Genomic DNA, 56,718 nt, shown 5'->3' on the forward strand with positions numbered 1-56,718 from the left:
TGGTCATCATCGGCCGGCTGCGCCGCGACCCCGACACCCAGGCCTACTTCCACCGACGCACCAGCGAACACAAGACCCGCGCCGAAACCATCCGATGCCTCAAACGCCACCTCGCCCGCACCATCTATCGAAACCTCAAAACCGACCTCATGACCCCTTGACGATCTATAGGACCGTCGCTCGCTGCGCGAGCTACTCGATGGGCGTGGGCACGCTCGCTGCGCGAGCTACTCGATGAGCGTTGGGGGCGTCACAGGGAGCGGTGGATCAGCACCTTCATGATCTCGTTGCTGCCGGCGTAGATCCGCTGCACCCGCGCGCCGGAATACATCCGCGCGATCGGGTATTCGGCCATGAACCCGTAGCCGCCGAACAGCTGCAGGCAGCGGTCCAACACCTTGCCCTGCATGTCGGTGGTCCAGTACTTCAACCGGGAAGCGGTCACCGCATCCAGCTCACCGCGCAGGTGCAGCCCGATGCAGTGGTCCAGGAAGGTACGCGCGGCCAGCGCGTCGGTGGATACCTCGGCCAGCTCGAAACCGGTGTTCTGGAAGTCGATCAGCGGCTGCCCGAAGGCCTCCCGCTCCTTGGTGTAGGCGATCGTCAGCGCGACGGCCTTCTCCATGTTGGCGACCGCGGAGACGCTGACACAGAGCCGCTCCTGGGGCAGTTGCTGCATCATCTGCGCGAACCCCTTGCCCTCCTCGCCGCCGAGCAGGTTGGCGACCGGCACCCGGACATCGGTGAACGAGAGCTCGCGGGTGTCGGAGCCCTGCATGCCGATCTTGGCCAGATCGCGGCCCTTGTCGTAGCCGGCGAGCCCGTCGACCGGGACGCCGATCATCGAGATGCCCTTCGCGCCGGCCTCACCGGTCCGGCAGGCGAGCAGCACGAAATCGGCCAACCCGCCGTTGGTGATGAAGGTCTTGGCACCGTTGATCACATACTCATCGCCGTCGCGGACGGCCTTGGTGCGGATCGAGGCGACATCGGAGCCGGTACCGGGCTCGGTCATCCCGAGCGCGGCCACCCATTCGCCGCTGGCCAGCTTCGGCAGCCACTCCTTCTTCTGCTCCTCGGTGCCGTACTCCATGATGTAGTGCGGCACGATCCCGGAGTGGATCGCATGCCCCAGCGAGTCGTCGGTCGCATACCCCTGCGCGGTCAGGATGACCGCCTCGTGGGCGAAGGTGCCGCCCGCGCCGCCGTACTCCTCCGGCACGCTGGGCAGCAGCAACCCCTGCTGGCCGGCCTTGTTCCACACCTCGCGATCCACCGCGTGCTGGGCGATGAACCGGTCGATGTTCGGCACGATCTCGCGGTCGAAGAAGATCCCGGCCATCTCGGCCAGATCGTCGAGCTCCTCATCCATCCAGGGGGAGCGATAGGGGAGTGGTTCGCGCATCGGTTCCTCGCATCGGTACGTCGTCGGGCAGTGCGTGGGTTACTTCTCGGTACGCCTCAGCGTAGCCGGGGCGTACGCCGGCTGAGCGAGCGCCAGCGAGACGAAGCCAGGTCCCGGTCATCTCGACACGGCAGCCATTGCTCCGCAGGCTCCGCATGGCTGCCTACTCGATGAGCGTGAGCCTTCAGCGGATCGCGGCGGCGATCGTCTGACCGAGTTCGGTGGTCGAGGCCGTACCGCCCAGGTCGCGGGTGAGCGTACGCCCGCTCGCCAGGGTCTCCTCGAAGGCGCGGGTGACCGCCGCGCCGGCCGCGGTCTCGCCGAGGTGGTCCAGCATCATCGCACCCGCCCAGATCTGCCCGATCGGGTTGGCCACGCCCTGGCCGGCGATGTCCGGTGCGGAGCCGTGCACCGGCTCGAACAGCGACGGGAATTCCTTGGTGGGGTTGATGTTTCCGCTCGGTGCCACCCCGATCGTGCCGGTGCAGGCCGGGCCCAGGTCGGAGAGGATGTCGCCGAACAGATTGGACGCGACGACCACGTCGAACCAGTCCGGGTGCAGCACGAAATTCGCGGTCAGGATGTCGATGTGGAACTTGTCCACCTTCGTGTCAGGGTAGTTCTTCGCCATCGCGGCGACCCGCTCGTCCCAGTAGGGCATCGAGATCGAGATGCCGTTGGACTTGGTCGCCGAGGTGACGTGCCGCTCCCGGCCCTGGGCGATCTCGAAGGCGAACTTCAGGATCCGGTCCACCCCGTGCCGGGTCATGATCGTCTCCTGCAGCACGGTCTCCCGGTCGGTGCCCTCGAACATCCGCCCGCCGACCGAGGAGTACTCGCCCTCGGTGTTCTCGCGGACCACCAGGAAGTCGATGTCCCCGGGCTTCCGGTTCGCCAGCGGCGCCGGTACGCCGGGCAGCAGCTTCACCGGACGCAGGTTGACGTACTGGTCGAACTGCCGCCGGAAGAGCAGCAGCGAACCCCACAGCGAGACATGGTCGGGCAGCACCTCCGGCCAGCCGACCGCGCCGAAGAAGATCGCGTCAAATCCTTTGAGGGTGTCGAACCAGTCGTCCGGCAGCATCTGGCCGTGCTGCTGCCAGTAGGCGGCGGAGGAGAAGTCGAACTCGGTCAGTTCGAGCTCGAAGTCGTACGCCTGGGCGGCGGCCTGGATCGCGCGCACACCCTCGGGCATCACCTCGGTGCCGATGCCGTCGCCGGGGATCACCGCGATGCGGTAACGGTTGCTCATCGTCGTCCTCTCAGTTGTCCGGTGTGCTGGCGTTCCAGTGCGCCAGGGTGAACTCGCGCACCTCGGCGTACACCTCGTCGGGTTGTTCCTCGGGCAGGTAGTGCCCACAGTCCAGCGCCCGCCCCGAGACGCCGGTGGCGACCTGCCGCCACAGCGGCAGCGGGTCGAACAGCTTGTGCACCACCCCGTGCCGGCCCCAGAGCACCCGCAGCGGCGTGCCGATCATCAGCCCGGCCTCCCGGTCGGCGCGGTCGTGCGTCAGGTCGATGCTCGCGGCGGCGCGGTAGTCCTCACACATCGCGCGCACCGCCTCCGGATCGGCGACGGCTTCCTGGTACGCCGCCAGCGCGCCCGCGAAGGGATCCAGGTTGCCGTGCCGCATCCCCATCAGCCGGGCCACGTAGGCGTTCGGGTTCGCGTTGATCAGCTCCTCCGGCAGCGGGCTCGGCTGGATCAGGAAGAACCAGTGCCAGTAGGCGGTGGCGAACGCCTGATCGGTGCCGGCGTACATGTCCAGGGTCGGCGCGATGTCCATCAGCACAGCAGAACTGACCAGGCCGGGGTGGTCGGCGAGCAGTCGGGCGGTGGCCCGCGCACCCCGATCGTGGGCGGCGATCGCGAACCGCTCGAAGCCCAGCCCGCGCATCAGCTCCACCAGGTCCTGGGCCATCGCCCGGAAGGAGTAGGAGGCGTGGTCGGGTTCGGTCGGCGGCTTGTCGCTCGCGCCGTAACCGCGCAGATCCGGCGCCACCACCTGGAAATCCTCGGCGAACCGGTCGGCGACCTTGCGCCACATCAGATGGGTCTCGGGATGGCCGTGCAGCAGCAACAGTGGCGGGCGGGGTGTGGCCACCTCCGGGCCGTCGAGCGAGGCGATCCCGCGCAGCGTGATCCCGTTGGCCTCGGCGCTGAGTTCGGTGAACCCGGCGAAACCTGCTGTGGTCATCGCTGCCTCCTCGGTCCTCACGTTAGCGGTAGCGCCGGAGACTACAGTCGGCACATGAGCGAGCAGAGGATCGACAAGGAGCAGGTGCGCAGCGACCTGCTCAGCCACCTGCGCGGGGGTGAGGACGTGCTCGACGAGGCCGTCCAGGTGCGCGCCACTGACGCCGCCCCGACCGACGACGGGGCGTACACCATCGACGACGAGGTCCAGGCCGACGAGGCCGGCGATACCCACGCCGCCTTCCAGCAGGTCGATGACGCCCAGGCCGACCTGGTCGCCGACGCCCGCGGGCTCGACTTCTCGCCCAAGGACACCGTCGAACCCGGTGCGATCATCACCCTGGCCGGTGATCGCTATGTGGTCGGCGTCGCCAGCGACGAGTTCACCTCCGGCGGTGCGACGTACGCCGGGATCGGGACCGATGCGCCGCTCTATGCCGAACTGCGCGGCAAGCGCGCCGGGGACTCGGTGAGCTTCCGCGGCGAGACCAGCAGCATCGACGCGGTCTGCTGACCGGACGTTCGACACCGGCGGGACTGGGACGGCTGTGGGAGACTTGGGCCTCGTGGTCCCCCTGGTGCTGAGATTCCCCGAGATCGATCCGATCGCGTTCCGGCTCGGACCGCTCGCCGTGCACTGGTACGCGCTGACGTACCTGATCGGCTTCGGGCTCGGCTACTGGCTGCTGCTGCGCCGGCTGAAGCACCAGCCGTACGCCCGGATCACCCAGCCCGCGCCGTGGACCCGGGAGAGCGTCGAGGATCTCCTGCTGACCGCGATCCTCGGGGTGATCCTCGGCGGCCGGCTCGGTTACTGCCTGTTCTACAAACCGGCCTACTATCTGGCGAATCCGCTGGACATCCTCAAGGTCTGGGAGGGCGGGATGTCCTTCCACGGCGGCGCGATCGGCGTGGTCGTCGGATTGGCGGTGTACGCCTGGCGGCGCAAGCGACCGTTCCTGGAGGTCACCGACCTGCTCGTCCCGGCGGTGCCGACCGGGCTGGCTGCCGGCCGGATCGGCAACTTCCTCAACGGTGAACTGTGGGGCCGACCCGCCGATCCGTCGCTGCCCTGGGCGATGATCTTCCCCGGCGCCGGCCCGGAGCCGCGGCACCCCTCGCAGCTGTACCAGTTCCTCGGCGAGGGATTGCTGCTGTTCGTGCTGCTCTGGCTGTACGCCCGCAAGGAGCGGGCGCGCGGTGAGATCAGCGGTGCCTTCGTCTTCGGCTACGGGGTGTTCCGCTTCGCCGCCGAATACTTCCGCGAGCCCGATGACTATCTCGGTCTGCTCTCGCTGGGTCTGTCGATGGGGCAGTGGCTCTGCGTACCGATGATCATCGGCGGCGCCGCCCTCTGGCTCTGGTCCAGGAAGCGCAATGCGCACCCGCCCCTCGACCAGGACCCCGCCCGTTCCCTGAGCGAGGAGCGCAGCGACGACCCCGCCCGTTCCCTGAGCGAGGAGCGCAGCGACGACCCCGCCCGTTCCCTGAGCGAGGAGCACAGCGACGACCCCGCCCGTTCCCTGAGCGAGGAGCGCAGCGACGAGTCGAAGGGATCCTGACAGCGACCCCATCCGCTGGCTGAGCGCGGGGGAGGCGCTCCTCGCTCAGCGAGCGTGTGAGTCGCACCCGGCGGCGTCCGTACCATGGGGCCCATGACGCCCGATCTGCTCGCCGACCGCTACGAGCTGACCGCCCGACTCGCCGGTGGCGGGATGGGGCAGGTGTGGCGTGGCCGGGACCGGGTGCTGCAGCGGATCGTGGCCATCAAGACCGTCGACCTGAGCGGGCAGGACCAGACCGCCAAGGAACGCTTCCGGCGGGAGGCGGTGGCCACCGCCGGACTCTCCACCCCCCAGGTGGTGCAGGTCTACGACGCCGGCTTCGACGGCGACACCGCCTTCCTGGTGATGGAGCTGCTGACCGGGCCGAGCCTGTCCGAATTGATCCACGCCGAGGGGCCGCTCGCCGTCGGCGAGGCGCTGCGGGTGGCCCAGGAGGTCACCCGCGGGTTGCTCGCCGCCCACCGGATCGGTGTGGTGCACCGCGACATCAAGCCCGGCAACGTGATGTTCCATGACAAGGACATCAAGCTCGTCGACTTCGGTATCGCGCAGCTCTCCGAGAACGCCGGCGCCACCTTGACCGCACCGGCCACCGCCCTGGGCACGGCGGCGTACATGTCACCGGAACAGGCCAGCGGCCGGGGTGCGACCGCGGCCTCCGACTGGTATGCCCTGGGTTGCCTGCTGACCACCATGCTGACCGGGAAACCGCCGTTCACCGGGGAGGCGCTGGCGGTCGCGAACCAGCAGATCAATGCCACCCCGCCGCGGTTGTCGGCCCGCCGCCCGGACGTGCCGCCCGCCCTCGACGAGCTGGTCGCCCGGCTGCTCGACAAGGATCCGGCCCGCCGCCCGAGCGGGGAGCAGGTGCAGCAGCAGCTGCGCGCCCTGGCCGTCGACCCGGGTGCCCCGACCGTGCTCGCGGCCACCGCCGCGATGCCGCCGACCGCGGCGTACGGAGCGCGGACACCGACCCGGGCCTCCTTCGCCGAGACGCCCAGCGAACCCGGCCCCTATCCCCAGTCGCGCCCGGTTCCGGCTCCGGCACCGGCGGCGGCCGGGGCACGCCCCTACGAACCACCCGTCGGCCCGCGGCAGAAATCCCGCTGGCCCTGGCTGGTCGTGGTGCTGATGCTGCTCGCCTCCGGTGTCGCCGCCGGGTTGTCGCTGCTGCCGAGCCTGACCCTGCCCGGTGGCGCGGCGACCCCCAGCGCCACCCCGAGCCCGACCCGCGCCGGGACCACCACCACGCGCCAGGCCAGCCAGGAACCGACCCGGGCACCGACGACCCGGGCCACCCGACAGACCACCCAGGCGCCCACCCAGGCCCCGACCACCCGGGCCCAGACGACCCAGCCGCCGACCAGCGAGGCCACCGGCAACAGTGGCTCCGGCAACAGCGGTGGCAACAGCGGCGGCAACGGCTCGGGCAACAGTGGCGGCAACGGTTCGGGCAACAGCGGCAACAGCGGTTCGGGAAACAGTGGCGGCAACAGCGGCAGCAACGGCAACGGTAATGACACCAACGGCAGCATCTCCAACGGCAACGGCAATGGCGGCAACAACAACTACGACAGCGACGCCGACGACGATGACTGAGGCCGGCCCGGCCCGCAGAAAAGGCCGAGCCGTTTGCGTACCGCTGGAATAAACTCACTCCTCGGTGGAGTTGGACCATCGCCCACCGCAGATTGAAAGAGTGACCGTGGCTGACTCCACATCCCTGACTGATCCGCACGCGACCGACCAACCGACCCCGTGGGGTGTGATCGGCCTGCTGCTCGGGGCCGCCTTCGTGGTGATCCTCAACGAGACCACGATGGCCGTCGCGCTGCCCGCCCTGATGGCTGATCTGCACGTCGAGGCCCAGACCGCCCAGTGGCTGACCACCGGTTTCATGCTGACGATGGCGGTGATCATCCCGATCACCGGGTTCGTGATGAACCGCTTCACCACCCGGCAGATCTTCATCGCCGCCCTCGGCCTGTTCTCGGTCGGCACCACGATGGCCGCGCTGGCGCCGTCCTTCGGCCCGCTGCTGCTCGCCCGGGTGGTGCAGGCCTCCGGCACCGCGATCATGATGCCGCTGCTGATGACCACCATCCTGGTGCTGGTCCCGGTGCAGCGCCGCGGCCAGGTGATGGGCCTGATTTCGGTGGTGATCTCGATGGCCCCGGCGCTCGGCCCGACGATCTCCGGTGTCATCCTGCGCTACTCGCACTGGCGCACCATCTTCTGGGTGATGCTGCCGATCGCCCTGGTGATGCTGGTCATCGGCGCGATCCGGATGAAGAACGTCGGTGAGCAGACCGACAAGCCGATCGACCTGATCTCGGTGCCGCTGTCCGCGATCGGCTTCGGCGGGCTGGTCTACGCGCTGAACAAGATCGGTGCCGAGGGCCAGCTGCCGGTGATGATCGGCTCCTTCGCGGTCGCGCTGGTCGCGCTCGGGCTGTTCGTCTGGCGCCAGCTCTCCCTCACCCAGCCGCTGCTGGATCTGCGGACCTTCGGCTATCGCAACTTCAGCGTCGGCCTGGGCGTGATGATGATCGGCTTCATGGCGCTGATGGGCGTCTTCCTGGTCTATCCGATCTACCTGCAGCAGGTCCGCGGTCTGGACACCCAGGACGCCGGCCTGCTGATGCTGCCCGGTGGGCTGGCGATGGGTGTCCTCGGCCCGGTGATCGGCCGGCTCTACGACCGCTTCGGCGCCCGCCGGCTGGTCATCCCGGCGGCGATCTCGATGACGGTGTGGGTGTTCGCGCTCAGCATGCTGACCAGCACCAGCACCCCGGTCGGCATCCTGCTGGCGATGCACGTGCTGCTCAGCCTGTCGCTGTCGTTCATGTTCACCCCGATCTTCACCACCGCGTTGGGTGATCTGCCGCCGCAGCTGTACGCCGATGGCTCGGCTCTGGTCGGTACGCTGCAGCAGGTCGCCGGCGCCGCCGGCAGCGCGCTGCTGGTCACCGTGATGGCGGAACGGGCGAAGGCGTTGATGGCCACCGGCACCGACCACATCGCCGCCCAGCTGGCCGGCACCCACGCCACCTTCCTGCTGGCCACCGGGATGGCTGCGGTCGCGGTGGTGCTGGCGTTCCTGCTCCGCGATTCGACGCCGAAGCCGGAGCCGGTCGGCGAGGCCTCGCCGGAGCCGGCGTCCGCCTGATCGCGGCCCGGTCGTAACAGCTCAGTCGGTCAGTCGCGCGGCGGCTGCCGGAAGCGCTGGCCGAGCCGGCGGCCGAGGTCGGTGAGCCCGTCCCCGAGATCGCGGGCCAGCCGTGCCATCGCGTCCTGGCTGCTGGCGAACGCGCTCGCATAGGAGTCGGCGGCGGCCGCGGCCTCCTCGGAGATCTTCGCGTCGCGGTCCTGCTGTCGGCGCGGATAGTCACCGGCCAGGATGTCGGCGTACTCCCCGGAGTCCACCCATTTGCGCAGTTCGCCGGCGCGCACGACCGCCTGCGGATGGTTCTGCCCCTCGACCAGCAGGAACTTCAGGATCGAGTCGCGCAGATCCTCGGTGGCGTCGTATTCCTTCGCCTGGGCAAGGAATTCGGTCTGGTCGAGGTCCGCCAGATGACCGCCGGAGGCGAGCTTGAGCTGCACCCGGACCGCCGCACCGATGTCCTGGGTGGCGAGCAGCCCGGCGCGGTCGCCGGAGAGCTCGGCCTTGCGCGCCCATTCGCTCAGCCCGGCGATGATCGCGCGGATCCCCCAGGCGCCGAACGGGACGCCGCCGGCGAGCATAGTGCCACCCTGGATCAGATAGGACAGCAGGGTGCGATAGAGCGCGTGGCCGCTCTCGGCATGACCGAGCTCGTGGCCGAGCACGAACCGCAACTCGTCGTCGTCCATGATGTCGAGCACCGCGGAGTTGATCACGATCCGCGGGGTGTCCACGCCGATCGTCGACGCGTTCAGATAGGGGCTCGCGGCGACGAACAGTTCCGGCAGCCGGGGCAGATCCAGGGTTCGGCCGGCCTCGGTGTAGATCTGGTGCACCCGCGGGAACTGTCGTTCGCTGACCCGGACGTTCGAGCCGAGCAGCAGCATCCGCACCATCCGCTCGTTCACGAAGCCCGACAGCTTGCGGACCAGCAGGTCGAAACCGTGCAGTTTGCGCAGCGCCACCAGGGCGCCGCGGTCGGCGGGATGCTCCCAGGCCCGGCTCGAGATGTCGGTCAGTACGATCCGCTTACGGGTGGGATTGCTGTCCTCGCTCACGCCACCAGTGTGCCGGGGGCCGGGTTCAGCGGTTCTCAGGCCTGGACCAGGTGCAGCGCGGGATCGTCGGCGGCCAGGGTGCGTACCGGGCCCGGCCCGGTCTCCGCGGTCTCGAAGCGGACCGTCACCCGGCCCAGCCCGGCGCCCCAGACCCAGCCCCGGCCGTGTTCGTCGTGCTCCACGTCGACCCCGGGCAGCCAGCTCGTCGGCCGCCGCCGGGCACGGGTGTCGGCCTCGACGATGCCGGCCGCCTGCTGTTCGGGCTGGTCGGTCGCCTCCTCGGCTGGTTCGGGATCGGGTTCGGTGGTGAACAGTTCCTCCTGGGCGATGCCGGTCAGCCCGGCGACGCCGACGCCGAGCAGGCGTACCCCCTCCCAGACATCCAATCCGGCCAGCAGTTCGCGGGCCACCCGGGCGATCACCTCGGCCCGGTCGGTGGCGCCGTCGAGGGTGCGGGAGCGGGTCAGCGTGGTGAAGTCCGGCAGCCGGACCTTGAGGGTGACCGTGCGGGCGAAGAGTTCCCCGGCCCGGACCCGGGAGGCGACCTCCTGGGCGTCGCGCTCGATCAGCCGGCGCAGCTCGGCGGGATCCCGCAGGTCGTGTTCGAAGGTGTCCTCGACCGAGATCGACTTGGCCTCCCGGTCCGGTTGCACCGGGCGGTCGTCGCGGGCGTAGGCGAGGGCATGCAGATTCGCCGCGGCCGCCTTGCCCAGCTCGCGGGTCAACTCGGCCAGGCTCATCGCCTGCAGATCCGCGATTCGGCGGGCGCCGATGCGGGCCAGCCGTTCCCGGGAGACCGGGCCGACACCGGGGATCACGCCGACCGCCATCGGTGCGATCAGCTCCACCTCGGTGCCGGCCGGCACGATCCGGCAGCCGTCCGGTTTGTCCAGCTCGGTCGCCAGCTTGGCGATGAACTTGCTGCTGCCGATCCCGACCGAGGCGGTCAGTCCACCGGTGTCGGCGGCCACCCGGTCCTTGACCCGGTCGACCAGCTCGCGCAGCGTCCGTTCGCCGAAATCGGGGAGCGGGTCGGTGGCGGCGGCCAGATCGACGAAGGCCTCGTCCAGGGACAGCGGTTCGACCAGCGGGGAGATCGAACGCAGGATCGCCATCACCTGTCGGCTCGCCTCCCGGTAGGCGTGGAAGCGGCCGGCCAGGAAGGCGGCGTGCGGGCAGCGGCGGCGCGCCTCATGGGTCGGCATCGCGGAGCGGACGCCGAAGACCCGCGCCTCGTAGGAGGCGGTGGAGACCACCCCGCGCTGCCCGATCCCGCCGACGATCACCGGTTTGCCGCGCAGCGAGGGCTTGTCGCGCTGCTCCACCGAGGCGAAGAACGCATCCAGGTCCAGGTGCATGACGGAGGCCTGGGTACGCACCAGCCAAGCCTGCCACGGCGGGCCGACGGTGCCGGCCCGCCGCGAGGGTGCTCAGCGCAGATCGTCGCCGTCCGGACCGCCGCGGCGCCGTCCCCGGCCCCCGCGCCCGCGATGCCCGGGGCCGAACCCCGGGCCGGGACCGAAGCCCGGACCCCGGCCGAAACCGGGACCTCCGGGCCCAGCGGGCCCACCGGGCCCACCCGGGCCGAAGCCCGGGCCCCACGGCCCGCGCCCGGGTCGGTTCGCCCGGCGTACCCCACGCATCGCGGAGCGGGTCAGCCAGGTGTTCACCGAGACCCCCTCGGTGGCGGCGAGCTCGTCGATCCGCTTCTTCAGCGGCTGGGGGAGGCGGAGGCTGATCCGCGCCTGCGGCTCCTCCGGGTCGTACGCCTCCTCCTCGGCCTCGGGGTCCTGATCGGTCGTCTCACCCGCACTGACCACGAACTCCGGGTCACCACCGGACATCCGCACCTCGATGCGGTCCCCGGTCTGAGTGCTGAGCTCGGCCGCCGCATCGCTGAGGGCCTGGATCAGCGCGAGGCGCAGCGCGGAGTCCAGCGAGGATCCGAGTTGCTGCGCCACTTCTTTGGCACGGTCGTCGGCCAGGGTGGTGGCGCGGGCCACCTGCTCCTGCACCGACTCGACATACTGCGAAAGTTCCATGACCTCAATGTGACGTCATAGCAATGTCAAAATCAAGTCATGATGCTGTCAAAATGCTGTCAATCGTCGGGTCGGCAGGTCGTCAGGGTGCCGCCAGTGCGTCCGTCCCGGCCAGTCCGACGGCGCCCAGGACCTGCTCCATCCCGTCGCGCAGGCCGGTCCGATCGGCCGCCGTGGCGGCGACGCAGAAGTCCGGCCGGACCAGCAGGTGGCGGACGCCGTTCTCGGCGAACCAGTCGGCGTACCGCCCCTCGATGTCGATCACCTCGGCGCCACTGCCGGGCGGTCCCACGGTGAACGTGCGCCCGCCGATCCGCTCGAAGGCGGCCCGCTGGTCGGCCTCCAGCGGATCACCCTGATTGACGGTGGAGAGCAGGTTCCACCCGGCACCGGCCACGTCGTCGAAGCGCCCGAACCGGCCCCGGTACGCCACCCGGCCCTCGATCGCGGGTCGTCCGGCGTGCGGATCGTCGGCGACCCAGGCGCCCGGTCCGAGGGTCGCCAGATGGGCGTGGATCGGCCCGTCCTGGGTCAGGTGCTCGGCGGTCATCCGCTGGTCGCGTTCCATCGCCTCCTGCGGATCGGTCACGCAGATGGTGCGGCCCATCATGATCGCGAAGTCGATGTACCACTGCACATTGGTCTTCCGTTCGCTGGTGTAACCGTCGAGGCTGGTCACCGGGACGAGGTCGCGCAGGACCAGGTCGATCCGCCAGCAGAGATTGGCCACATCGCGCAGCCCGGCACACATCCCCTCGCCGGCGAACGGCGGCATCAGGTGGGCGGCGTCGCCGGCGAGCGCGACCCGGCCGACGTTCCACTGTTCGAGATACTTCGCCTGGAATCGCCAGAACACCGCGCGCTCCAGTTCGGCATTCGCGGGCGTCACGCCGAAGGGGGCGAGCAACTCCCACACCTTCGCCGGGTCCTCCAGTTCGGCCGCGGTCTCACCGGGCAGCGCCATGAACTCCCAGCGCCGCCTCGGCGGGGCGCCCGGGGTCCGCCCCGGCCCGCCGGGAACCACGGTGGTCGGCCGGACCGGGTCACAGATCTGGAAATGCGGCAGTTCGTACGCCAGCTCCTCGGTCGGCAGGATGTCCACCACGAGCCAGTCGTAGTGGAACTTCAGATCGGTCATCGCCAGCCCGAGTTGTTCCCGGACCGTGCTGTTGGCTCCGTCGGAGCCGATCGCCATGGCCGCCCGGATGGTCCCCGCCTCATCGTCGGGTGCCGATGCGCGGTACCGCAGCGTCACCCCGGACTCGTCCTGGTCAACCGATTCGACGCGGTGACCCTGCCTGAGCTCGACCCCGGGCAGCGACTCGGCGATCTGGCGCAACCGCTCCTCCAGGACGGGCTGGCTGAACCAGTAGCGGTTGCGCCATCCGTCGACCCCGCGGCTGGCCCAGTCGACGTCCATCAGCACGTCACCGGCAGCGTTCCGCCAGCGGTAGATCGCGTCGTAGTAGTCGATCGCGGTATCGGAATCGGCATTCACGCCGATCGAGTTCAGCAGTCGCGCGATCTCGTGATCGAAGGTCACCGCGCGTGGGCGGGGGTAGGGGGTCGCGAAGCGGTCGAGTGCGATCACGCGGTGGCCCCGGCGGCCGAGCAGGATCGCTGCGAACAGACCGACCGGGCCGAGTCCGACGATCGCGACATCGCAGTGTTCGGGTGTCTGGGTTGCGGTCATTGGAACCCCTTCTCCGTTGAAGTCCGAGGAACCCAGTATGAACACAGCTTCACAAATGAAGCAACCTTCATTTTCGGATCGGGGTGGATCCGCGCTGCTAGCGTGACGCCCGTGACGACTGCTGCGAGCGCCGGGCCGGATCGAGGTGCCCGGCGGCGCGCGCGCAATCGGAAACGACTGGTCGATGCCGCCGCCGAGTTGATGGCGACCGGGGGAGCCGAGGCGCTGACGATCTCGGCGATCACCGAGGGAGCCGACCTGGGCGCGGGGACCTTCTACAACTACTTCACCTCCCGCGAGGAGATCATCACCGCGGTCGTCGCCGACGCGGTCGAGACCCTCGGCGGCCGCCTCGACGCCCTCACCAGGGACCTCCAGGATGCGGCCGAGATCTATTCGTTCTCGGTACGCCACCTGGTCGGCATGGCGGTCACCGACCCGCTGTGGGGGCGGATGGTGGTGCGGCTCGGGGTCGCGCACGACCAGCTGAACGCAGCCCTGGGGCCGCGCGCCCGGCGGGATCTGCAGATCGGCTTGGACGCCGGCCGATTCCGGATCCCCGATCTCGACGTGGCGACCGCGGTCACCTTCGGCGCCCTGTTGTCGGCGATGCACGTGCACCTGTCCGGTGACCGGTCCGCGGACCCGAGTTCCACGGTCGCCGAGTTGCTGCTCAGGATGGTCGGCGTGCCCGCGGAGGAGGCGTACGAGGTCGCCCGCCGCCCGCTGCCGCCCCTGCCGTCGGTGGACCAGGCACGGGAGATCCTGGCTCCTCGCCGGTGAGCTCGCGGACCAGTTCCAGGGTGCGCTGCAGGTGCGGTTCGAGCCGGTCCGCCCGGTGCGCCGCGACCAGTTCGACGCCGGCTGGGGGGCGGGTCAGCGGGCGGAAGACCACCCCGGCCAGGGCGAGTGCGGTGACCGGTTCGGGTACCACCGCGATCCCGAGCCCACCGGCGACCAGGGTGATCACCGTCGAGGTCTCACCGACCTCGTGCTGGATCCGCGGGGTGAAGCCGGCCGCCGCGGCGAGCCGTTGGACCACCCCGTACATCGCCGACTTCCGATCCGCCGAGTGCACGATGAACTCGGCCTCGGCGAGGTCGGCCATCCGGATCCGGTCCCGCTCCGCCAGCCGGTGCCCCTGCGGGATCGCCACCACCAGCCGGTCCTCGCGCAGCGGGGTGACCGCGAGCGCACCGTCGGTGACCGGTGGCCGCAGCAGGGCCAGGTCGACGGTGCCGGTGCGCACGGCCTCGATCTGCTCGGCGGCCAGCATCTCACCGCGGAAGGAGACGTCGATCCCGGGCAGTTCGCTGGCGAGCCGGCGGGCCAGGGCAGGCAGCAGGCTGTAGGTGACCGAGCCGACGCAGCCGATCACCAGGTGCCCGACGAGTCCGGCGGCCACCCGGCGGGCCTCCTCCGCGGCCTCGTCGACGGCGGCCAGGATCGCCCGTGCCCGCTCCAGATAGGCGGCGCCGGCGGGGGTGAGGTCGACCCGTCGGGTCGTCCGGGTGAACAGCGGCGTCCCGACCTCGCGCTCCAGTCGGCGGATCTGCTGGGACAGCGGCGGTTGCGCCATCTGCAACCGCTCGGCCGCGCGGCCGAAGTGCCGCTCCTCCGCGACGGCAACGAAGTACCGCAGATGCTGCAGCAGATTCATATCCGGATCATACCTAGAAGTGTCTGATATTGATCCTTCACTATATGGCGTGGTCGGCCTAGCGTTGGGGCCGTGAGTTCCTTCGTGTACGCCGCGGTGCGCACCCCGTTCGGCCGGTTCAACGGCGGCCTGGCCGGGGTCCGACCCGACGATCTGGCCGCCCACGCGATCACCGCCGCGCTGGGGCGTACCCCCGAGCTCGACCCGGCCGCGATCGGCGACATCGTCTGGGGCAACGCCAACGGCGCCGGTGAGGAGAACCGCAACGTCGGCCGGATGGCCGCCCTGCTCGCCGGACTGCCGGTGAGCGTGCCCGCCACCACCGTGAACCGGCTCTGCGGCTCCAGCCTGGACGCGGTGCTGATCGGCTCCCGCACCATCGAGACCGGGGACGCCGACATCGTGCTCACCGGCGGGGTGGAGTCGATGACCCGGGCGCCCTGGGTGCTGCCGAAACCGTCCCGGGCGTACCCGGCCGGTGACGTCGCCGCCGTCTCCACCACCCTCGGCTGGCGGCTGGTCAACCACCGGATGCCGAAGGAGTGGACGGTCTCCCTGGGTGAGGCCAACGAGCAGCTGCAGGAACGGTTCGGCATCTCCCGGGAGCGGCAGGACGAGTTCGCCGCCCGCTCCCACCGGCTCGCCGACCGGGCCTGGTCCGACGGCTTCCATGACGACCTGGTCGTCCCCGTGCCGGACACCGAGCTGACCCGCGACGAGAGCATCCGCCCCGACAGCAGCACCGCCCAGCTCGCCGAACTGAAACCCGCCTTCCGCCCCGACGGCACCATCACCGCCGGCAACGCCTCCCCACTCAGCGACGGCGCCGCGGCGGTCCTCCTCGGCTCCGAGGCCGCGGCCGGCACCATCGGCAGCGAACCGCTGGCCCGGATCGCCGGCCGGGCGGCGTACGCGCTGCAACCGCAGGACTTCGGGTACGCCCCGGTCGAGGCCGCGAACCGGGCCCTGGCCCGCGCCGGGATCGATTGGTCCCAGGTCGGTGCGGTCGAGCTCAACGAGGCCTTCGCCGTCCAGTCGCTGGCCTGCATCGACGCCTGGCCGATCGACCCGGAGATCGTCAACACCCGCGGTGGCGCGATCGCCCTGGGGCATCCGCTGGGCGCCTCGGGCGGGCGGATCGTCGGTACCCTGGCCGCGGTGCTCCGTGAACGCAACGAGCGCTGGGGTGTGGCCGCGATCTGCATCGGTGTCGGCCAAGGACTTGCTGTGGTGCTTGAAAATCTCGAGGCAGGTGTCTGATGGCGCGCACCGAAGTGCTCGAGACCGCGGATCAGGCCGTGGCCGGGATCGCGGACGGTTCGACCGTGCTGGTCGGTGGCTTCGGACTGGCCGGGATGCCGTTCGACCTGATCGACGCGCTGATCCGACAGGGTGCGCAGGACCTGACGATCGTGTCCAACAATGCCGGCAACGGCGAGGTCGGGCTGGCCGCGCTGCTCAAGGCGGGCCGGGTGGCCAAGGTCATCTGCTCCTTCCCGCGGCAGTCCGATTCCTATGTCTTCGACGAGCTCTATCGCAGCGGCCGGATCGAGCTGGAGCTCGTCCCACAAGGAAATCTGGCCGAGCGGATGCGCGCGGCCGGGGCCGGGATCGGCGCCTTCTTCTCACCCGTCGCGGTGGGTACGCCGCTGGCCGAGGGCAAGGAGACCCGCGAGATCGACGGCCGTGAGTTCGTGCTGGAGCATCCGATCCGCGGTGATGTCGCGTTGATCTCCGCCGACCGCGCGGACCGCCTCGGCAATCTCGTCTATCGCCGGACCGCTCGCAACTTCGGACCGGTGATGGCCACCGCGGCCGCGACCACGATCGCCCAGGTCGACCAGATCGTCGATCCCGGCGACCTCGACCCGGAGGCCGTGGTGACCCCGTCGATCTTCGTCGACCGGCTGGTCCGGGTGCCGGCCCGCCGCTACACCGTGCAAGGAGCCCGCTGATGTCGTATCCCTCCGCCGAGCACCCGCTGTCGATGGCTGAACTCGCCGCGCTGATCGCGGCCGACATCCCCCAGGGGTCCTATGTGAACCTGGGCATCGGGCAGCCCACCAAGGTGGCCGACCATCTCACCGCCGACCAGGGCGTGATCCTGCACACCGAGAACGGGATGCTCGGCATGGGCCCGACCGCCACCGGCGATCAGATCGATCCCGACCTGACCAATGCGGGCAAGGTGCCGGTCACCGCACTGCCCGGGGCGGCGTACTTCCATCAGGCGGATTCGTTCGCGATGATGCGCGGCGGCCATCTCGACGTCTGTGTGCTCGGCGCCTACCAGGTGTCGCTGACCGGTGACCTCGCCAACTGGCACACCGGCCGCCCGGACGCCATTCCCGCGGTCGGCGGCGCGATGGATCTGGCCATCGGCGCCAAACAGGTGCTGGTGATGATGTCGCTGTTCGGCCGCGACGGTACGCCGAAACTGGTGCCCAGTTGCGACTATCCGCTGACCGGCGTCGGCTGCGTCAGCCGCGTCTACACCGACCTCGGCATCTTCGAGGTGGGACCGGGCCGGGACGCGGTGACCGTGCTCGCCACCTTCGGCACCACCATCGACGAACTCGCCGACCGCCTCACCGTGCCCGTCTCGACCAGGGAGAGCAGCCTCGCATGACCATGTCCTTCGCACACGAAACCCTCGGCCAGCGGGTCCGTTTCGCCAGCGGCGACGCGGCCGCCGCCCTGGCCGATGAGGTCGGCCGGCTCGGCGCCGAACGGGTGATGGTGATCGCCGGGAACTCCGAGCGGGATCTCGCCGAGCGGGTGAGCGCCGAGCTGCCGGTCGCGCTGGCATACGACGAGGTGAGGATGCACGTCCCGGTCGAGGTCGCGGAGCGGGCCCGGGCGGCGGCCGCGGAGCACCGGGTGGACGCCATCGTCGCGGTCGGCGGTGGGTCCACCACCGGGCTGGCGAAGGCGGTCGCGCTGACCTCCGGCGTACCGATCGTCGCGGTCCCCACCACCTATGCGGGCTCGGAGGCCACCGATGTCTGGGGGCTGACCGAGGACGGCAAGAAGACCACCGGCAGCGATCCCCGGGTGCTGCCGAAGGCGATCGTCTACGACGCCGAGCTGACCACCGGGCTGCCGGTCGAGCTCAGCGTCGCCAGCGGGCTGAACGCCCTGGCGCACTGCGTGGACTCGATGTGGGCGCCGCGGACCGACCCGATCAACCGGGCGCTGGCGAGCGAGGGCATCCGGGCGCTGGCCGAGGGGCTGCCGCAGGTCGTCGACGACCCGGCCGGGCTGCCCGGCCGCGAGCAGACGCTCTATGGGGCGTACCTCTCCGCGGTCGCCTTCGCCTCCGCCGGTTCGGGGCTGCACCACAAGATCTGCCATGTGCTCGGGGGCCGCTACGACCTGCCGCACGCCCCGACCCATGCGATCGTGCTGCCCTACGTGCTGGCGCTGAACGCACCCGAGGCACCGGAGGCCGAGCAGCGGATCGCCGCCGCCTTCGGCAGCGCGACGGCACTCGACGGGCTGCAGGAGCTGCGCCGCCGGACGAACGCGCCGCGGGCGCTGCGCGAGGTCGGTTTCACCGCGGAGCAGATCCCCGATGCGGTCGCCGCGATCCTGCCGGTGGTGCCCGACACCAACCCCACACCTGTCACAGCCGACGATCTGGCCCGCCTGTTGCGCGGCGCCCAGGAAGGAACCGATCCCCGATGACCAGCACCGAAGAAGTCAACCAGCACAGGGAAATCGACGCCGAGCAGCGGGCCCGGGAGGAGGCGCTGATCGAGACCGTGCGCGCCTCCTTCGACGGTACGCACGATGCCCGGGTCGAGCAGATCCTGAAGTCGCTGACCACCCATCTGCACGCCTTCGTCCGCGACGTGCGGCTGACCGAGGAGGAGTGGAAGGCCGGTATTGACTTCCTCACCGCCACCGGCCACATCACCGACGACCGGCGGCAGGAGTTCATCCTGCTCTCCGACGTCCTCGGCGCCTCGATGCAGGTGATCGCGATCAACAACGAGGCGTACGCCGACGCCACCGAGGCCACCGTCTTCGGCCCGTTCTTCGTCGAGGGATCCCCGGAGATCGACCAGGGCGGCGATATCGCCGGACCGGCCGCGGGCCAGCCGTCCTGGGTCGAGGGCAGCGTCCGCGACACCGAGGGGAACCCGGTCGTCGGGGCGAAGATCGAGGCCTGGGAGGCCGATGAGGACGGCTTCTACGACGTCCAGTACGACGGCGACCGGACCGCCGGCCGCGCCCATCTCTACACCGACGAGAACGGGAACTTCCGCTTCTGGGCGGTCACCCCGACCCCGTACCCGATCCCGCACGACGGCCCGGTCGGCAGCCTGCTCGCCGCCGCCAACCGGTCGCCGATGCGGGCCGCGCACCTGCACTTCATGGTCAGCGCCCCCGAGCTGCGCACCCTGGTCACCCACATCTTCGTCCGTGGTGACGACTATCTGGAGCGGGACAGCGTCTTCGGGGTGAAGGAGTCGCTGATCGTCGACTTCGACGAGCAGCCGGCCGGTACGCCGACCCCGGACGGCCGCGACCTGGGTGACAAGACCTGGACCCGGGCCCGGTTCGACATCGTGCTCGCCCCCGCCGACGCGGGCTGAGGCCGCCGGGTCAGACCTGGACGCGCTCCTCGTCGACCAGATCCGGATCGGTGCCGCTGACCGGCGGATCGCTGCGGCGCTGGTCGCCCGGGGGGCGGGGGATCAGCGCGATCGCGATCGCCGAGACCAGCCCGACCACGGCGAACAGCACGAAGTTGTACTGGAACGGCAGCTGCGCACCGGCGATCCAGCCGCCGACGATCGGACCGGCGATGGCGCCGATCCGGGCGAAGGAGAGCGCCCAGCCGACCGCGGTCGCCCGGGCGTACGCCGGGTAGTAGTCGGCGACCCAGGCGGTCAGCACCAGGGAGACCGAGATCGAGCCGATGCCGGCCATCGCGACCAGGCCGTAGTTGACCAGCAGGCTGTTCTTGTTCATCAGGCCCAGGATGCAGACCGCGCCGAGGGCGAAGAAGACGACCAGGACCAGCTTGCGGCCCCAGCGATCGGCCATCCAGCCGAGCAGCAGGCCACCGGCCGCGGAGGCCAGCGAGAAGACCAGCAGGAACATCAGCGAGGAGCCGAGCTGGTAGCCGGCGGCCTTCATGATCGAGGGCAGCCAGGTGTTCAACCCGTAGACCAGCAGCATCCCGCAGAACAGGGAGATCCAGAAGAAGGCGGTCGCGGCGGCGAAGGGGCGGGAGAACAGGATGCCCATCACCTCGCGCGGGCCGCGGCGTACCGACTCGCCCGCGGCCGGCGGGTGCACCCAGTCCGACTCCCGGAACGGGCGGATCCTCAGCCGATCGGCGAGGGTCCGGGCCTGATCGATCTTTCCCTTCTGGACAAGGTATTCCATCGATTCGGGCAGCATCAGCGCGAGAATCGGGATGAGCAGCACCGGTACCGAGCCGATGCCGATCACCCAGCGCCAGCCGTGGCTGTCCAGCACCAGCAGCGCCACCAGGGCGGCGGCGACGATGCCCAGCGAATAACCGGAATACATGATCCCGTAGTTCAGCGCGCGGCGCCGGGGCGGGGAGTATTCGATGGTCAGCGCGGCGGCCACCGGGATGATGCCGCCCATGCCGAGCCCGCCGAGCAGCCGGAACAGCCCGAAGATCTCCGGCGTCGGTGCGAAGGCCGCGCCGAGCTGGGTGGTGGTGAAGATCAGCATCGACAGCAGCAGCATCTTCTTGCGGCCGATCAGGTCGCTCAGCGTGCCGATGAACAGGGCACCGATCAGCATGCCGATGAGCGCCTGGGAGCCGAGCGCGCCGAGCTCCAGCTTGGTCAGCGGGCCCCACTCGCGGTATTCGGCGAGCGCCGGCAGCACGGCGCCGAGGACGCCGACGTCGTAGCCCTCGGCGAGGATGCCGAGCCAGCAGCAGAACAGCACCAGGGCCGTCGTGCGCCGCGGCACCGGCCAGCTCTGGTCGGTCGCATTCGGTGTTCGGGAAGGGGACGGGGACATGGCCGCTCCATTGCTCGCCTCAGCCCGGGGTTCCGGATCGCCGGCCAACTTATAGCGCTTGTGTTGCGACCGTCAACAGGTGCGCAATGTCCGGGCGGGTCTCAGGCCTGGTACGCGCGGCGGTACTCGGTACGGTCGGTGACCGCTGCCTCCGGCACCCAGCGCGACTCCCATTCGCCCTGGCCGAGTTGCACGAAACCGAGTGCGGAGGCCTCGTCCAGGGAGTCGCCGAGATAGTCGACGAGCACCCGGTTCTGCTCGGTGCGCAGCAGTTGGACCCGGGCCGAACCCCAGCGGCCGATGGTGGTCAGCGCCACCGGGCGGCCGTATTCGGCCCGCGGCACCAGTCGGCGTACGGGTCCGTCGAGCAGCAGCAGCTGTTCGTCGTCGAGCTCCTGGACCGGGGTCGCCGAACCATCGCTGCCGAGCAGGTATTTTCCGTTGCACAGTGGGGAACCCGACGGTTCGGGTGCCTCCGGTCCACTGCTCCAACGACCGGTGGTGGCGTCGTGGCTGGCCACCCACTCGATGCTGCCGTCGGCGTACCGGCGCCAGATCTCGGCGGCGTGCGGGATCGGGGTACGCAGATGACCGAGCAGCTCCAGTTCCTCGATCGGCGCGGTCGAGGAGGAACCCGGGGCGTGTCCGGTGCCCGTCCACGGCGCGCGGTGCTCGCGCTGCACCGGCAGGCTCCCGGCCGCCTCGCCGGACCAGTCGGCACTCACCGGGACGATCAGGTCATCGGACCGGATTCCGTTGCAGCGCAGCAGATCCACCGATTCCGCACCCCGGTGGAAGGGCATCTCGAGGCGGCCGGTGCCGTCGTCGACGGCGAAACCGAGGCCGAGCGCGTCGTGGTGCTCGGCCGGGGTACGCAGATGGTTCACCTGGTGCGCGGGGTTGAGCAGACCGCGCAGGGTGCGGCACCGGCCGGAGAGCAGTTCATCGGCCTCACCGGGGCGGAGCACCTTCTGGAAGACGATCAGCCAGGGATTGTCGGGGACCAGTTGGGACCGCAACTCCTCTGGGCCGAAGCGGCGCACCGCGACCATCCCGGTGGTGTGCAGATCGGTCCGCGGGCCGGCGGGTCGCAACCCGGCCGCCGCCAGCGAGGTGCCGGCCAGTGCGGTGGCCGCGACCCCGGTCGGGTTGGCCGGATTGGCCGGATTGGTCGGGGCGATGCGGGGTGCGTCGGTACGCCCGGGGGCGACCGGCGCGACGGCGGCGGTGCCGGGGTTGGCCGGTGGCTGGTTCTGGCCGAGGTTGGTCTGGACCCCGGGGTTGCCGGCCGGGGGAACCGCCGGGGGAGCACCGGAGGGAGCGGGGACGGGTGCGGGAGCGGGGGCCGGGGCGCCACCGGCGAACCCCCCCGGTGGGCCGCCGAATCCACCGGCGCCACCCCCGGGGCCGCCGGGACCACCGGGGCCGGCCGCGCCGCCGAACCCGCCCGCTCCGGTGGGGGTTCCGGCCCCGGGTGCCCCGAGCGCACCCGGGCCGGACGCTGACGCCCCGAGGGGGCCGGGCGCACCGGGTGCACCCAGCGCACCGAGCGCACCGGGTGGTGCGCCGCTGCCGGGGCCGACCAGTGAGGGGTCGGCCCACCCGGCGCTCTCGGTGCCGATCCGTGGCGGGGCGATCGGTTCGGCATGCAGGCCGCCGGGCTCGGGCGTACCGACGGGGATCTCCGGTGCCGGAACCGGATCGGGCGCCGGGGGAACCGAGGGGAGGGGGTCGGGGGGCTCGGGCGCGGGCCTGGGGATCGTCCGGTCCTCCACCCCCGGGTCGGGATCCGGGTAGGACCGCCGCGGTTCGGGCTCGGGGTCGACGATCGGCGTCGGATCGGGGTGCGGGGCGGGTTCGGGCCGCGGCGTGGGTCCCGGCCAGGGGGCCGGTTCGGGACGCGGGGCCGGCTCGGGACGCGGGGTCGGCTCCGGTCGTGGTGCCGCTGGCTCCCCCGGTTGGGGCGCTGGGTCGGGCCGCGGCGCTGGGTCCGGCCGAGGTGCCGGCTCGGGGCGCGGTGCCGGTTCGGGGCGCGGTGCCGGCTCGGGGCCTGAGCCCGGTCCGGGCCGTGGTGCCGGCTCGGGATCCGAAGTGGACGGGGGTGCGGGCGCGGGTTCCGGCGCGGGGTCCGGGTCGTTGCCGGGTGCCGGTGCGGGGCCGGGTGCCGGTGCGGTCGGTCCCGGATCGCCCGGCAGCGGCGGTGTGGGTGCGGTGGGTTCTTCGGCCGCGGGTTCGGGACCGGGTGCCACCGGTGGCGGTTCCGCACCGGGACCGGCGCCCGCGCCACCGGCCCCGCCCGGTGGGGGTGGCGTACCGGGTGCTGGGCCGGTCGGTGGCGGCATTCCGGGCAGCACGCCGCCCTGTTCCATCTCCTCGCTGGTCACCTCACCGGTGTCCTCGAGCAGGCTGCCACTGTCCAGCGGCATTGGTGCGGTGTCCGGGCCCGGCATGGTGGTGCCGTCCTGCCCGCCGAAACCGGCCGGTGGCGCCCCGTCGAAGGTGTCCGGGCCCTGTTCGGCCCCGGGCCCGTCGAGCAACTTGTCCGCCGACCGGTCGAGTTGCTCACGCTGGGTGGGGTCGAAGGCCTGGTCGGCCGCGCCGCTGCGGGGATCCGCCGGCGGCCGGGAGGCCAGCCGACGCTCGTGTTCGGTGCGGCCGCCGATGTCGGAGACCAGGGCGTCCAGTCCGCCCTGGTCGGTCTTCGGAGCCGGCCCGGGTGCCGGATCGAGATCCAGTTCGAGCGTGAGGCCGCCCAGCCGGCGGGTCAGTGCCCGGGACAGCGCCTGCAACCGGGCCTGGGCCACCACCTGCAACTGCCGCAGCTTGGTCGGCACCTCCGCCAGTCCGAGCGGACCCAGCAGGGCAGCGGTGGCCACGGCCTTCACGCTGGCGATCAGCAGCGAGTGCAGGATCGTGTTCATGGCGTTCTTGGCGGCGGTGACGAGTTCGGCGGCCTGCTCGCAGGCCTGCGCCGCGGAGGTGCAGCCCGCACTGGTACGCCCCAGCCAGCCGCCGATCAACCCGATCCGCTGCTGGGATGCGTCACCGGCGGTGCCCTGGTGTTCGGTGGCCAGGGATCGCCCGGTCCCGGTGACCTCGGTGCCGCGCTCGGCCACGGCGGTCGCGAGCGCTCGCCAGGCCGTGCCGAGTCGACGCAGCGCGTCCTCGTCCGCCTCCGGGAAGCTGTCGGCGTACACCCACTTCGGAATCAGCGGTCCGGCCTCCGCGGTGATCGTCATGCGCCGGGTCCGCTGTTCTCAGCCTCGGTGCGGTCGTAGCCGTTGGCGGTGGCATCGAGTCGCTCGCTGAGGTCCTCGACCTGCGCGTCGGCGGTCACGGCGGCGATGATCAGGGCCAGCGCATCGGGCAGATAGGAGAGGGCGAAGGCGTTGCCGGGCGCATCCTGGCCCCAGCAGGCGGACTCGGTGCGGATATCGGTGAGGGCCGCGACGATCGCGCTCTGGGTGCCTCCGGAGTCGGCGCGCAGCGCCTCCGACGAACGACGCAGCGCCGCTGTCGAGACGAAGATCTTCTCCACGCGTACCCCTCTGGTCAGCCCCCGAACGGTCAACCGGCCCCCTTTCTACCGCGCCAACCGGTCACTGGAGGAGGCTGAGCGGAGCGGAATTATCCGGTGGAGCCACTACGGTGGTCGGGTGACTTTCCATCCCGAAGACTGGCAGCCGGTGGAGGGCTTCGACTTCACCGACATCACCTACCACCGGGCGCGCGAGGTGCCCGCGGTGCGGATCGCCTTCGATCGGCCCGAGGTGCGCAATGCCTTCCGCCCGCACACCGTCGACGAGCTCTACACCGCGCTGGACCATGCCCGGATGAGCCCGGACGTCGGTTGTGTGCTGCTGACCGGCAACGGGCCGGCCCCCAAGGATGGGGTGTGGGCGTTCTGCTCGGGTGGCGATCAGCGGATCCGTGGGCGGTCGGGATATCAGTACGCCGACGGCGAGACCGCTGACACGGTGCAGCAGGCCCGCGCGGGCCGGTTGCACGTCCTGGAGGTGCAGCGGTTGATCCGGTTCATGCCGAAGCCGGTGATCGCGCTGGTCAACGGTTGGGCGGCCGGCGGCGGGCATTCGCTGCACGTGGTCTGCGATCTCACCCTGGCCAGCGCCGAGCATGCACACTTCAAGCAGACCGATGCCGACGTCGGCTCCTTCGACGCCGGGTACGGTTCGGCCTACCTGGCCCGCCAGGTGGGCCAGAAAGTGGCCCGCGAGATCTTCTTCCTGGGTGAGGAATACTCCGCCGAGGACGGTTTCCGGATGGGTACGGTGAACCGGGTAGTGCCGCACGACGAACTGGAGAAGGTCGGGCTGGACTGGGCGGCGAAGATCTGTCAGAAGTCACCCACCGCGCAGCGGATGCTGAAGTTCGCCTTCAACGCCGTCGACGATGGGCTGGTCGGCCAGCAGGTGTTCGCCGGTGAGACCACCCGGCTCGCCTACATGACCGACGAGGCCGTCGAGGGCCGCGACGCCTTCCTGGAGAAGCGCGACCCCGACTGGTCGAAGTTCCCGTACTACTTCTGATCCTGCCCTTCACGTTCCCCGAGTACCTCGCGCAGCGACCGTTCCCTTTCACGTTCCTCGAGTAGGTCGCGCAGCGACCGTGTCGAGAGGAATCCCATGCTCGCTGAGCGAGGAGGAACGGCGAGTCGAAGCCACGGCCTCAGGGTGACGATGGTTTCGACTCGTCGCTGCGCTCCTCGCTCAACCAACGTGGGGCCGCGCTCCCGTGGTCGGGGCATGGGAGTTCGGTTGGGGCATGGCACACCATGCTCGGACCGAAGGACGATGCCCCGACCGATTCAGAAGGGTGCGGGTTCGACGGATTCGCTGCTTTGGTTGGGAATCAGGGCAGGCTGCTGCTCCGGGCGAACCGGCTTCTTCGCCGTCTTCTGCTTGACCGTGTTGTCCTTGGCTGCCTCGGCTTGTTCGCGGGCTGCCTGGCGTAGGTCGCGGAGGCGTTGGTTCTTGCGGGCGCGGCGGAGTCGTTCGCGTTCGCGGGCTTCGTCGGCGGCTTGTTCGGCTTCGGCCTGTTCCTTCTCCAGCTGGGTCTGGCCGTTGCACAGGGTCTCCCGAAGCAGCTTTTCGGTCCGAGAGAGTGAAGCGGCCGGGTCGTTGATCAGGTGGTCGGGTGGTGGATGATTCCAGGTCCCGTAGCTGGTGACCCAGGCCTCCTGCCCGGCCGGGGTTTTCCAGTGGAACACCCCCGGGGAGGGTTGCTCGACCCGGAATCCGGCGTGGGTCCTGGCCCGATGCAAGGCCCGGTTCAACGGACCCAGGTTGCCCGAACTGGTCGGCCCCTCCGGGGCAGGGATCGTGTGATCCAGATCGATCCCGCGGCCGAACGCGGAGCGATTCGATCGAGGAAACATCACATACCGGTCGCGGAGCTTCACCCTCTGCGCGAGTTCGTCGCTGGGTCGGTAGGTGTTCACCATCACCGGTGCTGCCAGGTCGATCACCGGCCGCACCTTCACGGTCCCGGTGCAGCGCTCCAGCAGCTCCTTCAAGTGCTGGAGGGTGACCGGTCCGAGTGCTTCGCCTTCACCGCCGCGACGGTTGGCGAGGTCCTTCTGGTGGACGTGCAGGATCAGTTCGGCACCGTGCCGGCAGCGCTCGGAGGTGGCTGTGGCGATCTCGCCGTGCTTGTTGACCACCTCACCAGCAGGGGTGACGGTCGCACTGTCGAACAGCGAGGGTTGGAGCAGTTGCCGCGCCCGGTCCGGGTGGGCGAGGTGGCCGAGCGCTTCGGCGCGGAGTTCGTCCCTGGATGCCGTCGAGCCACCGGCTTTCAGCACGTCGGCGAGACGGTCGAGGGTGCCGTTCAACTGGGCGGCGTCACCGGCGTCGAGGTTGGCGTAGAGGTCGGTGATTCCCGGGGTGTTCCGGTTGGGGGTGAACTCGACGCGGCGTTGCTTCTTCGCGGCCTGCCGTTCGGCTTCTTTGTCGTCGTTGAGCATCAACGCCCCGACCTGGGCCTCGGTCGTCGCGACCGCGCGTTTCGGGGTGAGGTTGACCAGACGGAGTGACCAGAGGGAGTCGAACTCGCGGGCCTGGGTGAAGCTCAACTGCAACGCGGCGCGGGAGATGTCGCGGGCGACCCAGACGGGGATGTCGCAGTCCAGGGTGGCCTGCCACAGGATCGGATGCCGATGCCGCAGGTTGAGCACGTCGGCGGTCCAGACCTGCGCGGTCTCCGGTGAGCAGCCCAGCGACATCGCGAGTTCGAGGTGGAAGAACTCGGTGATGCCGGGCGTACCGTCGGCACCGGGGAAGACGAGTTGTTCACCGTGCAGCACGCGGGCGGTGAGTTCGTCGGTGTGGGTGTTGAGGCCGGAGTAGGTGTCGCAGGCGGCGGCGATCGCAACGAGGCGGCGGGCTTCGGTCTGGGCGATCTGCTCGCTTTCGGCGCGGATCGCTGCGAACACTTCGGCTCGTTCGGTGGTCATCTTTGGTCACCTCCTCTCATCTGCTACATCCAATATTAGTCACTGTGTTCGAATAACTCAAGGGGTTTGAGGAAAGTTTCTGGGTTCATCTCGACACGTCGGCCATTGCTCCGCTTCGCTGCGCATGGCCGACTACTCGATGAACGTTTGAGGGCTTGGCTTCGACTCGTCGCTGCGCTCCTCGCTCAACCGGCGCACCGGTGGACCGGGTTCATCTCGACACGGTCGCTGCGCGACCTACTCGATGAACGTGGGGGGAGTCCTCGCTGCGCGACCTGTTCGATGAACGCGGGGGAGGGGGGGGCGGGGTGGGTGTTGTATCGTCGTCTGTGCAAGCAACGTGCTCCGGGGTCGGTGAAAGTCCGAGCCGGCGGTGACAGTCCGCGACCCGCGTCCCTCACAGGAGGCGGCTGAGCCGGTGGAATTCCGGCACCGACGGTTAAAGTCCGGATGGGAGGCGCACGGTTCGCTCGCGTACGCCACCAGGCGGCTCGGTGCTCGGCGCCGGCACCTCGGGGCGTATGCCCGCGTTCTGCGTACCCCGGGTCACCAGGACCGGAGGAGAGAGCAGGACGTGACCGACAGTCACCACACCACGCTGCGTACCGTCGCATCCCAGCGACGCGGCGGTGGACCGGTGCTGCGGGTGTTCGCACCGGTCCTGCTCGGCCTGGTCGTGCTGTCGATCTGGCAGCTGCTCACCGCCGGCGGACGCATCCTGCCGACGCTGCTGCCCAGCCCGGCGGCGGTCTTCACCCGCTTCGCCGACGACCTGGCCGCCGGCCAGCTGCTCACCCTGACCGGTACCACGCTGGTCGAGGCGCTGCTCGGTTCCCTGCTCGCCGCCGTGATCGCGCTGCCGCTGGGCTACCTGATCGCCCACTGGCGGGTCTTCGACGCCGCGGTGTCGCCCTATCTTGCTGCCTCACAAGCGATCCCGGCCGTCGCCGTCGCGCCGCTGCTGGTCATCTGGGTCGGCTACGGACTGCTGCCGATCATGCTGCTCTGCGCCCTGCTGGTCTTCTTCCCCGTCGTGCTGTCCACGGTCCTCGGCATCCGCGGCATCCGCCGCGAGCTGATCGAGGCCGCCGAACTGGACGGCGCCGCCGGCGTACGCATGCTGCGCCACATCGAGTGGCCACTCGCCCTGCGCGCCGTGCTCACCGGCATCCGCAACGGCTTCACCCTCTCGATCACCGGTGCCGTCGTCGGCGAACTGGTGATGGGCGGCAACGGGCTGGGGATGCTGCTCTCGGTGCAGGCATCGACCGTCGACACCACCGGGCTGTTCGCCACCTTGCTGATGCTCTGCCTGCTCGCCGTCGCCATCTACCTGCTGCTGGTCGCCATCGAATGGGCCAGCGACCCGCTGCGCGATCCGCGCCGTCCACGCACCACCGCACGACCGAAGGAGACAGCATGAATCGTCGGCATTTCCTTGCCTCATTGGGGGCCGCGGCACTCGCGGCCACGGTGGCCGGGTGCAACCAGGCCACCCCCGGCAACGCTCCGGCGGGCGGCGGTGTGCCGTTGACCATCGGGTTGACCTACACCCCCGACATCCAGTTCGCGCCCTTCTATCTGGCCGAGTCCGCGGGCCATTTCGAGGCCCAGGGAGTACGCGTGACACTGCGTCACCACGGTGCCAACGAGCAACTTCTCGGCGCCCTCCAGGCCGGTACCGAGCAGCTCGTCTACGCCGGCGGCGACGAGTTGCTGCAGGCCCGCTCCCAGGGCGTCGCGGTGACCGACATCGCCACCCTCTACCAGGAGTACCCGGTGGTCGCGATCGTCCGCGAGGAGTCCCCGATCCGCTCCGCCGCCGACCTGCGCGGCCGCCGCATCGGCGTCCCGGGCCCCTACGGCGAGACCTGGTTCGGGCTGCTCGCGCTGCTCGAAACAGCGGGACTGAAGCAGAGCGACGTCCAGGTGCAGAACATCGGCTACACCCAGCAGGCGGCCCTGACCAGCAACCAGGTGGAGGTGGTGATGGGGTACGCCAACAACGACGCCGTCCGCTTCAGCCAGGCCGGGATTCCCATCCGGTCGCTGCCGCTGGCCGAGGAGCAGGCCGCGGTGCCGCTGGTCGGGGTCGGTCTGGGGGCCGCCGATCAGGTGCTGCAGACCCGGGCGGAGGATCTGCGGAAGGTGATCAACGCGGTCCGCCGCGGGATCGACGACCTGGTCGCCGACCCGAACAAGGCGGTCGAGGCCGCCAAGAAATATGTGCCGAACCTGTCGGTACCGGCGCAGCAACAGGCGGCACTGGCCACCCTGGAAGCAACCATTCCGCTGTTCGGAGACCCGGCCACCGCCGGCCAGCAGGACCCCGCCCGGTGGGAGTCGATGGCGGAGTTCATGCAGCAGATGGGCCTGCTCGCCAAGCCGGTGCCGGCCGCCGAGGCGTACACCGACACACTGCTGAACTGATCCTCAGGACTCGGACTGCTCCTGCCCCGACTTCTCCTGTTCAGCCAGGAAATCCGCCAGCTCCGCCGGGGTCGGATAGGACGGCTGCGCACCGTGCCGGGTGGTCGCGAAGGCACCCACCCGGGCCGCGAAGCGGGCCGCTTCGACCAGGTCGTCGCCCTCGGCCAGCCGGTACGCCAGCGCGCCGGTGAACGCATCGCCGGCACCGGTGCTGTCCACCGCCCGGACCCGCACACTCGGTACATGCTCGGAGCGGTCCCCGTCGATGACCAGCGCACCCTCCGCGCCCAGGGTGATCACGGCCCGCCGGATGTCCTTGCCGGCAAGGAGTTCCGCGGCACGCTCCAACGCCGCCTCCTCACCGACCAGGTCGGCCAGCTCGTGCTCGTTGACCAGCAGCACCTCGGTCGCCGCCAGCAGCTCCGGGCCCACCGGCGCCGACGGCGACAGGTTCAACAGCACCCGTACGCCCCGGCGGCTCGCCTCCTGTGCGGCGGTCAGCACCACCCGCTGATCCACCTCCAGACACAGGCAGAGCACCGCCGCGTCGGCGAAGAGTTCGTCCGCCTCGAGCACGTGCTCCACCGCGAGCTTCCCGTTGGCACCGGGGGAGATGATGATGAAGTTCTCCCCGGCATCGTCGACCGCGATCATCGCGGTCCCGGTGGCCACGCCGGCGACCGAGCGGATCCACCGCTGCTCCACCCCGGCCCGCTCCGAGGCGGCGCGCAGCAGCTCACCGTGCGGGTCGTCACCGACCAGCCCGAGCAACCCGACCCGGCCGCCGAGCCGGGCCGCCGCTGCCGCCTGATTGCTGGATTTCCCACCAGGGTTGATCTCCAGCTCCGAACCGGACACCGTTTCGCCACCACGGGGCAGCCGCTCGGTACGGACGGTCAGGTCGGCGTTCATCGAACCGACCACGGCGATGCGGGCCATGCTCACTCCTTCGTCTTGTCTGCAACAGATTCGGTGCCGACGGCTGCGGCGCTGTCCTCGGTCGGGCGGGGAATCAGCATCGAGACCAGCATCGCCACCAGCAGCAGCACCGCACCGGTGATGATGCCGGCCTGGTAACCGGCCGCCGAACCGGGAGCGGTGAAGGCGGTCTGCATCGCCAGCAGGATGGCGAAACTGAGCCCGGCGCCCAGATTGAAGGCACCGGCGTTCAACCCCGGCAGCACCCCGGGTGCCTCCGGCGGGGAGAGCGCCACTCCGAGCCCGTTCAGCATGATGTTCACCGTGCCGGCATAGGTCAGGCCGATGAAGATCGACAGCACCAGCAGCAGCACCGCCGACGCGTTGCCGGAGGTGAACGCCAGCACCACCGCCCCGACCAGGGTGCCGATCATGCCGACCCGCAGCACCGCGAGATAGCCGACCGAGGAGGCCAACCGCCCGGCCACCGGGCCCATCGCCAACCCGGCCAGGGCGTACGGGGTGAGGGTCCACAGGGCCGCGGCGTCGGCGCTCAACCCGGGGCCGACCTCGGCGTCCTGGGCCAGCCCGGGTACCAGGCCGTTCATCATCGCGAACACCCCGGTCATCGTCAGCAGGGTCGTCAACAGCAGCGCCCAGGTCTCTCGGCGCCGCAACTGGGCGGGTCGGATCAACGGATGCGGACGCCGCTTCGCCAGCGTCCAGAACACCGCGAACACCACCACCGCCAGCACCAGCAGGCCACCGACCAGCACCCAGTTCGCCTCGGCCAGCTTGCCCGCCTCGTTGATCGCGGTGAGCGCGGCGCCGACGGTGATCACCAGCAGCAGCACCCCCAGCCAGTCCATCGGCACCTGTTCACCACCGCGCGACTCGGGTGCCAGCAGCAGCACCAGCACCGCCGCCAACCCGGCCACCGCGGCCATCGCCCAGAACACCGACCGGAAACCGTAGGTCGAGGCCAACCAGCCACCGGCCAGCGCATCCACCCCGGCCACGCCACCGTTCACCGCGGTGACCACGCCCATCAGCGTGGTGTAGGTCCGGTTGTCGGGGATCTCGTGGCGCAACATGATCAGACACAGCGGAACGGTCGGCCCGGAGACCCCCTGGATCACCCGGGCCACGAACAGCATCGGGATCCCGGTCGAGAAGGCGGCGAGCACACAACCGAGTGCCATCAGCGCCAGCATCCCGACCAGCACCCGCCGCCGACCGAAGAGATCTCCCAACCGGGGCAGGAAAAGCGAGAACAGGGCGGCCGAGGTGAAGAACGCCGTCTGGGTGGTACCGACCGCAGCGGCGGTGGTGCCCAGCTCCCGCTCGATCGAGACCAGCGCCGGCGACAGCATCGAGGCGTTCAGCTGGAAGGCCACGCAGGCGGCCAGCAATGCGGTCAGCAGCACCCCGGCGCCGACCCGCTGCCGCCCGGCGACCTCACTCATGACTTCACCTCACCGATCCGCTCCAGGGCATCGGTGACCAGGCCCCAGAAGCGGTCGAAATCGAGCTGCACCGCCACCTGGGTGGGACAGTCGGCGGGCGGCTTGCCACGGAAGTCGGCGACCGTCATGCCGAGGGTCTCGGTGCCGGTCAGCTCGATCGTCACCGGCGCCTTCCGGGTCGTCAGCACCGCCGGGTCGATGACATAGGCCACCGCGCACGGGTCGTGCACCGGCGGGGAGTCGAAGTCCTGATTCTCCTTGTACGCCTTGCCGAAATAGTCGAACAGGTCCAGCACGAACTCCGCCGGCTCGGTGCCGACCGCGCGGATCTTCTCGGCCACCTCCGGGGTGGCCAGCGCCTGATGGGTGAGGTCCAGCCCGACCATGGTCACCGGCCAACCGGCACCGAAGACGATGTGCGCGGCCTCCGGATCGATCTTGATGTTGAACTCGGCCACCGCCGACCAGTTTCCGGTGTGGTAGCCGCCGCCCATCAGCACCACCTCGCGTACCCGCTCGATGATCCGCGGCTCCAACCGCGCCGCCAGGGCGATATTGGTCAACGCACCGGTCGGTACCAGGGTGATCTCGCCCGGATCGTGCGACATCACGGTGTCGATGATCAGCTGCACCGCGTGCATCGGCGCCACCGGGGTGGTCGCCTCCCGCATCCGCGGGCCCTCCATCCCGGACTCGCCGTGGATGTCCTCGGCGACCTCCTGGCTGCGTACCAGCGGCCGGTCCGCACCCGCCGCGATCGGCACCCCGCGCATCCCGATCACCGTCGCCACCGACTGGGCGTTGCGGGTCACCTTCTCCAGCGTCTGGTTGCCGGCGACGGTGGTCACCGCGACCAGATCGATCTCGGGATTGCCGTGGGCCAGCAGCAGCGCGATCGCGTCGTCGTGACCGGGATCGCAGTCCAGGATGATTTTGCGGGGCATCGGTGCACCTCCAACTACAGCGGGTGGAGGCCCGACGTTACTACCCCGCGCTACTCCGCGGTGCCGTACAGACGATCTCCCGCATCGCCCAGCCCGGGAACGATGTAACCCACGTCATTGAGGTGGTCGTCGACCGCGGCCACCACCAGATGACAGGGCACCTCGAGATCGGCGAGCAGCTGCTGGACCCGCTCCACCCCCTCGGGGGCGGCGAGCAGGCAGATGCAGGTGATGTGGTCCGCGCCGCGCTCGACCAGGAAGTTGATGCAGCCCGCCAGCGACCCGCCGGTGGCCAGCATCGGGTCGAGCACATAGCACTGCCGCCCGGACAGATCGTTCGGCAGCCGCTCGGCATAGGTCACCGGCTGCAGCGTCTCCTCGTTGCGCACCATCCCGACGAAACCGACCTCGGCGGTCGGGATCAGCCGCAGGAACCCATCGAGCATGCCCAGCCCGGCGCGCAGGATCGGCACCACCAGCGGCGGCGGCGAATCGAGATGTACGCCGGTCGTCGCGGTCACCGGGGTGGTCACCTCGTGCGGGCGGACCCGGACCTGCCGGGTCGCCTCGTAGCCGAGCAGCGTCACCAACTGATCGGTGAGCCGCCGGAACGTCGGGGTATCGGTGCGCTGGTCGCGCAGCACGGTCAGTTTGTGTGCCACCAGCGGGTGGTCGACGACGGTTACCTCCACGCCGGAGAGCTTATCGGCGTCCGGCCGCGGCGGCCCCCTCAGTCGCCCTTGAGACCCTCCAGCGCCTGCGCGGTCTCCTCGGGCGTCGGGATGCCGCCCTCGGGGCCGTGGCCGGTCGGCACCTGCTCCCCGGGCGGGACCGGACCGGGCGGCGTACCGTCGCCGAACGGCCGCCCACCCAGCTGCTCGCGGTGGTGCTCGCTCAACCAACCGCGCAGATCCGGGCCCGAGGGCACGATCCGCGTCGGGTTCACATCGCCGTGCACCACGTAGTAGTGCTGCTTGATCTGCACGAAGTCGGTGGTGTCGCCGAAACCGGGGGTCTGGAACAGGTCGCGGGCGTACCCCCACAGCGCCGGGAACTCGCTGAGCTTCTGCCGGTTGGTCTTGAAATGCCCGTGATAGACCGGATCGAAGCGAGCCAGGGTGGTGAACAGCCGGACATCGGCCTCGGTGATCGTGTCACCGACCAGATACCGCTGCCCGCTGAGCCTCTCCTCCAGCCAGTCCAGGGCGGTGAACAACCGGTCGTAGGCCTTGTCGTACGCCTCCTGCGAGCCGGCGAAGCCGCACCGGTAGACGCCGTTGTTGACCTCGGTGTAGACGCGCTGGGCGACCTCGTCGATCTCCCCGCGCAACCGCTCCGGATAGAGCTCCGGTGCACCGTCGCGGTGGTAGGCGGTCCACTCGGTGGAGAAGTCCAGGGTGATCTGGGCGAAGTCGTTGGTGACCACCTTGCCCGAGGAGACCTCGACGATCGCCGGCACCGTCACCCCGCGCGGGTAGTCCGGGATCCGGGCGTTGTAGGCATCGCGCAGGAAATGGATGCCGAGCACCGGGTCCTTGCCGTCCGGGTCGAGATCGAAGATCCAGGAGCGCTCGTCGTGGGTCGGCCCGGGCATCCCCAGCGAGAGCACCGGTTCCAGGCCGAGCAGCCGACGCACGATCATCGTCCGGTTGGCCCACGGGCAGGCGCGTGCGGCGACCAGGCGATAGCGATCCGGTTCCACCGGCCACAGCGGGCGGCCCTGCTCATCGGTGCCAGCGGCCGCATCGGCGACGATCCGGTCGTCGATGTAGTTGGTATCGCGATTGAACTCCGGACCGGTCACATAACCGGGGCTCTTCTTGTCCGTGCTGGTCTTCTCGGCTGCTTGCTGCTCCATTCCTTCATGCTAATGAGCGCGTCCGGGACCGGATGGGTGGGGCAGCGCGAGGCGGCGATCTCTGACACCATTGGAGCCGGATTGCCGAGCAGGAGGACGCCCCATGTCGAACCGAGACAACGAAGAGCTCACCGAGTTCGAGCTGCCGTCCCGCGACGACCGGGACGATCTCGACGACGACCTGGAGGAACTCGACCTCGGCGACGATTCCGATGATGACGACGACGATGACGACTTCGACGAGATCGAGGACGCCACCGCCGACGACATCGACCTGGTCGTCGGTGTCTATCGCGAGGACGGGCAACCGGTCGCGACCGCGCTGGCGCTCGACCTGGCCAACGACCTGGACGAGCTGATCTCCCAGCTGCGCCGCCAGCCCGCCGATGCGGGGGCGATCGGGATGGTCTCGCTGGTCGGCGAGGTGTTCGTGATCGTGCGGGTCCGCGGCGCCAATGTGCAGGTGCTGCTCTCCGACGCCGCCGCGGCGGGGGACTGGCCGATCGCCCGCGACATCGCCGATTTCCTCGGTGTGGAAGAGATCCCGGACCCCGACGACGAGTCCGAGCCGATGGGTGATCTCGGCCTGCTCGCCGATGTCGGAGTGAGCGATTTCGAGATGGAGGCGTTCTGCGACGACTACGACTCCGACTCCGACGAACTGCTCGCCGAGATCGCCGAGAAGATCAAGGTCGGCCCGGCCTTCCGGCGCGCGGTCGAGTCGTTCGACTGAGGATCGGGGGCGTACGCCGGGATGGCCAGTCGCTGGGATCCCGCGATGGGTCTGGCGCTGGACCGGGCCCGGGCGGTGCGCGCGCACGGTGACGTGCCGATCGGTGCGGTGCTGCTGGACGGGACCGGTACGCCGATCGCGGCGGCCGGCAACGAGCGCGAGCTGACCGGTGACCCGACCGCCCATGCCGAGGTGCTCTGCCTGCGCCGCGGCGCGGTGGCCGTCGGGGATCTGTGGCGGTTGATCGACTGCACCCTGGTCGTCACCCTGGAACCGTGCACGATGTGTGCCGGTGCGGTGGTCGCCGCCCGGGTCGGCCGGTTGGTGTTCGGCGCCTTCGACCCGAAGGCCGGTGCGGTGGCGTCGCTGTTCGACGTGGTCCGCGATCCGCGGCTGAATCACCGGCCCGAGGTGATCTCCGGGATCCGCGCCGAGGAGAGCGCCGCCCTGCTGCGGGACTTCTTCGCCGGGCAGCGCTGAGCGCCGAGTCTCGCGGAACCGCGCCGACTTCACGTCCGGGGTTGGTAAGGCTAACCTCAGCATGTTGGCACCATTCCAGTGAAAGGCACCTCGATGTCCCAGCTCTCCCGCCGCGGTCTGCTCGGCGTACTCGCCGCCAGCCCGGTCGTCGCCCTCGCCGCCTGCGGTGGCCAGACGCAGACCCAGCCCGGTGCCGGCGCCGCCAGCGGTGGTGGCACCCCGACTGGCACGATCACCCTCTACAACGCCCAGCACGAGAGCCTCGGCAAGGCGTGGGCCGAGGCGTTCACGAAGGCGAGTGGGGTGAAGGTCGAGATCCGGCAGGGCTCGGACACCGAGATGTCCAACCAGATCCTCAAGGAGGGCGAGCGCAGCCCGGCCGATGTGTTCCTCACCGAGAACTCCCCGGCGATGGTGCAGGTCGCCAATGCCGGCCTGTTCGCGCCGGTGGACGCCAAGGTCGCCGCCAATGTGCCGGACACCCTGCGTCCCGGTTCGGGCGCCTGGACCGGCATCGCCGCCCGCGCCACCGTCTTCGCCTACAACCCCAGCAAGATCCCCGAGGCCGAGCTGCCGAAGTCGCTGCTCGACCTGGCCGACCCGAAGTGGAACGGCCGCTGGGCCGCCTCGCCGACCGGTGCCGATTTCCAGGCCATCGTCTCGGCGCTGCTGCAGCTCAAGGGCACCCAGGTGACCGCCGACTGGTTGACGGCGATGAAGGCGGGATCCAAGCCCTACAAGGGAAACTCGACCGCGATGAAGGCCGTGAATGCCGGTGAGGTCGATGGTGCGGTGATCTACCACTACTACTGGTTCGGTGATCAGGCCAAGACCAAGGAGAACTCCAAGAACGTCAAGCTGCACTACTTCCGCAACCAGGATCCGGGCGCCTTCGTGTCCGTCTCCGGCGGCGGGGTGCTGAAGGGGGCGAAGAACCCGACCGCGGCGAACGCCTTCCTGGCCCACATCACCTCGGTCGAGGGGCAGGCGGAGATGGCGAACTACTTCGAATACCCGGTGAACCCGCAGGCCAAGCTTGCCCCCGGGCTGGTCCCGATCGCCGACCTGCAACCGCCGACCATCGACATCGACAAGCTGAACGGCGCCGAGGTCACCAAGCTGATGACGGATGCCGGCCTGATCTGAGGTGACCGTCCCCGCACCAGCCCCACCCCGGCGCACCGAGCGCCGGCCCAGCAGCACACCCCGGCCACCGCTGTCGTTGATCGCGGTGGCCGCGGTCGTGCTGCTGGCGAGCCTGGTGCCGCTGGTGTTCGTGGCGGTCGCGGCACTGCGCACCCCGCCGGAGCTGCTCGCCCAGGTGCTCGGCACCCAACGGGTGGCCGAACTGCTGCTCAACACCGGCGCGCTGCTGCTGTTCGCGCTGCCGATCATCGGCGTGCTCGGCGTCGGGCTGGCCTGGCTCACCGAGCGCACCCGGTTGCCCGGCCGGCGGGTCTGGCGGGTGCTGCTCGCCTCCCCGCTCGCCATCCCGGCCTTCGTCAACGCGTACGCCTGGGTCTCGGTGGTGCCCTCGATCGGCGGGGTCTGGGGCGGGACGCTGGTCTCGGTGCTCTCCTACTACCCACTGGTGATGATCCCGGTCGCGGCCACCCTGGCCACCCTGGACGGCTCCTTCACCGATACCGCCGCCAGCCTCGGCCACGGGCCCTGGCGGCGGTTCTTCAGCACCGTGCTGCCGCTGATCCGGTTGCCGCTGGCCGGTGGCCTGCTGCTGGTCGCGCTGCATCTGCTGAGCGAGTACGGCGCGTTCGCGATGATGCGCTTCGACACCTTCACCACCGCGATCATGGGCCAGTACCAGAGCACCTTCGCCTCCGAGGCCGCCACCACGATGGCCGGCGTGCTGGTGCTCGCCTGTCTGCTGATCCTGGCCCTGGACGGCCGGCTGCGGCGGCGTACCGCGCTGGCCCGGGTCGGCAGCGGCTCCGCCCGGACCGCCGAGCCGGTACGCCTCGGCGGCTGGCTGCCCGCCGCCCTCGCGCTGCCCGCCGGCACCGTGTTCCTCGCCGTCGGTGTGCCGATCGGGGTGCTGGTCGGCTGGCTGATCTCCGGCGGCGCCGCGGTCTGGACGCCGGAGGTGGTCGAGGCGCTGCTGCAGACCCTCGGCCTGGCCGTGCTGGGTGCCGCCGTCACCGTCACCGCCGGTTGGCCGGTCGCGCATCTGGTGGTCCGCCATCCCGGGTTCTGGTCGCGGCTGGCCGAGCGGATCGCCTACATCGCCTCCGCGGTGCCCTCGATCGTGGTCGGGCTCGCCTTCGTCGTCGCCGCCCTCGACCTGGTCCCACCGCTCTATCAGACGGTGGCCAATCTGGTCGTCGCCTATGTGGTGCTGCTGCTGCCGCGGGTGCTGGTCACGCTGCGTGCCGGGCTGGCGCAGATCCCGACCGTGCACGAGGAGGTCGCCCGCACCCTCGGCCGGCGGCCGCTGGCGGCGTTCTGGTCGACCACCGCCCGGATGGCCCGCCCGGCCACCGGCGCCGGTTTCGCGCTGGTCTTCCTCGGTGTGGTCAACGAACTGACCCTCACCCTGCTGCTCGCCCCCACCGGCACCCGGACGCTGGCGATGGCGTTCTGGTCGGCCAGCAGCGAGATCGACTATCGTGGCGCGGCGCCGTTCGCACTGTGCATGATCGTGCTCTCGGCGCCGATGACCTGGCTGCTGCACCGGCTCTCACCGGCAGCGGCCACCGGGGCGGGAGCGAGCTGATGGAACTGGAGCTGCGGGGCGTCACCAAGGCGTACACCGACACGCCCGTGCTGCGTGGGATCGATCTGGACATCCCCGCCGGGCTGGCCACCGCGGTGGTCGGGCCGAGCGGGTCGGGCAAGACCACCCTGCTGCGGATCATCGCCGGCTTCCTGACCGCCGACGCCGGCACCGTCCGCGCCGACGGCCGCGACCTGCTGGCGCTGCCGGTGCACCGCCGCGGGATCGGCTACGTGCCGCAGGAGGGTGCGCTGCTGCCGCACCTCAGCGTCGCCGGCAACATCGGCTTCGGCCTGGACCGGGCCGAACGCCGGAGCGGGCGCCGGGTCGCCGAGCTGATGGAACTGGTCTCGCTGGCACCCGAGCTCGCCAATCGCTATCCGCACCAGCTCTCCGGCGGCCAGCAGCAGCGGGTCGCGCTGGCCCGCGCACTGGCTCGCCGCCCGGGGGTGGTGCTGCTCGACGAACCGTTCAGCAGCCTCGATGCCGGGTTGCGGCACCAGACCCGCTCCGCCCTGGGTGAGGTGTTGCGCTCGGAGGGGGTGACCACCGTGCTGGTCACCCACGACCAGGACGAGGCGCTCTCCTTCGCCGACCAGGTCGCGGTGCTCGACGGCGGGCGGCTGGCCCAGGTCGCCGATCCGGTCAGCCTCTACACCCGCCCCGACAACCGGGCCACCGCGCTCTTCCTGGGCGATGCGGTGCTGCTGTCCGGCACCGTGTCCGGCGGCCGGGTACGCACCGCGCTGGGGGAGTTGGACTGTGTCGGCGGAGCCGACCAGGGGCCGGCCGAGGTGCTGCTCCGCCCCGAACAGCTCCGTGTCGATCCGACCGGGCCGCTGCACGCCCGGGTGCTGCGTACCGACTATTTCGGTCATGACGTGGTCGGCCATCTCGAGGTCGGTGGGCTGACGCTGATGATGCGCCACCACGATCCGCGTGACCTGGTCGCCGGGACCGAGATCAACTTCCGGGTCGTCGGCCCGGCGGTCCTGCTCGAGCCGGCCGAGCGCTCCGGCTGACCGAGCGATGAAACGGGGGTGCGGTGCCCGCCGAAACGGTGACAGGATTCGGGGCATGAGCATTCTCCGCAGCGTTCAAGGTGCACCGCGCGATCCGATCCTCGGCCTCACTGAGGCGTACCAGTCCGACACCCGTGACCAGAAGGTCAACCTGGGTGTCGGCGTCTACACCGATTCCGAAGGCAAGGTGCCGCTGCTGGACTGCGTGCAGGCCGCGGACAAGCAGCTGGCCGAGGGGCGTACGCCGTGGAGCTATCTGCCGATCGACGGGCTGAAGGCCTATGACAATGCCGTGGCCGAGCTGGTCTTCGGGACCAGCGTGCCGCGCGAACGGCTGGCCGTGGTGCAGGCCCTCGGCGGTACCGGCGGGCTCAAGGTGGCGGCGGATTTCCTGCACCAGTTGGATCCCGATGCCCCGGTGCTGATCTCCGACCCGAGCTGGGAGAACCATCGCGCGCTGTTCACCCGGGCCGGATTCACCGTCGGCAGCTACCCCTACTACGACGCGGCGAAGCGGGCGGTGAACTTTGCGGGAATGCTGGAGGGGTTGAAGGCCGCCGCCCCGGGCACGATCGTGGTGCTGCACGCCTGCTGTCACAACCCGACCGGTTACGACATCACCCGCGAGCAGTGGCAGCAGGTGCTGCAGGTGGTGCAGGAGGGGCGGCTGGTGCCGCTGCTGGACATGGCCTACCAGGGTTTCGCGTCCGGGATCGAGGACGACGGGTACGCCGTGCGCCTGTTCGCCGAGGCCGGGGTGACCACCTTCGTCACCACCTCCTTCTCCAAGACCTTCAGCCTCTACGGCGAGCGGATCGGTGCCCTGTCGGTGATCTGCGGCGACGACGACGAGGCCAAGCGGGTGCTCAGCCAGCTCAAGATCGTGGTCCGCACCAACTACTCCAACCCGCCCACCCACGGTGCCAAGGTGGTCGCCACCGTGCTCGCCGATGAGACCCTGCGCCAGCAGTGGGAGGACGAGCTGGGCGCCATGCGGGACCGGATCAAGGCGATGCGCACCGGGCTGCGCGAGGGGCTGGAGAAGGCCCGCCCGGATGTCGACTGGTCCTACATCACCACCCAGAACGGAATGTTCTCCTACTCCGGGCTGTCCAAGGAGGCGATGGGCAAGCTGCGCGAGGAGTACGGCATCTACGGCCTGGACTCCGGCCGGATCTGCGTCGCCGCCCTGAACGAGAAGAACCTCCCCTACGTCATCGAGGCCATCGCCGCCGTCGCCTGATCCCGCTCATCGAGTAGGCCGCCATGCGTAGCGAAGCGGAGCAATGGCGGCCGTGTCGAGATGAGCCGGGCTGAGCGAGCGAGGTACGAGCGAGACGAAGCCACCAGGGACGCGGGCCGCGAAGTCCCGGATCCAGCACGCGTTGCCGCGGGTCGACGAGCGGATGCGGGTCTCCGCACCGCGGCCGGGCACGCCCGCTGGATCCGGGACTTTCGCGGGACCCGGCGTACATCGCGACCTGAGTGCGCCGACGTGACGATTGGCGTACACCGGCCCGATCTTGGTATTTTGTTCGACGGTGACGTGTCTGAGCGGCCGAAAGAGCTCGCCTCGAAAGCGAGTGTAGGGAGACCTACCGCGGGTTCAAATCCCGCCGTCACCGCCAGCGCTCCGCCCCTGACCCGCTCGGGGGCGGAGCTTTTTGCTGGCAAGGCCGGCTGAAGGAACCCGTACCCGGCTCCGTTCCGTTCTGAGGAACGTGTCATTCCCGTCCCTGGGGGCCGCAGCGCATCATTATCTGAAACGGCGACCGGTGAACCCGGGCGTCACGGGGCTACTGAGCAAAGGAGCTGGGCGCCATGGGCGTACTTCGGTTGGGCTATGTGCACGCACGCGTCACCGATATGGACGAGGCCAAGCAGCACTACGAGCGCACGCTCGGCATGAAGTCCCAGGGGGATGTCGACGGCAAGGCCTACTTCAAGGGCTGGGACGAGTGGGATCACCACAGCCTGGTGCTGGAAGAGGGCGGGGTCGGTCTGGTCAAGCTCGGCTACAAGGTCGACAAGAGCACCGACATCGACGACATCGAGAAGAAGGCGCAGAAGTTCGGCGCGATCACCGAGCGGATGAGCAAGGGTGAGAACCACGAGGTCGGCGACGGCATCCGGATCATCTCCCCGAGCGACCACGTGATCGAGATCTACCAGGAGATGACCGAGGTCTCCAACGAGGTCGGCTTCATCAACCCCGAGGTCTTCCCCCGCGAACTCGTCGGCGTCGGCGTACCCGCGGTGGACCATGCGCTGATCACCGCCGAGGACCCGGCGCTCGCCGAGAAGTTCTTCGGTGAGGTGCTCGACTTCTTCCCCACCGAGCGCGTGCAGACCTCCCTGGAGGACGACCACCAGCTCGCCGGCACCTGGATGTCGGCCAGCCAGAAGGTGCACGACATCGCGATCATCGGCGGCCCGCAGGCCAAGCTGCACCACTTCGCGTTCCAGCTCGACGACTGGTCCAAGGTCGGCCGCGCCGCCTCGCTGTTCTCGATGGACGACGTCTCGGTCGACATCGGCCCGACCCAGCACGGCATCACCCGCGGCACCACGGTCTACTTCTTCGATCCCTGCGGCAACCGCAACGAGGTGTTCGCCGGTGGCTACCACGCCTACCGGGACCGTCCGGTGGTCCGCTGGACCGTCGACCAGCTCGGCAAGGGCATCTTCTACGTCGACCGGGAGCTGAACGAGCGCTTCACCACCGTGCTCACCTGACCGGGAGCCGGCTCGGCTGATCCATTGTTGCGGCATGCCTGACGGGGTTACCGTCAGGCATGCTGCTTGCTCATGACATCGCCGGTTCCGGCCCGCCGGTGCTGCTGATCCATGCCGGGATCGCCGATCGGCGGATGTGGGCACCCCTGCTGCCCGCGCTCGGCCACGCGTTCACGGTGGTACGCCCGGACCTGCGCGGTTTCGGGCACACGCCGCTGCCGGGGGAGCGGTACGCCGACGCCGACGATCTCGCGGAACTGCTCGACGAGCTCGACCTCGACGGGGTACGCGTGGTCGGGGCCTCGCTGGGTGGCCGGGTTGCGCTCGAGCTGGCCAGCCGGCACCCGGATCGGATCGAGGAGCTGGTGCTGCTCGCCCCGGCCCACCGGGGCGCACCCCCCGATGCGGACCTGACCGCCATCGACGAACAGGAGGAACAACTGCTCGCCGCCGGTGACCTCGACGGCGCCGTCGCGCTGAATGTGCGGACCTGGCTCGGCCCCGACGCGGATGACCGGGCGCGCGAACTGGTCGCGGTGATGCAGCGCCGGGCGTACGACCTGCAGCTCGAGGCCGAGCGGCACGGCCCGCTCCCCGAACGCGAACGCGTCGAGGTCGACCCCAGTGCGATCGCGGTACCCACCACCGTCGTCGTCGGCGCGCGCGACCAGCCGCATTTCCAGCAGGTCGCGCGGACCCTCGCCGCGGAGATCCCCGGGGCGGATCTGGTCGAACTCGACTGGGCCGGCCACCTGCCCTCGCTGGAGCGCCCCGACCGGATCCTCGCCCTGCTGCTCGACGTGCTCCGCGACGACCCCGACGTGCACGCCCCCTGACCCGAACGCCCCCTGACCCGAACGCACGGACATGCAGTAGCCGGAATCGACCGGTCGGCAACCCCAGTCCGACTGGGTTTGATCATGGAACTTCATGACCACTGCATGTCTCAGCGCACGCGGTCACCGGGCCGCGTACCGCGGTGACCTGTGAAACGATCTGTGCCACCTCGGGAGGTGGTATCGGATGGAGCTCGACACGTGGCTGCTGATCGGCTCCGCGGTCGTGCTCGTCGCCATCATCTCCTCCCGGATCGGGGCCCGGCTCGGGCTGCCCTCGCTGCTGCTCTTCCTCGGCCTGGGGATGGCCATCGAGCTGTCCAACGTCTTCCCCTCCTTCAACGACGCCGGGCTCGGCCATTCGCTCGGATTCGCTGCCCTGGTACTGATTCTGGCCGAGGGCGGGTTGACCACCCGCTGGGTCGAGATCCGAGGTTCGATCCCGGTCGCCGGGTTGCTGGCCACCGTCGGCATCGGGGTCAGCGTCGGGGTGATGTGGGCCTTCGGCACCTTCGTGCTCGGCCTCGACCCGTGGCTGGCCGCCCTGCTCGGCGCGGTCTGTTCACCGACCGATTCGGCAGCGGTCTTCTCGGTGCTGCGCAAGGTGCCGCTGCCATCCCGGGTCCGCTCCACCCTGGAGGCCGAATCCGGGCTGAACGACGCCCCGACCGTGCTGCTGGTCGCCGAGCTCAGCCGGCTGGCCGCCGGGGGAGAGGCCGAGGGCGGCGTACTCGGCTTCCTGGCGACCGTCGCCTTCGAACTCACCGCCGGCGTCATCATCGGGGTGGTGCTCGGCTGGATCGGGGTGAAACTGCTGCGCAACATCGCGCTGCCGTCCTCGGGCCTCTATCCGATCGCCGCGGTCTTCTGGGCCGTCCTCGCCTACGGCGTCGGCACCGCCGCGCACGCCTCCGGCTTCGCCGCGGTCTACGTCTGCGCGGTGCTGCTCGGCAACGGCCGGCTGCCGCACCGCGCCGCCACCCGCTCCTTCGCCGAGGGGATCGGCTGGATCGCCCAGATCGGGCTGTTCGTGATGCTCGGGCTGCTCTCTGAACCGCGCCGGATCACCGGGTATGCGGTGTTCATCGCGCTGGCCGCCGGGCTCGTCCTGACTGTCGTCGCCCGGCCGTTGTCGGTGCTCGCCTGCGCCAGCTGGTTCAAGGTGCCCTGGCGGGAACAGGCGTTCCTGTCCTGGGCCGGGCTGCGCGGTGCGGTACCGATCATTCTGGCCACCGTGCCGATGGTGGCGATGGTGCCGGATGCGGAGATGCTCTTCGACATCGTGCTGGTCTTCGTGGTCGTGTTCACGCTGCTGCAGGCACCGACCCTGCCGCTGGTGGCGCGACTGCTCGGGGTGGCCGACCACGGCCCGAGCGATGTCGAGGTGGAGGCGGCGCCGATGGAGCGGATCCAGGCCGACCTGCTGCAGATCCGGATCCCGGTCGGGTCCAAGTTGAACAATGTCGAGGTGCACGAGCTGCGGCTGCCCCGCGACACCGTCATCTCGCTGGTGATCCGGGACGGTACGCCGTTCGCGCCGTCCGCGCAGACCCCGCTGCACACCGGTGACGAACTGCTGATCGTCACCCCGACCCGGTTCCGGGTGCAGGTGGAGGAACGCCTCCGCGAGGTCGGCCAGTACGGGCGGCTGGCCCGCTGGCGGCGCGGCCAGCCACCCCAGGAGGACCCCGACCTCGACTAACCTCACCGGGTGGCGAGAGTCCTTCCGAAGCAGAAGTCGGTGCGGTTGTCGGTGCGCATCGCGCTGGTGATCGCCATGTGGATCGCGCTGCTGTGGGGTGTGTGGACCGGGCTGCGCCCCGATCTGGGCGATGCCGGCGGCTTCTTCGCGATCGGGCAGCCGAACTGGTTCCTGATGGCGGCGTTCGCGCTGCTCCTCTGGATCCTCAGCCCGCAGCTGAGCAAGCGGATCCCACCGATCTGGGCCGTGCTGGGTGCGCTGCTGCTCACCCCGAGCGTCTTCTCCGTTCGGGTGGCGGCCAGTGAACTGCACGAACAGTTCGTCGCTCTCCCGCAGGCCGCGACGGTCGTCGCGGTGCATGAGCGGGTCCGTGATGACAGCGGCGATCCGAAGCCGATGACCTTTCGCTTCGCCGACGGTACGCGGGAGCGCGGCTTCAGCAGCGGCTCGAGCGACTGGGATTCGGTCAGCCAGCGCCACTCGTACCCGGGCCTGGGCGAGGAGGTGCTGGTCGGTCGCGATCCATGGCAGATCCTTCCGACGCATGAGGTCACCCGCGATATCGGAACCTCCGCAGCCGCCGGTATCGCGGTCCTGTTCGCCACTCCCGGGGTGCTCGCGGTGCTGCTCCTCGGCGGATTCTCGATCTCGGTGCTGACCCGCCGCGAGAGCGCGCTGCACGCCGCCGAGCGCGGCGAGTGGGGCGAGAAGGAGAAGGACCCGCTGGACTTCAGCTGAGCGGCCGACTGGTCAGGCGGTCGCGAACCCGCGGAAGGACGGAATCAGACGGGGTTCGCGGTCGGCGGGGTCGGCAGGCAGACGGTGTCGCCCTCGACCTTGATCGAGGTGGGGGCGTTGTCGATCATCGAGTCGTAGTTGTCGCCGATGATGACCTCGACCGAGCGGTCCGCCCGGCCGTCGCCGACCTTCTCGAAGCCCTTGAACTGGGAATTCACCAGATTCACCTCGGGCGCGTCTGCACCGAAACCGCGGATCTGCGACTTGTCCTGCGGGGCGTCGGCGTTCGCCACCTTGGTCACCTTGAAGCCCTGCTTCTTCAGCTGCTGGGAGACCTCGGCCGCCTTGCCGCGCTTGTTGCTGGCGTTCAGCACCCGGACCGAGACGATCTCGGATTTCAGGGTGCTGTCCTGCACCTGCATCTGCACGCACGGCGCGACATAGGGCGGCGGCAATGGGGCGACGACCTTCTCGTAACCCCACTTGGCCGCGAAGCCCAGCAGGGCCAACAGGGCGAGCAGCGTCAGCGGGGTCCTGGCGACCCGCCAGATCCGGCCTAGCACGCAATCCACTCCTTGTTCGGCGCCACGGACCGGGCCAGCCTACTTGAGCTCCAGAACTCTCGCGTGCATCGTCTGGCGTTGTTGCAGCGCGGCGCGCAGTGCACGGTGCAGACCATCCTCGAGATAGAGCTCCCCGCGCCACGAGACGACATGGGCGAAGAGGTCGCCATAGAACGTGGAATCCTCCTCCAGCAGGGCTTCCAGGTCGAGAGTCCGCTTGGTGGTCACCAGCTGGTCGAGCCGCACCTGGTGGGGCGCGATGGCGGCCCACTGCTTCTGCACGTAGCCGTGGTCGGGGTACGGGCGGGTGTCACCGACTCGCTTGAAGATCACCCGGCCACAATAGTCAAGGGCATCGGCGGTTCCCGGGTGTCCTTCATTACGATTTGGACCCGATGGCTGGTGCGTGCCGACACGCCGTATGCCAATCTAGGCACCATGACCGAGACCCCGCAGGACAAGGCCACCGACGCCCCCGCTGTCCCCTCCGCGCCCGCCGCAACCCCCGAATCCGCCCTCTCGGAGCAGGCCACGCAGATCCAGCAGGGTTACACCTTCGACGCCCCGGCGATCGGTCTCGGCGTCCTGATGGAGAACGACGCGCCGGTGCCGGCCGCCAAGGTGCAGATCCCGCTCGGCATGCTGAACCGGCACGGTCTGGTCGCCGGCGCCACCGGAACCGGCAAGACCAAGACCCTGCAGGGGATGGCCGAACAGATCTCCGCCGCCGGCGTACCGGTCTTCGCCGCCGACATCAAGGGCGACCTGTCCGGGCTGGCCTCCCCCGGTGAGCCGAACGACAAGCTGACCGCACGGGTGCAGAAGATCGGCCAGAACTGGCAGCCGACCGCGTCGCCGGTCGAGTTCTTCGCCCTCGGCGGGATCGGCGACGGGGTCCCGGTGCGGGCGACGGTGACCAGCTTCGGACCGACCCTGCTGTCCAAGGTGCTCGGCCTGAACGCCACCCAGGAGTCCTCGCTCGGCCTGGTCTTCCACTACGCCGACTCCAAGGGCCTGGCCCTGCTGGATCTCTCCGACCTGCAGGCGGTGCTCACCCACCTGACCAGCGATGAGGGCAAGGCGGAGCTGAAGGACATCGGCGGCCTCTCCCCGGCGACCGTCGGGGTGATCCTGCGCGCGATCATCAACCTCTCCGAGCAGGGTGCGGACAAGTTCTTCGGCGAACCGGAGTTCGAGACCGGCGACCTGCTGCGGACCACCGACGACGGACGCGGGGTGATCTCGCTGATGGAGCTGCCGAACCTGCAGGACCGGCCGGCGATCTTCTCCACCTTCTTGATGTGGCTGCTCGCCGAGCTGTTCCAGGACCTGCCCGAGGTCGGCGATGTGGACAAGCCCAAGCTGGTCTTCTTCTTCGACGAGGCGCACCTGCTGTTCGCCGACGCGTCCAAGGCGTTCCTGGATGCGATCGCCCAGACCGTACGCCTGATCCGCTCGAAGGGCGTCGGTGTCTTCTTCGTCACCCAGACCCCCAAGGACGTGCCCGACGACGTGCTGGCCCAGCTCGGTTCCCGGGTGCAGCACCAGTTGCGCGCCCACACCCCGAACGATGCGAAGGCGCTCAAGCAGACCGTCGCCACCTTCCCCAAGTCGGCCTACGACCTCGGGGAAGTCCTGCAGACATTGGGAATCGGCGAGGCGATCGTCACCGTGATGGATCCCGACGGTGCGCCCACCCCGGTCGCCTGGACCCGGATGTACGCCCCCCAGTCACTGATGGCGCCGACCCCGCAGCAGCAGATCGCCGGTACCGTGCAGGCCTCGCCGCTGCAGGCCAAGTACGGCCAGGCCGTCGACCGCGAATCGGCCCGCGAGATCCTCGCCAAGCGCGTCGAGGACGGTGCCAGGGCAGCCGCCGAGGCGCAGGCCGCCGAGGAACAGGCCAAGAACGATGCCGCCGCCCAGCAGCAGGCCGAACGCGACACCCGGGCCGCGGAGAAGTCCCGTGGCAAGGAGAAGAGCGTGGTCGAGCAGGTCGTCGGGTCGCCGGTCTTCCGCGACATCGCCCGCACCGCCAGCCGGGAGATCATGCGCTCGCTGTTCGGGACCCGCCGGCGCCGCTGAGATCCGAGCTGCCCTCTCGCTCAGTGAGAGGGCAGCTTCCGGCTGCGGGGTGCTCGGCTCATGCTGGAGCATGGCCAATGCAGCCGCGGCAGTGTTGCCGCAGACATCACCGCAGACCGAATTCCTGGTGCTCCGGGAACGCCGCCAGGAGGCCGACGGGGTCGTCAGCCTGGTCTTCGGCCGGGCCGACGGGGGCCGGCTGCCCGACTGGGCGCCCGGTGCGCACATCGACCTCCATCTGCCCTCGGGCCACACCCGCCAGTACTCGCTGTGCGGGGACCGCTGGGATCCGACCAGCTACCGGGTCGCGGTGCTCCGCGAGACCGCGGGCGGCGGTGGGTCGGCCTACGTGCACGACCAGCTCCGGGTCGGTGATCAGGTCGGTGTCGGCGGACCGCGCAACAACTTCGCCCTGGTGCCCGCCGCGGCGTACCGATTCATCGCCGGCGGCATCGGGATCACCCCGATCCTGCCGATGATCGACCAGGCCGAGCGGCTCGGCATCGACTGGCAGCTGCTCTACGGCGGCCGCAGCCGTGCCTCGATGGCCTTCGCCGCCGAGCTCACCGAACGATACGGCGAGCGGGTCCGGCTGCATCCCCAGGACGAGCACGGGTTGCTGCCGCTGGCCGGTTACCTCGCCGAGGATCCGGCGGCGACCGTCTACGCCTGCGGGCCGGGTCCGCTGCTCGCCGCGCTGCGTGAGGTCACCGCGGACCGCCCTCCGGGCCGGGTCCGCACCGAACGGTTCGTGGCCGCCAATCCCGCGGTCCCGGTGCGCGCCGAATCCTTCGAGATCTGCCTGGCCCGCAGCGGCCGCACCCTCACCGTCACCCCGGAACGCACCATCCTGCAGACCCTGCAGAGCAACGGCGTACCGGTGGTCTCCTCCTGCGCCCAGGGGCTCTGCGGAACCTGCGAAACCGGTGTCCTGGAAGGGATTCCCGATCATCGTGACTCGCTGCTCGATGACGAGGAGCAGGCCCGCGGGGACTGCATGTTCGTCTGCGTATCGCGGTCCGCCGGCCCGAGGCTGGTGCTCGATGTCTGAGCTGCCGGTCCTCGACGACGACCCGTTCGGCCCCGAGATCCTGGCCGACCCGCACGACTTCCTGACCCGGTTGCGGGAGGCCGGGCCGCTGGTCCGGCTGTCCCGCTACGACGTGCTCGCCGTCGGCCGGTACGCCGAGGCGTACGCCGCGCTGGTCGACTGGCAGCGCTGCATCTCCTCCGCCGGCGTGGGACTCGCCGACTTCCGCACCGAGAAGCCGTGGCGGCCACCCAGCCTGCTGCTGGAGGCCGACCCGCCGCGCCACGACGCCCCGCGGGCAGTGCTGACCAAGGTGCTCAGTGCCCGCGCGCTGCGCCGGCTGCGCGAGCAGTGGCAGGCCGATGCGGCCGCCGTGGTCGACCGCGCCCTGGCCGGCGGCGGTGAGCTGGACGGTGTCACCGACCTGGCCGAGGCGTTCCCGTTGCGCGTCTTCCCCGACGCCGTCGGGCTCACCCCCGAGGGCCGGGAACACCTGCTGCCATACGGATCCTTCGCGTTCAACGCCTTCGGGCCGCGCAACGAGATCGTCACCGAGGCCGCGAAGACCGTGCAGCCGCACGTCGACTGGGTGAGCGAGCAGACCGCCCGGGACCGGCTCGCACCCGGCGGATTCGGTGCCCAGATCTGGGAGGCCGCCGACCGCGGCGACATCACCCACGAGCAGGCCCCGCTGATGGTCCGCTCCCTGCTCACCGCCGGCGTGGACACCACCGTCAACGGGATCGCCGCGACCCTGTACGCGCTGGCGAGCAATCCGAGTGAATACGACCGGTTGCGCGCCGATCCCGGGCTCGGCCGGTTGGCGTTCGAGGAGGCGGTGCGCTGGGAGTCGCCGGTGCAGACCTTCTTCCGCACCGCCACCGAACCGGTACCGCTCGGTGGTGCCGAGGTGCCGGCCGATCAGAAGCTGCTGGTCTTCCTGGGCAGCGCGAACCGGGACCCGCGGCACTGGAGCGACCCGGACCGCTACGACCTGACCCGCGACCCGTCGGGCCATGTCGGTTTCGGGATGGGGATCCATCAGTGCGCCGGGCAGCACGTGGCCCGGATGGAGGCGGAGATCCTGCTCGGCGAGATCGCCCGGCGGGTGGCGAAGATCGAGCTGGTCGGTGACCCGGTACGCAAGCTGAACAACACCCTGCGTTCCTGGCAGCGCCTGCCGCTGCGGCTGCACGCGGCGTGACACCATCGGCACATGGCTGGCAGCGGGCCGCGCCCGGATGAGGAACCGCCGCCCTCGGTGATCGGCCGAGTGGTGCGGATCCTGGCGGTGTTCTCACCCGAGGTCCCGCGGCTCACCGTCACCGAGATCGCCCGGCGCACCGGCCTGCCACTGCCCTCGGCCTCCCGGCTGGTCGGGCAGCTCGTCACCGAGGGACTGCTGGAGCGTACCGGTCAGGGAATCCAACTGGGGTTGAGAATGTGGGAACTGGCGGCGCGCGCCCAACCGGTGCTCGACCTGCGGGACACCGCGCTGCCGTTCATGCAGGTGCTGCACGCCGGCGTCGGTCAGCACACCCAGCTCGGCATCCTGGACGGGGTCGAGGTGATCTTCCTGGAGCGGCTGGCCGCACCGGGGGCGGCGGTGAACTACTCCCGGATCGCCGGCCGGATGCCGCTGCACCAGTCGTCCTCGGGACTGGTGCTGCTCGCCCACGCCGAAGTCGACCTGCTGGACCGGGTGCTCAGCGGCCCGCTGCCCGCGGCCACCGCCAACACCGTCGTGCACCCGGACCGGCTGCGCGCGCTGCTGGCCCACATCCGCCGCATCGGGTACGCCTACACCCCTGGTTTCGTGCACCCCGACACCGCCGGGCTCGCCGTCCCGCTGCGCCGCGGGCGGCGCGTGGTGGCCGCGCTGTCGCTCATCGTGCCGAACAACGAGCGGGCCCGTGACCACCTCGCGGCGCTGCAGGAATGCGCCCGGCAGGTGTCACTGGCGCTCGGGAGCGAGCGGCGCCCCCGGCTCGGGGGCTGACTCCTCGGCGGCCACCTCGGCGCTGCTGTCCACCGGCCGGCCGACGAACAGCAGCGCGATCCCGGCGATCACCATCGGGATCGCGAACACGAAGAACAGCTGCCGCGGGGTCCAGCCGGCGGCCAGCATCGCCCCGGCGCCCAGCGGCGCCAGGATGGCACCGACCCGCCCGATCCCGACGGCCCAGCCGACACCGGTCGAGCGGACCGACGGCGGATAGCGGGTGGCGACGACCGCGTACATGCCGGCCACCGAGGCGTTGATGAAGAAGCCGACGACGACCGCGGTGATCAGTGCCGAGGTCGGCGAGGAGAGCGAGGCGGCGAACACCAGGAAGATCAGTGCCGAGCCGATCAGCGCGGCGATCTCCAGGACCTTGGCCGGCAGCTTGATCGCCAATGCGGCAAGGGTGAGCGCGCCGACGATGCCGCCCAGGCTGATCAGCACCCCGCCGATCACCGACAGGTTCTCCGGCAGACCGGACTGGTTGAGCAGCCGCGGCGTCCACGAGTTCGCGAAGTAGAAGCCCGACATCAGACCGAAGAAGGCCACCCACAACAAGATCGTGGTCCGCCCCAGCCGGCCGGTGAACATGTCGCGGATGCCGATCCGCTCGTGCTCGGAGACCAGCGGCAGTTCGGCCACCGGCTCGCGGCGCATCTTGGCCAGCACCCGGTTCACCTTGGCCAGCGCGTCGGCCGGCCGCCGCTCGACCAGATAGTGGATCGACTCCGGCACCAGCGCCCAGCAGGCGATCAGGGCCACCAGGCCGACCGCGGCGCCGAGCCAGAAGGCCGACCGCCAGCCGCTCGCCTGGATCAGCGCCGCGGCGGCGAATCCGCCGACGGTGCCGCCGACCGCGTACCCCGCGGAGTTCAGCACCACCGCCGGTTCCCGCCAGCGCCTGGTGGAGTATTCCGAGACGAAGGTGCTCAGGTTCGGCAGCATCGCACCGATGCCGATCCCGGTCAGGAAGCGGAAGACGCCCAGCGTCAGCGCACTCGGCGCCAGCGCCGAGGCGGCCATGAAGATCGTCACCACCGTCAGCGCGCCGAGGGTGATGGTGCGGCGCCCGATCCGGTCGGCGAGCGGGGCGATCACGATCGAGCCGATCGCCATGCCGAACAGGCTGGCGCTGAGCAGGGTGCCCAATGCGCCCGGGCCGATGCCGAACTCGCGGCTCACCGAGGTGCTGGTGAACGCCATCACCAACACGTCGTAACCGTCGACGGTGTTCAGGAAGATGGCCACCAGCACGGCGGCGGCCTGGGAGGGCGTCATCCGCCCGGTGCTCACGATGTCGCGAACGTCACGAGCCTGCGTGCCGCTCATGGGTCTCTCCTTGCTGGACGACTCCGTTGTCGCCCGTCGGTGATGGTTTCTAGGTGACGTCGATCCGGACCCGGGCCCGGTCACCGTTCTCGGCGGCGATCCGGGATACGCACGCGCACAGGCCACCGCCGGATTCCTGTTCGTCGGGGCTGAAGAAGACATCGCGGTGGTCGATCGCGCCCTCCACCTCGAGCACCCGGACCTGGCACAGCCCGCATTCGCCCTTGCGGCAGTCCCACATCATCTCGACCCCGGCCGATTCCAGGGCCTCCAACATGGTGGCGTCCCGGCCGACGGTGGTGGTCACGCCGAGGCGGGGGATCGATACCTCGAACTCCTGCGGTTCCCAGGAGCCGGAGTTGCCGAAGGTCTCGAAGCGCAGGTTCGTCACCGGCAGCCCGCGGGTGGCCCAGCCGCGGCGGATCGCGTCCATCAGCCGGATCGGCCCGCACAGATAGACCTCGGTGCGCTGCGCCAGCGGATCGGCGGCGAGCTCGTCGAGCAGGGTGTCCACCGACAGCCCCGTGCCCTCGTCGTCGACGTGCATCCGGATCCGGTCCGGGTGCCGCTCGGCGAGCTCGGCGGCGTACGCCATCACCGGCCGGGACCGGCCCACATAGACCAGCTCGTAGTCGACACCGCGCTGCCGCAGCACCTCCGCCATCGCGCAGAGGGCGGTGATCCCGATCCCGCCGGCGAGCAGCAGGTAGCGCGGCGCGCCGACCCCGAGCGGGAAGTTCTGCACCGGCTGGGTGACCCGGATCCGGTCACCGACCTGGAGCGAGTGCAGGTACGCCGAACCGCCGCGGCTGGCGGGGGCGAGCTGCACCGACAGTGCCACCCGGGAGCCGTCGGCGTCGGCGTCGACGATCGAGTAGGAGCGCAGGTCCTCACCGCCGGGGAGCGGCACCATCAGGTCCAGATGGGAGCCGGCCGGCACCCGGGTCGGCATCGGCAGCGAGAGCTCCACCCGGCGTACCCGCTCGGCGACCTGACGGGTCGCCACCACCTCGGCGGTCTGCCAGACCCGATGGACGGTGGCAGCCATCAGACCGCCGCCTGGCGGCCCTCGGCGGCCATCATCCGCTCCAGGATCCGGCGTACCCACATCCCGCCGAGATCGATGTTGAGGCTGTAGAACTCGTGCTTCGGGTTGGCGCGGATCGCCTCCTGCTGCGCCTGCAGCATCACCTCGTCCTCACCGAAGACCCCGTGCACCCCGTTGCGCAGCTGGGTGGTGATGGTCTGGCTCTCCAGCCGGTAGTTGCGCATGAACGCCCAGAAGTAGTGGCAGGTCTCGTCGGTCTCGGGGGTGATGGTGTTCATCACGAACCCGTTGACACCCCGGCTGCGATCACCCTCGGGTGCCCCGGTGCCGGCCTCGGCCACCCCGACGTCGATGCAGATGGTGCCCGGGGCCTCGTAGCGGATGATCTGCCAGCGATCCACCTTGCCGGAGAAGCCGGGGAACTTGTCGTTCATGTTCTTCAGCCAGAACGGCGGCGGGTCGATGTCGCGCATCCAGCGGGTGACGGTGACGCTGTTCTCGTCGTGGGTGGTGTCGAAGCCGGCCTCACTGAGCTCGTCCTGGCCGATCGAGGAGGAGTGCACGAACTCCTCGTGGGTGAGGTCCATCAGATTGTCCAGCACCAGCTGGTAGTTGCATTTGGCGTGGATGGTCTCGCCGTCACCGGCCCACTCGGGGCTGTCCATCTGGTGCATGTCCGGGATCAGCGCCGGATCGGCCAGGTCGGGGTCACCGGGCCAGACCCAGACGTAGCGGTAGCGGTCGACGACCGGATAGCTCGGCACCGCCGCGCTCGGGTTCACGGTGCGCTGCGCCGGCATGTGGGTGCAGCGGCCGGCCGGGTTGTAGCGCAGCCCGTGATAGGGGCACTGGAGCTGGTCGTCGCCGACCAGGGTGCCCTGGGACAGCGGCGCCAGCCGGTGCCAGCAGGCATCGGCCAGCGCGACGGGCGTGCCGTCGGCGGTCCGGTAGAGCGCCATCGGGGTGTTGCAGATCCGCCGCGCGAGGATGCCGCGGTGGGTCACCTCGTGATCCCAGGCGACGACGTACCAGGCGTTCAGCGGGTGGTTGAACAGCTTCGCGGTCGTGCTCACCATGCTCTCGGTCACCATTGACTCCCTCGTCCGATTTACCTATCGCCATAGGTATCTGGTGGTTCCACGTAATTTACCTATGGCTATAGTGATTGGCAACGGGTTGGAGGGGAGGTTTCTCTCATGTCGCTTCGGTACGCGCTGCTCTCGCTGCTCACCGGGCAGCCCAAGACCGGGTACGAGATCGGCAAGGCGTTCGAGAGCTCGGTCGGCCATGTCTGGCACGCGGCGGACTCGCAGATCTATCCCGAGCTGCGGCGGATGGAGGCCGACGGGCTGCTGGACTGCACCGCGCAGGCCAAGGGCCGGACCACCCGCAAGGTGTACGCCGTCTCGGCGGCCGGCAAGCGGGCGTTGCGGGACTGGCTCGCCGAACCCGACCGGCCGGTGCGCTCCCGGGATCCGCAGTATCTGCGGGCGGCGTACCTGGACTGGACCACCCCGGAGGCCGCCCGCGCCCAGTTCGAGGAATACGTGCGCTACTACACCGAACAGGGCGAGCTGCTGCGGCGTACCCGGGACAGCCTGCTGGACCGCAGTCATCCGGTGCTGGCCGCCCGATTGGAGCGGCTGCCCGCCGAGCAGCACGAGGCCGTGGTCGCCTTCAAAGCCTTCGCCTACGAGGGGATGCTCCGGCAGGCCGAACAGCAGGTCGCCTGGGCCCGGGAGGGGCTCGAGCTCGTCGACCGGCTGGAGCGTTCCGGGGCGTACGCCGCCCTCGACTGAACCGACGCGCAGCGGGCCTGCCGCCCGAACCGGCGCGGTTGTCCCTAGAGTTGGCGCCATGAAGTTCCTCAAGATTGTGCTCGGCGTGATCGGGCTGATCGGGCTGGGCGTCGGTGGCTATTTCCTCGGCCAGACCGACACCAGCACCCCGGTGCTGGCGGCGGCCGGGTGCGCCGGTGCCGGTGGGCTGCTGCTCGGTCTCGGTCTGGGACTGCCGGGGCGGACCAGCACCTCGATCGAACGCGCCACCCAGCAGCGGATGGCGGCGAAGCAGCAGTCGGAGATCGAGTCCCGGGCCCGTGCGGCGGCCGAGTCGAACCGCATCGACCAGCCCGGTGGGGGAGCCACCCGCAGCACCTCGGTGGAGGAGTGAGGTGCGGGTCGCCGACGCCGAATACGTGCTGGTGACCTCGTACGCCAGCCGCGACGAGCCCGACGAACAACTGCACCAGATCGTGCAGCTCGCCGAGAACACGATCGGCTTCTGGGTCAACGACCTGAGCAAGGTCGCCGATCTGGAGACCGCCCCGGTGGTCAGCCTGCGCGCCAGCGACAAGCGCGGCAGGCCCGATCTCGGCGAACCGGTCTGGGAGGGCCGGGCCCAGGTGCTCACCGACGGCGAACGCTTCGACGAGGTACGCCGGCTGGTCGAGCAGAAGTATTCGCTCGGCTCGGGCCTGGATGAGCTGTTGAGCAGGGCGAAGGGGCTGCTCGGCCGGACGCCGACCGAGGCCGTCGTGGTGATCACCATCCTGTCCTGAGCCGCCCGGGCTTGCCCGCGACCCTCTCGCGCCGACACTGGTGACATGGCTCGATCGTCGCTGCGCTCCACCGCACCATCGCAGGCGTTCACCACGGTCACGATCTGCTGCACGGTGTTCGGCAGTCTCACCCTGGCGCTGATGGCCATGATGGCGGCGGGTGTGGTGGACAGCCTGCGCCGCTATCCGCAGGCCGACAGCGGTGGGCCGATCATCGCCTTCGGCGCGATCATC

Annotated in this window: 53 protein-coding genes, 1 tRNA gene and 1 riboswitch (1 of these 55 only partly in view); of the genes, 32 read left to right on the top strand and 22 right to left on the bottom strand. The window is 70.0% G+C overall.

Annotated features, from left to right (window positions below; all coding sequences use genetic code 11):
- Window positions 1-250: 250 nt before the first annotated feature.
- The 3 genes from BI335_RS04460 to BI335_RS04470 form a co-directional block, all read right to left on the bottom strand.
- Entirely contained in the window at window positions 251-1,405 is a 1,155-nt protein-coding gene (locus BI335_RS04460; protein ID WP_094426815.1) for an acyl-CoA dehydrogenase family protein, read from the bottom strand.
- A gap of 184 nt (window positions 1,406-1,589) precedes the next feature.
- Window positions 1,590-2,657: a tartrate dehydrogenase gene (locus BI335_RS04465; RefSeq protein WP_094429797.1), complete on the bottom strand. Its 1,068-nt coding sequence runs from the start codon at window positions 2,655-2,657 to the stop codon at window positions 1,590-1,592.
- A gap of 10 nt (window positions 2,658-2,667) precedes the next feature.
- Window positions 2,668-3,603, bottom strand: a complete 936-nt coding sequence (locus BI335_RS04470) for an alpha/beta fold hydrolase (protein ID WP_094429798.1) — start codon at window positions 3,601-3,603, stop codon at window positions 2,668-2,670.
- Between the two features lie 54 nt (window positions 3,604-3,657).
- Between BI335_RS04470 and BI335_RS04475 the strand changes: the two genes are divergently transcribed.
- The 4 genes from BI335_RS04475 to BI335_RS04490 all read left to right on the top strand — a co-directional run bounded on the left by BI335_RS04475 (window position 3,658) and on the right by BI335_RS04490 (window position 8,336).
- Window positions 3,658-4,116: a hypothetical protein gene (locus BI335_RS04475; protein WP_094429799.1), complete on the top strand. Its 459-nt coding sequence runs from the start codon at window positions 3,658-3,660 to the stop codon at window positions 4,114-4,116.
- Window positions 4,117-4,168: 52 nt separating this feature from the next.
- Window positions 4,169-5,164 carry a prolipoprotein diacylglyceryl transferase gene (gene lgt / locus BI335_RS04480; RefSeq protein ID WP_166646737.1) on the top strand — a complete coding sequence of 332 codons (996 nt, stop codon included), beginning with the start codon at window positions 4,169-4,171 and terminating at the stop codon, window positions 5,162-5,164.
- 93 nt (window positions 5,165-5,257) lie between these two features.
- Window positions 5,258-6,766: a serine/threonine-protein kinase gene (locus BI335_RS04485; protein WP_166646736.1), complete on the top strand. Its 1,509-nt coding sequence runs from the start codon at window positions 5,258-5,260 to the stop codon at window positions 6,764-6,766.
- Window positions 6,767-6,872: 106 nt separating this feature from the next.
- Window positions 6,873-8,336, top strand: a complete 1,464-nt coding sequence (locus tag BI335_RS04490; RefSeq protein WP_229119446.1) for an MDR family MFS transporter — start codon at window positions 6,873-6,875, stop codon at window positions 8,334-8,336.
- 29 nt (window positions 8,337-8,365) lie between these two features.
- Here the strand turns inward: BI335_RS04490 and BI335_RS04495 are convergent, their stop codons facing one another.
- The 4 genes from BI335_RS04495 to mhpA all read right to left on the bottom strand — a co-directional run bounded on the left by BI335_RS04495 (window position 8,366) and on the right by mhpA (window position 13,126).
- Entirely contained in the window at window positions 8,366-9,391 is a 1,026-nt protein-coding gene (locus tag BI335_RS04495) for a M48 family metallopeptidase (protein ID WP_094357653.1), read from the bottom strand.
- Between the two features lie 35 nt (window positions 9,392-9,426).
- Window positions 9,427-10,770 carry a DNA polymerase IV gene (locus BI335_RS04500; protein WP_094404977.1) on the bottom strand — a complete coding sequence of 448 codons (1,344 nt, stop codon included), beginning with the start codon at window positions 10,768-10,770 and terminating at the stop codon, window positions 9,427-9,429.
- Window positions 10,771-10,821: 51 nt separating this feature from the next.
- Window positions 10,822-11,433 (bottom strand): ribbon-helix-helix protein, CopG family, encoded by a 612-nt coding sequence (locus BI335_RS20975; RefSeq protein ID WP_133625926.1) that lies wholly within the window; start codon window positions 11,431-11,433, stop codon window positions 10,822-10,824.
- Window positions 11,434-11,515: 82 nt separating this feature from the next.
- Window positions 11,516-13,126 carry a bifunctional 3-(3-hydroxy-phenyl)propionate/3-hydroxycinnamic acid hydroxylase MhpA gene (mhpA, locus tag BI335_RS04505; RefSeq protein WP_094404978.1) on the bottom strand — a complete coding sequence of 537 codons (1,611 nt, stop codon included), beginning with the start codon at window positions 13,124-13,126 and terminating at the stop codon, window positions 11,516-11,518.
- A gap of 111 nt (window positions 13,127-13,237) precedes the next feature.
- On the opposite strand from mhpA, the gene BI335_RS04510 reads away from it, so the two are divergent.
- The gene (locus tag BI335_RS04510; RefSeq protein ID WP_208109193.1) at window positions 13,238-13,909 is read left to right on the top strand and encodes a TetR/AcrR family transcriptional regulator; all 672 of its coding nucleotides are present in this window, start codon (window positions 13,238-13,240) and stop codon (window positions 13,907-13,909) included.
- Here the strand turns inward: BI335_RS04510 and BI335_RS04515 are convergent.
- Window positions 13,800-14,786 carry a LysR family transcriptional regulator gene (locus BI335_RS04515; RefSeq protein WP_094404979.1) on the bottom strand — a complete coding sequence of 329 codons (987 nt, stop codon included), beginning with the start codon at window positions 14,784-14,786 and terminating at the stop codon, window positions 13,800-13,802. The genes BI335_RS04510 and BI335_RS04515 overlap by 110 nt on opposite strands.
- Window positions 14,787-14,858: 72 nt before the next feature.
- On the opposite strand from BI335_RS04515, the gene BI335_RS04520 reads away from it, so the two are divergent.
- The 5 genes from BI335_RS04520 to BI335_RS04540 are packed head-to-tail and all read left to right on the top strand — an operon-like array spanning window position 14,859 to window position 19,387.
- Window positions 14,859-16,046 carry a thiolase family protein gene (locus BI335_RS04520; protein WP_094404980.1) on the top strand — a complete coding sequence of 396 codons (1,188 nt, stop codon included), beginning with the start codon at window positions 14,859-14,861 and terminating at the stop codon, window positions 16,044-16,046.
- Complete coding sequence (locus BI335_RS04525; protein WP_094403303.1) at window positions 16,046-16,741, top strand: 3-oxoacid CoA-transferase subunit A; 696 nt, start codon at window positions 16,046-16,048, stop codon at window positions 16,739-16,741. The genes BI335_RS04520 and BI335_RS04525 overlap by 1 nt, the downstream gene beginning before the upstream one ends.
- A complete protein-coding gene (locus tag BI335_RS04530; protein WP_094404981.1) occupies window positions 16,741-17,415 on the top strand; it encodes a 3-oxoacid CoA-transferase subunit B in 675 nt (224 codons plus the stop codon). The genes BI335_RS04525 and BI335_RS04530 overlap by 1 nt, the downstream gene beginning before the upstream one ends.
- Entirely contained in the window at window positions 17,412-18,473 is a 1,062-nt protein-coding gene (locus BI335_RS04535; protein ID WP_229117715.1) for a maleylacetate reductase, read from the top strand. The genes BI335_RS04530 and BI335_RS04535 overlap by 4 nt, the downstream gene beginning before the upstream one ends.
- Window positions 18,470-19,387 (top strand): dioxygenase family protein, encoded by a 918-nt coding sequence (locus BI335_RS04540; protein WP_094404983.1) that lies wholly within the window; start codon window positions 18,470-18,472, stop codon window positions 19,385-19,387. The genes BI335_RS04535 and BI335_RS04540 overlap by 4 nt, the downstream gene beginning before the upstream one ends.
- 10 nt (window positions 19,388-19,397) lie before the next feature.
- Here BI335_RS04540 and BI335_RS04545 read toward each other — a convergent pair whose 3' ends face one another.
- The 3 genes from BI335_RS04545 to BI335_RS04555 form a co-directional block, all read right to left on the bottom strand.
- Window positions 19,398-20,801: an MFS transporter gene (locus BI335_RS04545; RefSeq protein ID WP_094357635.1), complete on the bottom strand. Its 1,404-nt coding sequence runs from the start codon at window positions 20,799-20,801 to the stop codon at window positions 19,398-19,400.
- A gap of 101 nt (window positions 20,802-20,902) precedes the next feature.
- Window positions 20,903-24,040 carry a WXG100-like domain-containing protein gene (locus tag BI335_RS20980; RefSeq protein ID WP_144009070.1) on the bottom strand — a complete coding sequence of 1,046 codons (3,138 nt, stop codon included), beginning with the start codon at window positions 24,038-24,040 and terminating at the stop codon, window positions 20,903-20,905.
- On the bottom strand, window positions 24,037-24,339 hold the full coding sequence (locus BI335_RS04555) for a hypothetical protein (protein WP_094401729.1): 303 nt from the start codon (window positions 24,337-24,339) through the stop codon (window positions 24,037-24,039). Before BI335_RS04555 ends, BI335_RS20980 begins: the two co-directional genes overlap by 4 nt.
- Window positions 24,340-24,457: 118 nt before the next feature.
- Between BI335_RS04555 and BI335_RS04560 the strand changes: the two genes are divergently transcribed.
- Window positions 24,458-25,348, top strand: coding sequence for a 1,4-dihydroxy-2-naphthoyl-CoA synthase (locus tag BI335_RS04560; RefSeq protein WP_094429801.1), 891 nt, complete (start codon window positions 24,458-24,460; stop codon window positions 25,346-25,348).
- Window positions 25,349-25,626: 278 nt separating this feature from the next.
- Here BI335_RS04560 and BI335_RS04565 read toward each other — a convergent pair whose 3' ends face one another.
- A complete protein-coding gene (locus BI335_RS04565; RefSeq protein ID WP_094429802.1) occupies window positions 25,627-27,273 on the bottom strand; it encodes a 13E12 repeat family protein in 1,647 nt (548 codons plus the stop codon).
- Between the two features lie 337 nt (window positions 27,274-27,610).
- A riboswitch (FMN riboswitch) is annotated at window positions 27,611-27,739 on the top strand.
- Between the two features lie 108 nt (window positions 27,740-27,847).
- Between BI335_RS04565 and BI335_RS04570 the strand changes: the two genes are divergently transcribed.
- Window positions 27,848-28,696, top strand: a complete 849-nt coding sequence (locus BI335_RS04570; RefSeq protein ID WP_229117677.1) for an ABC transporter permease — start codon at window positions 27,848-27,850, stop codon at window positions 28,694-28,696.
- The gene (locus BI335_RS04575) at window positions 28,693-29,703 is read left to right on the top strand and encodes an ABC transporter substrate-binding protein (protein WP_166646735.1); all 1,011 of its coding nucleotides are present in this window, start codon (window positions 28,693-28,695) and stop codon (window positions 29,701-29,703) included. Before BI335_RS04570 ends, BI335_RS04575 begins: the two co-directional genes overlap by 4 nt.
- 3 nt (window positions 29,704-29,706) lie before the next feature.
- Here BI335_RS04575 and BI335_RS04580 read toward each other — a convergent pair whose 3' ends face one another.
- The 5 genes from BI335_RS04580 to BI335_RS04600 are packed head-to-tail and all read right to left on the bottom strand — an operon-like array spanning window position 29,707 to window position 34,889.
- Entirely contained in the window at window positions 29,707-30,642 is a 936-nt protein-coding gene (locus BI335_RS04580; protein WP_094404743.1) for a ribokinase, read from the bottom strand.
- A 2-nt stretch (window positions 30,643-30,644) separates the two neighbouring features.
- Window positions 30,645-32,087: a uridine transporter UriT gene (gene uriT, locus BI335_RS04585; protein WP_094404744.1), complete on the bottom strand. Its 1,443-nt coding sequence runs from the start codon at window positions 32,085-32,087 to the stop codon at window positions 30,645-30,647.
- Complete coding sequence (gene uriH / locus BI335_RS04590; RefSeq protein ID WP_094404745.1) at window positions 32,084-33,031, bottom strand: uridine-preferring nucleoside hydrolase UriH; 948 nt, start codon at window positions 33,029-33,031, stop codon at window positions 32,084-32,086. The genes uriT and uriH overlap by 4 nt, the downstream gene beginning before the upstream one ends.
- Before the next feature lie 50 nt (window positions 33,032-33,081).
- Entirely contained in the window at window positions 33,082-33,723 is a 642-nt protein-coding gene (gene upp / locus BI335_RS04595; protein ID WP_094401712.1) for a uracil phosphoribosyltransferase, read from the bottom strand.
- 38 nt (window positions 33,724-33,761) lie between these two features.
- Window positions 33,762-34,889, bottom strand: a complete 1,128-nt coding sequence (locus BI335_RS04600) for a glutathione S-transferase family protein (RefSeq protein WP_094404746.1) — start codon at window positions 34,887-34,889, stop codon at window positions 33,762-33,764.
- Between the two features lie 103 nt (window positions 34,890-34,992).
- Between BI335_RS04600 and BI335_RS04605 the strand changes: the two genes are divergently transcribed.
- From BI335_RS04605 to BI335_RS04655, 11 genes are all read left to right on the top strand, one after another.
- The gene (locus BI335_RS04605; protein ID WP_094429803.1) at window positions 34,993-35,622 is read left to right on the top strand and encodes a tRNA adenosine deaminase-associated protein; all 630 of its coding nucleotides are present in this window, start codon (window positions 34,993-34,995) and stop codon (window positions 35,620-35,622) included.
- Between the two features lie 45 nt (window positions 35,623-35,667).
- Window positions 35,668-36,102, top strand: coding sequence for a nucleoside deaminase (locus tag BI335_RS04610; protein WP_094429858.1), 435 nt, complete (start codon window positions 35,668-35,670; stop codon window positions 36,100-36,102).
- A 93-nt stretch (window positions 36,103-36,195) separates the two neighbouring features.
- Window positions 36,196-37,248, top strand: coding sequence for an iron ABC transporter substrate-binding protein (locus tag BI335_RS04615; RefSeq protein ID WP_094429804.1), 1,053 nt, complete (start codon window positions 36,196-36,198; stop codon window positions 37,246-37,248).
- Window position 37,249: 1 nt separating this feature from the next.
- Window positions 37,250-38,833 carry an ABC transporter permease gene (locus BI335_RS04620; protein WP_229119447.1) on the top strand — a complete coding sequence of 528 codons (1,584 nt, stop codon included), beginning with the start codon at window positions 37,250-37,252 and terminating at the stop codon, window positions 38,831-38,833.
- Window positions 38,833-39,855 carry an ABC transporter ATP-binding protein gene (locus BI335_RS04625; RefSeq protein WP_094429805.1) on the top strand — a complete coding sequence of 341 codons (1,023 nt, stop codon included), beginning with the start codon at window positions 38,833-38,835 and terminating at the stop codon, window positions 39,853-39,855. Before BI335_RS04620 ends, BI335_RS04625 begins: the two co-directional genes overlap by 1 nt.
- Before the next feature lie 55 nt (window positions 39,856-39,910).
- Window positions 39,911-41,098, top strand: a complete 1,188-nt coding sequence (locus BI335_RS04630; protein ID WP_094429806.1) for an amino acid aminotransferase — start codon at window positions 39,911-39,913, stop codon at window positions 41,096-41,098.
- A gap of 297 nt (window positions 41,099-41,395) precedes the next feature.
- A tRNA-Ser gene (locus tag BI335_RS04635) sits at window positions 41,396-41,483 on the top strand.
- Between the two features lie 193 nt (window positions 41,484-41,676).
- Window positions 41,677-42,591: a catechol 2,3-dioxygenase gene (locus tag BI335_RS04640; RefSeq protein WP_094356388.1), complete on the top strand. Its 915-nt coding sequence runs from the start codon at window positions 41,677-41,679 to the stop codon at window positions 42,589-42,591.
- 59 nt (window positions 42,592-42,650) lie between these two features.
- Complete coding sequence (locus BI335_RS04645) at window positions 42,651-43,427, top strand: alpha/beta fold hydrolase (protein WP_094429807.1); 777 nt, start codon at window positions 42,651-42,653, stop codon at window positions 43,425-43,427.
- Between the two features lie 187 nt (window positions 43,428-43,614).
- Window positions 43,615-45,129, top strand: a complete 1,515-nt coding sequence (locus tag BI335_RS04650) for a potassium/proton antiporter (RefSeq protein WP_094356386.1) — start codon at window positions 43,615-43,617, stop codon at window positions 45,127-45,129.
- Window positions 45,130-45,138: 9 nt separating this feature from the next.
- Window positions 45,139-45,867: a hypothetical protein gene (locus BI335_RS04655; protein WP_094404749.1), complete on the top strand. Its 729-nt coding sequence runs from the start codon at window positions 45,139-45,141 to the stop codon at window positions 45,865-45,867.
- Window positions 45,868-45,911: 44 nt separating this feature from the next.
- Here BI335_RS04655 and BI335_RS04660 read toward each other — a convergent pair whose 3' ends face one another.
- Together BI335_RS04660 and BI335_RS04665 are read right to left on the bottom strand one after the other, a co-directional pair.
- On the bottom strand, window positions 45,912-46,430 hold the full coding sequence (locus BI335_RS04660) for a LytR C-terminal domain-containing protein (RefSeq protein WP_094356384.1): 519 nt from the start codon (window positions 46,428-46,430) through the stop codon (window positions 45,912-45,914).
- 39 nt (window positions 46,431-46,469) lie between these two features.
- Window positions 46,470-46,763, bottom strand: a complete 294-nt coding sequence (locus tag BI335_RS04665) for a type II toxin-antitoxin system VapB family antitoxin (protein WP_094356383.1) — start codon at window positions 46,761-46,763, stop codon at window positions 46,470-46,472.
- 105 nt (window positions 46,764-46,868) lie between these two features.
- Between BI335_RS04665 and BI335_RS04670 the strand changes: the two genes are divergently transcribed.
- From BI335_RS04670 to BI335_RS04685, 4 genes are all read left to right on the top strand, one after another.
- Entirely contained in the window at window positions 46,869-48,515 is a 1,647-nt protein-coding gene (locus BI335_RS04670) for a helicase HerA-like domain-containing protein (RefSeq protein WP_094429808.1), read from the top strand.
- A gap of 70 nt (window positions 48,516-48,585) precedes the next feature.
- Window positions 48,586-49,566, top strand: a complete 981-nt coding sequence (locus BI335_RS04675; protein ID WP_094429809.1) for a PDR/VanB family oxidoreductase — start codon at window positions 48,586-48,588, stop codon at window positions 49,564-49,566.
- On the top strand, window positions 49,559-50,749 hold the full coding sequence (locus tag BI335_RS04680) for a cytochrome P450 (protein ID WP_094356380.1): 1,191 nt from the start codon (window positions 49,559-49,561) through the stop codon (window positions 50,747-50,749). The genes BI335_RS04675 and BI335_RS04680 overlap by 8 nt, the downstream gene beginning before the upstream one ends.
- A 12-nt stretch (window positions 50,750-50,761) precedes the next feature.
- Window positions 50,762-51,544, top strand: a complete 783-nt coding sequence (locus BI335_RS04685) for an IclR family transcriptional regulator (RefSeq protein ID WP_094429810.1) — start codon at window positions 50,762-50,764, stop codon at window positions 51,542-51,544.
- Here the strand turns inward: BI335_RS04685 and BI335_RS04690 are convergent.
- From BI335_RS04690 to BI335_RS04700, 3 genes are read right to left on the bottom strand one after another with little or no spacing between them, the layout of a single operon-like run.
- On the bottom strand, window positions 51,500-52,876 hold the full coding sequence (locus BI335_RS04690) for an MFS transporter (protein WP_166646734.1): 1,377 nt from the start codon (window positions 52,874-52,876) through the stop codon (window positions 51,500-51,502). The two genes, BI335_RS04685 and BI335_RS04690, sit on opposite strands and share 45 nt — an antisense overlap.
- Window positions 52,877-52,925: 49 nt before the next feature.
- Window positions 52,926-53,924, bottom strand: a complete 999-nt coding sequence (locus BI335_RS04695; protein WP_094356378.1) for a PDR/VanB family oxidoreductase — start codon at window positions 53,922-53,924, stop codon at window positions 52,926-52,928.
- Window positions 53,924-55,015 (bottom strand): aromatic ring-hydroxylating dioxygenase subunit alpha, encoded by a 1,092-nt coding sequence (locus BI335_RS04700; protein ID WP_094356377.1) that lies wholly within the window; start codon window positions 55,013-55,015, stop codon window positions 53,924-53,926. The genes BI335_RS04695 and BI335_RS04700 overlap by 1 nt, the downstream gene beginning before the upstream one ends.
- A 105-nt stretch (window positions 55,016-55,120) precedes the next feature.
- On the opposite strand from BI335_RS04700, the gene BI335_RS04705 reads away from it, so the two are divergent.
- The 4 genes in view from BI335_RS04705 to BI335_RS04720 are tightly spaced (at most 58 nt apart) and all read left to right on the top strand, a layout consistent with a single transcriptional unit that may run on beyond the window.
- Window positions 55,121-55,723 (top strand): PadR family transcriptional regulator, encoded by a 603-nt coding sequence (locus BI335_RS04705; protein WP_094356376.1) that lies wholly within the window; start codon window positions 55,121-55,123, stop codon window positions 55,721-55,723.
- A gap of 58 nt (window positions 55,724-55,781) precedes the next feature.
- Complete coding sequence (locus BI335_RS04710) at window positions 55,782-56,096, top strand: hypothetical protein (RefSeq protein ID WP_094401690.1); 315 nt, start codon at window positions 55,782-55,784, stop codon at window positions 56,094-56,096.
- A 1-nt stretch (window position 56,097) separates the two neighbouring features.
- Window positions 56,098-56,484 carry a hypothetical protein gene (locus BI335_RS04715; RefSeq protein ID WP_094429812.1) on the top strand — a complete coding sequence of 129 codons (387 nt, stop codon included), beginning with the start codon at window positions 56,098-56,100 and terminating at the stop codon, window positions 56,482-56,484.
- A gap of 45 nt (window positions 56,485-56,529) precedes the next feature.
- Window positions 56,530-56,718 carry the beginning of a hypothetical protein gene (locus BI335_RS04720; protein WP_094426777.1) on the top strand. The gene runs 339 nt beyond the window's last position, so 189 of the gene's 528 nt are visible here — the first part of the coding sequence; its start codon is at window positions 56,530-56,532; the stop codon falls past the right edge of the window.

Source organism: Enemella evansiae (genome assembly GCF_002250705.1).
GTDB classification, from domain to species: domain Bacteria; phylum Actinomycetota; class Actinomycetes; order Propionibacteriales; family Propionibacteriaceae; genus Enemella; species Enemella evansiae.

Bases quoted from the DNA above. Each gene is read 5' to 3' on its own strand.
- BI335_RS04535 (WP_229117715.1), top strand. From the start codon at position 17,412: ATGACCATGTCCTTCGCACACGAAACCCTCGGCCAGCGGGTCCGTTTC.
- BI335_RS04575 (WP_166646735.1), top strand. From the start codon at position 28,693: ATGAATCGTCGGCATTTCCTTGCCTCATTGGGGGCCGCGGCACTCGCG.
- BI335_RS04670 (WP_094429808.1), top strand. From the start codon at position 46,869: ATGACCGAGACCCCGCAGGACAAGGCCACCGACGCCCCCGCTGTCCCC.
- uriH (WP_094404745.1), bottom strand. From the start codon at position 33,031: ATGCCCCGCAAAATCATCCTGGACTGCGATCCCGGTCACGACGACGCG.
- BI335_RS04615 (WP_094429804.1), top strand. From the start codon at position 36,196: ATGTCCCAGCTCTCCCGCCGCGGTCTGCTCGGCGTACTCGCCGCCAGC.
- BI335_RS04545 (WP_094357635.1), bottom strand. From the start codon at position 20,801: ATGTCCCCGTCCCCTTCCCGAACACCGAATGCGACCGACCAGAGCTGG.
- BI335_RS04705 (WP_094356376.1), top strand. From the start codon at position 55,121: ATGTCGCTTCGGTACGCGCTGCTCTCGCTGCTCACCGGGCAGCCCAAG.
- BI335_RS20980 (WP_144009070.1), bottom strand. From the start codon at position 24,040: ATGACGATCACCGCGGAGGCCGGACCGCTGATTCCGAAGTGGGTGTAC.
- BI335_RS04695 (WP_094356378.1), bottom strand. From the start codon at position 53,924: ATGGCTGCCACCGTCCATCGGGTCTGGCAGACCGCCGAGGTGGTGGCG.
- BI335_RS04565 (WP_094429802.1), bottom strand. From the start codon at position 27,273: ATGACCACCGAACGAGCCGAAGTGTTCGCAGCGATCCGCGCCGAAAGC.
- BI335_RS04475 (WP_094429799.1), top strand. From the start codon at position 3,658: ATGAGCGAGCAGAGGATCGACAAGGAGCAGGTGCGCAGCGACCTGCTC.
- BI335_RS04685 (WP_094429810.1), top strand. From the start codon at position 50,762: ATGGCTGGCAGCGGGCCGCGCCCGGATGAGGAACCGCCGCCCTCGGTG.
- BI335_RS04605 (WP_094429803.1), top strand. From the start codon at position 34,993: ATGTCGAACCGAGACAACGAAGAGCTCACCGAGTTCGAGCTGCCGTCC.
- BI335_RS20975 (WP_133625926.1), bottom strand. From the start codon at position 11,433: ATGGAACTTTCGCAGTATGTCGAGTCGGTGCAGGAGCAGGTGGCCCGC.
- BI335_RS04630 (WP_094429806.1), top strand. From the start codon at position 39,911: ATGAGCATTCTCCGCAGCGTTCAAGGTGCACCGCGCGATCCGATCCTC.
- BI335_RS04675 (WP_094429809.1), top strand. From the start codon at position 48,586: ATGGCCAATGCAGCCGCGGCAGTGTTGCCGCAGACATCACCGCAGACC.
- BI335_RS04580 (WP_094404743.1), bottom strand. From the start codon at position 30,642: ATGGCCCGCATCGCCGTGGTCGGTTCGATGAACGCCGACCTGACCGTC.
- BI335_RS04690 (WP_166646734.1), bottom strand. From the start codon at position 52,876: ATGAGCGGCACGCAGGCTCGTGACGTTCGCGACATCGTGAGCACCGGG.
- BI335_RS04625 (WP_094429805.1), top strand. From the start codon at position 38,833: ATGGAACTGGAGCTGCGGGGCGTCACCAAGGCGTACACCGACACGCCC.
- BI335_RS04460 (WP_094426815.1), bottom strand. From the start codon at position 1,405: ATGCGCGAACCACTCCCCTATCGCTCCCCCTGGATGGATGAGGAGCTC.
- BI335_RS04710 (WP_094401690.1), top strand. From the start codon at position 55,782: ATGAAGTTCCTCAAGATTGTGCTCGGCGTGATCGGGCTGATCGGGCTG.
- BI335_RS04610 (WP_094429858.1), top strand. From the start codon at position 35,668: ATGGGTCTGGCGCTGGACCGGGCCCGGGCGGTGCGCGCGCACGGTGAC.
- BI335_RS04465 (WP_094429797.1), bottom strand. From the start codon at position 2,657: ATGAGCAACCGTTACCGCATCGCGGTGATCCCCGGCGACGGCATCGGC.
- BI335_RS04515 (WP_094404979.1), bottom strand. From the start codon at position 14,786: ATGAATCTGCTGCAGCATCTGCGGTACTTCGTTGCCGTCGCGGAGGAG.
- BI335_RS04645 (WP_094429807.1), top strand. From the start codon at position 42,651: ATGCTGCTTGCTCATGACATCGCCGGTTCCGGCCCGCCGGTGCTGCTG.
- BI335_RS04680 (WP_094356380.1), top strand. From the start codon at position 49,559: ATGTCTGAGCTGCCGGTCCTCGACGACGACCCGTTCGGCCCCGAGATC.
- BI335_RS04540 (WP_094404983.1), top strand. From the start codon at position 18,470: ATGACCAGCACCGAAGAAGTCAACCAGCACAGGGAAATCGACGCCGAG.
- mhpA (WP_094404978.1), bottom strand. From the start codon at position 13,126: ATGACCGCAACCCAGACACCCGAACACTGCGATGTCGCGATCGTCGGA.
- BI335_RS04700 (WP_094356377.1), bottom strand. From the start codon at position 55,015: ATGGTGACCGAGAGCATGGTGAGCACGACCGCGAAGCTGTTCAACCAC.
- BI335_RS04600 (WP_094404746.1), bottom strand. From the start codon at position 34,889: ATGGAGCAGCAAGCAGCCGAGAAGACCAGCACGGACAAGAAGAGCCCC.
- BI335_RS04485 (WP_166646736.1), top strand. From the start codon at position 5,258: ATGACGCCCGATCTGCTCGCCGACCGCTACGAGCTGACCGCCCGACTC.
- BI335_RS04650 (WP_094356386.1), top strand. From the start codon at position 43,615: ATGGAGCTCGACACGTGGCTGCTGATCGGCTCCGCGGTCGTGCTCGTC.
- BI335_RS04640 (WP_094356388.1), top strand. From the start codon at position 41,677: ATGGGCGTACTTCGGTTGGGCTATGTGCACGCACGCGTCACCGATATG.
- BI335_RS04530 (WP_094404981.1), top strand. From the start codon at position 16,741: ATGTCGTATCCCTCCGCCGAGCACCCGCTGTCGATGGCTGAACTCGCC.
- uriT (WP_094404744.1), bottom strand. From the start codon at position 32,087: ATGAGTGAGGTCGCCGGGCGGCAGCGGGTCGGCGCCGGGGTGCTGCTG.
- BI335_RS04525 (WP_094403303.1), top strand. From the start codon at position 16,046: ATGGCGCGCACCGAAGTGCTCGAGACCGCGGATCAGGCCGTGGCCGGG.
- BI335_RS04470 (WP_094429798.1), bottom strand. From the start codon at position 3,603: ATGACCACAGCAGGTTTCGCCGGGTTCACCGAACTCAGCGCCGAGGCC.